The 55,795-nt window shown below is 69.7% G+C and carries 57 protein-coding genes and 1 tRNA gene (3 of these 58 running past the window's edge); 35 read left to right on the forward strand and 23 right to left on the reverse strand.

Translation table 11 applies throughout. From position 1 onward, the window contains the following. On the forward strand, positions 1–10 hold the end of the coding sequence (locus tag VB738_RS04435; protein WP_323304605.1) for a DUF3148 domain-containing protein. The gene continues 275 nt to the left of window position 1, outside the view; 10 of the gene's 285 nt are visible here — the last part of the coding sequence; its start codon lies off the left edge, out of view; the stop codon is at positions 8–10. On the opposite strand, the gene VB738_RS04440 is transcribed toward VB738_RS04435, so the two are convergent. Together VB738_RS04440 and VB738_RS04445 are read right to left on the reverse strand one after the other, a co-directional pair. Beyond that, positions 1–1,310, reverse strand: the 5' portion of a protein-coding gene (locus VB738_RS04440; RefSeq protein ID WP_323304606.1) for a pitrilysin family protein. It extends 31 nt beyond the left edge of the window; only the first 1,310 of its 1,341 coding nucleotides appear in the window; the start codon lies at positions 1,308–1,310; its stop codon lies off the left edge, out of view. The two genes, VB738_RS04435 and VB738_RS04440, sit on opposite strands and share 41 nt — an antisense overlap. After that, the gene (locus tag VB738_RS04445; RefSeq protein WP_323304607.1) at positions 1,307–2,551 is read right to left on the reverse strand and encodes a pitrilysin family protein; all 1,245 of its coding nucleotides are present in this window, start codon (positions 2,549–2,551) and stop codon (positions 1,307–1,309) included. Before VB738_RS04445 ends, VB738_RS04440 begins: the two co-directional genes overlap by 4 nt. Positions 2,552–2,623: 72 nt before the next feature. On the opposite strand from VB738_RS04445, the gene VB738_RS04450 reads away from it, so the two are divergent. From VB738_RS04450 to VB738_RS04500, 11 genes are all read left to right on the forward strand, one after another. Further along, positions 2,624–3,376, forward strand: a complete 753-nt coding sequence (locus VB738_RS04450; RefSeq protein ID WP_323304608.1) for a phycocyanobilin:ferredoxin oxidoreductase — start codon at positions 2,624–2,626, stop codon at positions 3,374–3,376. Between the two features lie 11 nt (positions 3,377–3,387). Next, positions 3,388–4,254 carry an efflux RND transporter periplasmic adaptor subunit gene (locus VB738_RS04455; protein WP_323304609.1) on the forward strand — a complete coding sequence of 289 codons (867 nt, stop codon included), beginning with the start codon at positions 3,388–3,390 and terminating at the stop codon, positions 4,252–4,254. After that, positions 4,251–5,417 (forward strand): ABC transporter permease DevC, encoded by a 1,167-nt coding sequence (devC, locus tag VB738_RS04460; protein WP_323304610.1) that lies wholly within the window; start codon positions 4,251–4,253, stop codon positions 5,415–5,417. The genes VB738_RS04455 and devC overlap by 4 nt, the downstream gene beginning before the upstream one ends. A 35-nt stretch (positions 5,418–5,452) precedes the next feature. Further along, positions 5,453–6,196, forward strand: coding sequence for a DevA family ABC transporter ATP-binding protein (locus VB738_RS04465; RefSeq protein WP_323304611.1), 744 nt, complete (start codon positions 5,453–5,455; stop codon positions 6,194–6,196). 42 nt (positions 6,197–6,238) lie between these two features. Next, positions 6,239–6,394, forward strand: coding sequence for a hypothetical protein (locus tag VB738_RS04470; RefSeq protein WP_011293689.1), 156 nt, complete (start codon positions 6,239–6,241; stop codon positions 6,392–6,394). A 91-nt stretch (positions 6,395–6,485) separates the two neighbouring features. Further along, positions 6,486–7,424 (forward strand): glycosyltransferase family 2 protein, encoded by a 939-nt coding sequence (locus VB738_RS04475; protein WP_323304612.1) that lies wholly within the window; start codon positions 6,486–6,488, stop codon positions 7,422–7,424. A gap of 108 nt (positions 7,425–7,532) precedes the next feature. After that, the gene (gene rpsB, locus VB738_RS04480) at positions 7,533–8,249 is read left to right on the forward strand and encodes a 30S ribosomal protein S2 (RefSeq protein ID WP_015108141.1); all 717 of its coding nucleotides are present in this window, start codon (positions 7,533–7,535) and stop codon (positions 8,247–8,249) included. Positions 8,250–8,287: 38 nt separating this feature from the next. Further along, positions 8,288–8,947, forward strand: coding sequence for a translation elongation factor Ts (gene tsf / locus VB738_RS04485; RefSeq protein ID WP_015108142.1), 660 nt, complete (start codon positions 8,288–8,290; stop codon positions 8,945–8,947). Positions 8,948–8,957: 10 nt separating this feature from the next. Then, positions 8,958–10,070, forward strand: coding sequence for a hypothetical protein (locus tag VB738_RS04490; protein ID WP_323304613.1), 1,113 nt, complete (start codon positions 8,958–8,960; stop codon positions 10,068–10,070). Between the two features lie 14 nt (positions 10,071–10,084). Then, on the forward strand, positions 10,085–12,592 hold the full coding sequence (recG, locus tag VB738_RS04495; RefSeq protein WP_416233149.1) for an ATP-dependent DNA helicase RecG: 2,508 nt from the start codon (positions 10,085–10,087) through the stop codon (positions 12,590–12,592). A gap of 44 nt (positions 12,593–12,636) precedes the next feature. After that, on the forward strand, positions 12,637–13,368 hold the full coding sequence (locus tag VB738_RS04500; RefSeq protein WP_323304614.1) for a M15 family metallopeptidase: 732 nt from the start codon (positions 12,637–12,639) through the stop codon (positions 13,366–13,368). Here VB738_RS04500 and VB738_RS04505 read toward each other — a convergent pair. Together VB738_RS04505 and sir are read right to left on the reverse strand one after the other, a co-directional pair. Then, entirely contained in the window at positions 13,317–13,772 is a 456-nt protein-coding gene (locus VB738_RS04505; RefSeq protein ID WP_323304615.1) for a hypothetical protein, read from the reverse strand. The two genes, VB738_RS04500 and VB738_RS04505, sit on opposite strands and share 52 nt — an antisense overlap. After that, positions 13,772–15,541 (reverse strand): sulfite reductase, ferredoxin dependent, encoded by a 1,770-nt coding sequence (gene sir, locus VB738_RS04510; protein WP_323304616.1) that lies wholly within the window; start codon positions 15,539–15,541, stop codon positions 13,772–13,774. Before sir ends, VB738_RS04505 begins: the two co-directional genes overlap by 1 nt. A 113-nt stretch (positions 15,542–15,654) precedes the next feature. On the opposite strand from sir, the gene glyS reads away from it, so the two are divergent. Next, positions 15,655–17,820: a glycine--tRNA ligase subunit beta gene (gene glyS, locus VB738_RS04515; protein WP_323304617.1), complete on the forward strand. Its 2,166-nt coding sequence runs from the start codon at positions 15,655–15,657 to the stop codon at positions 17,818–17,820. A 1-nt stretch (position 17,821) separates the two neighbouring features. Here the strand turns inward: glyS and VB738_RS04520 are convergent, their stop codons facing one another. The 3 genes from VB738_RS04520 to VB738_RS04530 are packed head-to-tail and all read right to left on the reverse strand — an operon-like array spanning position 17,822 to position 20,753. Beyond that, positions 17,822–18,919: a type III polyketide synthase gene (locus tag VB738_RS04520; RefSeq protein ID WP_323304618.1), complete on the reverse strand. Its 1,098-nt coding sequence runs from the start codon at positions 18,917–18,919 to the stop codon at positions 17,822–17,824. Next, a complete protein-coding gene (locus VB738_RS04525) occupies positions 18,910–20,064 on the reverse strand; it encodes an NAD(P)/FAD-dependent oxidoreductase (protein ID WP_323304619.1) in 1,155 nt (384 codons plus the stop codon). The genes VB738_RS04520 and VB738_RS04525 overlap by 10 nt, the downstream gene beginning before the upstream one ends. Beyond that, positions 20,061–20,753: a methyltransferase domain-containing protein gene (locus VB738_RS04530; RefSeq protein ID WP_323304620.1), complete on the reverse strand. Its 693-nt coding sequence runs from the start codon at positions 20,751–20,753 to the stop codon at positions 20,061–20,063. The genes VB738_RS04525 and VB738_RS04530 overlap by 4 nt, the downstream gene beginning before the upstream one ends. A 183-nt stretch (positions 20,754–20,936) precedes the next feature. Here VB738_RS04530 and VB738_RS04535 point away from each other — a divergent pair, with 183 nt between their 5' ends. Next, entirely contained in the window at positions 20,937–22,274 is a 1,338-nt protein-coding gene (locus VB738_RS04535; RefSeq protein ID WP_323304621.1) for a hemolysin family protein, read from the forward strand. Between the two features lie 25 nt (positions 22,275–22,299). Here the strand turns inward: VB738_RS04535 and chlP are convergent, their stop codons facing one another. After that, on the reverse strand, positions 22,300–23,691 hold the full coding sequence (chlP, locus tag VB738_RS04540) for a geranylgeranyl reductase (RefSeq protein WP_323304622.1): 1,392 nt from the start codon (positions 23,689–23,691) through the stop codon (positions 22,300–22,302). Positions 23,692–23,850: 159 nt separating this feature from the next. On the opposite strand from chlP, the gene VB738_RS04545 reads away from it, so the two are divergent. The 7 genes from VB738_RS04545 to ccsB all read left to right on the forward strand — a co-directional run bounded on the left by VB738_RS04545 (position 23,851) and on the right by ccsB (position 30,521). Beyond that, on the forward strand, positions 23,851–24,564 hold the full coding sequence (locus VB738_RS04545) for a M15 family metallopeptidase (RefSeq protein WP_323304623.1): 714 nt from the start codon (positions 23,851–23,853) through the stop codon (positions 24,562–24,564). A gap of 323 nt (positions 24,565–24,887) precedes the next feature. Next, positions 24,888–26,696, forward strand: coding sequence for a translational GTPase TypA (gene typA / locus VB738_RS04550; protein WP_323304624.1), 1,809 nt, complete (start codon positions 24,888–24,890; stop codon positions 26,694–26,696). Beyond that, positions 26,693–27,109: a DUF309 domain-containing protein gene (locus tag VB738_RS04555; protein WP_323304625.1), complete on the forward strand. Its 417-nt coding sequence runs from the start codon at positions 26,693–26,695 to the stop codon at positions 27,107–27,109. The genes typA and VB738_RS04555 overlap by 4 nt, the downstream gene beginning before the upstream one ends. Before the next feature lie 29 nt (positions 27,110–27,138). Further along, the gene (locus VB738_RS04560; protein ID WP_323304626.1) at positions 27,139–27,612 is read left to right on the forward strand and encodes an LPS-assembly protein LptD; all 474 of its coding nucleotides are present in this window, start codon (positions 27,139–27,141) and stop codon (positions 27,610–27,612) included. Then, positions 27,609–28,337, forward strand: a complete 729-nt coding sequence (lptB, locus tag VB738_RS04565) for an LPS export ABC transporter ATP-binding protein (protein ID WP_323304627.1) — start codon at positions 27,609–27,611, stop codon at positions 28,335–28,337. Before VB738_RS04560 ends, lptB begins: the two co-directional genes overlap by 4 nt. 56 nt (positions 28,338–28,393) lie before the next feature. After that, entirely contained in the window at positions 28,394–29,554 is a 1,161-nt protein-coding gene (locus VB738_RS04570; protein ID WP_323304902.1) for an LptF/LptG family permease, read from the forward strand. A gap of 55 nt (positions 29,555–29,609) precedes the next feature. Next, positions 29,610–30,521, forward strand: a complete 912-nt coding sequence (gene ccsB, locus VB738_RS04575; RefSeq protein WP_323304628.1) for a c-type cytochrome biogenesis protein CcsB — start codon at positions 29,610–29,612, stop codon at positions 30,519–30,521. A 98-nt stretch (positions 30,522–30,619) separates the two neighbouring features. On the opposite strand, the gene rpe is transcribed toward ccsB, so the two are convergent. Continuing rightward, a complete protein-coding gene (gene rpe / locus VB738_RS04580; protein WP_216921076.1) occupies positions 30,620–31,303 on the reverse strand; it encodes a ribulose-phosphate 3-epimerase in 684 nt (227 codons plus the stop codon). 214 nt (positions 31,304–31,517) lie between these two features. On the opposite strand from rpe, the gene glpX reads away from it, so the two are divergent. From glpX to VB738_RS04615, 7 genes are all read left to right on the forward strand, one after another. Then, positions 31,518–32,522, forward strand: a complete 1,005-nt coding sequence (gene glpX, locus VB738_RS04585; RefSeq protein WP_323304629.1) for a class II fructose-bisphosphatase — start codon at positions 31,518–31,520, stop codon at positions 32,520–32,522. A gap of 34 nt (positions 32,523–32,556) precedes the next feature. Then, on the forward strand, positions 32,557–33,867 hold the full coding sequence (locus VB738_RS04590; RefSeq protein ID WP_323304630.1) for a glutamyl-tRNA reductase: 1,311 nt from the start codon (positions 32,557–32,559) through the stop codon (positions 33,865–33,867). 147 nt (positions 33,868–34,014) lie between these two features. Continuing rightward, the gene (locus VB738_RS04595) at positions 34,015–35,310 is read left to right on the forward strand and encodes a glucose-1-phosphate adenylyltransferase (RefSeq protein WP_323304631.1); all 1,296 of its coding nucleotides are present in this window, start codon (positions 34,015–34,017) and stop codon (positions 35,308–35,310) included. 113 nt (positions 35,311–35,423) lie between these two features. Beyond that, on the forward strand, positions 35,424–36,842 hold the full coding sequence (gene gndA, locus VB738_RS04600) for an NADP-dependent phosphogluconate dehydrogenase (RefSeq protein WP_323304632.1): 1,419 nt from the start codon (positions 35,424–35,426) through the stop codon (positions 36,840–36,842). Then, positions 36,839–37,570, forward strand: a complete 732-nt coding sequence (pgl, locus tag VB738_RS04605; protein WP_323304633.1) for a 6-phosphogluconolactonase — start codon at positions 36,839–36,841, stop codon at positions 37,568–37,570. The genes gndA and pgl overlap by 4 nt, the downstream gene beginning before the upstream one ends. Before the next feature lie 7 nt (positions 37,571–37,577). After that, complete coding sequence (locus VB738_RS04610; protein WP_323304634.1) at positions 37,578–38,132, forward strand: CIA30 family protein; 555 nt, start codon at positions 37,578–37,580, stop codon at positions 38,130–38,132. Then, a complete protein-coding gene (locus VB738_RS04615) occupies positions 38,119–38,553 on the forward strand; it encodes a hypothetical protein (protein ID WP_323304635.1) in 435 nt (144 codons plus the stop codon). The genes VB738_RS04610 and VB738_RS04615 overlap by 14 nt, the downstream gene beginning before the upstream one ends. On the opposite strand, the gene VB738_RS04620 is transcribed toward VB738_RS04615, so the two are convergent. Continuing rightward, positions 38,544–41,759, reverse strand: coding sequence for a chemotaxis protein CheB (locus VB738_RS04620; RefSeq protein WP_323304636.1), 3,216 nt, complete (start codon positions 41,757–41,759; stop codon positions 38,544–38,546). The genes VB738_RS04615 and VB738_RS04620 overlap by 10 nt on opposite strands. Positions 41,760–42,016: 257 nt before the next feature. Here VB738_RS04620 and VB738_RS04625 point away from each other — a divergent pair, with 257 nt between their 5' ends. Continuing rightward, on the forward strand, positions 42,017–43,192 hold the full coding sequence (locus tag VB738_RS04625) for an AraC family transcriptional regulator (RefSeq protein ID WP_323304637.1): 1,176 nt from the start codon (positions 42,017–42,019) through the stop codon (positions 43,190–43,192). A gap of 15 nt (positions 43,193–43,207) precedes the next feature. On the opposite strand, the gene VB738_RS04630 is transcribed toward VB738_RS04625, so the two are convergent. The 4 genes from VB738_RS04630 to upp form a co-directional block, all read right to left on the reverse strand. Then, positions 43,208–43,432, reverse strand: coding sequence for a ribbon-helix-helix domain-containing protein (locus VB738_RS04630; RefSeq protein ID WP_323304638.1), 225 nt, complete (start codon positions 43,430–43,432; stop codon positions 43,208–43,210). A 217-nt stretch (positions 43,433–43,649) separates the two neighbouring features. Next, entirely contained in the window at positions 43,650–45,326 is a 1,677-nt protein-coding gene (gene ilvD / locus VB738_RS04635; protein WP_323304639.1) for a dihydroxy-acid dehydratase, read from the reverse strand. 48 nt (positions 45,327–45,374) lie between these two features. Continuing rightward, positions 45,375–45,662 (reverse strand): hypothetical protein, encoded by a 288-nt coding sequence (locus VB738_RS04640; protein WP_323304640.1) that lies wholly within the window; start codon positions 45,660–45,662, stop codon positions 45,375–45,377. A 41-nt stretch (positions 45,663–45,703) separates the two neighbouring features. Next, positions 45,704–46,369, reverse strand: a complete 666-nt coding sequence (gene upp / locus VB738_RS04645) for a uracil phosphoribosyltransferase (RefSeq protein ID WP_323304641.1) — start codon at positions 46,367–46,369, stop codon at positions 45,704–45,706. A 48-nt stretch (positions 46,370–46,417) separates the two neighbouring features. Here upp and VB738_RS04650 point away from each other — a divergent pair, with 48 nt between their 5' ends. Next, positions 46,418–46,978: a pentapeptide repeat-containing protein gene (locus VB738_RS04650; RefSeq protein ID WP_323304642.1), complete on the forward strand. Its 561-nt coding sequence runs from the start codon at positions 46,418–46,420 to the stop codon at positions 46,976–46,978. Positions 46,979–47,030: 52 nt separating this feature from the next. Further along, positions 47,031–48,113, forward strand: coding sequence for a cobalamin biosynthesis protein CobW (gene cobW, locus VB738_RS04655; RefSeq protein ID WP_323304643.1), 1,083 nt, complete (start codon positions 47,031–47,033; stop codon positions 48,111–48,113). A 34-nt stretch (positions 48,114–48,147) separates the two neighbouring features. Here cobW and VB738_RS04660 read toward each other — a convergent pair whose 3' ends face one another. Next, positions 48,148–48,447 (reverse strand): hypothetical protein, encoded by a 300-nt coding sequence (locus tag VB738_RS04660; protein WP_323304644.1) that lies wholly within the window; start codon positions 48,445–48,447, stop codon positions 48,148–48,150. 157 nt (positions 48,448–48,604) lie between these two features. On the opposite strand from VB738_RS04660, the gene purS reads away from it, so the two are divergent. Next, positions 48,605–48,862: a phosphoribosylformylglycinamidine synthase subunit PurS gene (gene purS, locus VB738_RS04665; protein WP_094584545.1), complete on the forward strand. Its 258-nt coding sequence runs from the start codon at positions 48,605–48,607 to the stop codon at positions 48,860–48,862. A 13-nt stretch (positions 48,863–48,875) separates the two neighbouring features. Continuing rightward, positions 48,876–49,529 (forward strand): phosphoribosylformylglycinamidine synthase subunit PurQ, encoded by a 654-nt coding sequence (purQ, locus tag VB738_RS04670; protein ID WP_323304645.1) that lies wholly within the window; start codon positions 48,876–48,878, stop codon positions 49,527–49,529. 22 nt (positions 49,530–49,551) lie between these two features. Here purQ and VB738_RS04675 read toward each other — a convergent pair whose 3' ends face one another. Further along, entirely contained in the window at positions 49,552–50,133 is a 582-nt protein-coding gene (locus VB738_RS04675; RefSeq protein ID WP_323304646.1) for a peroxiredoxin, read from the reverse strand. A 91-nt stretch (positions 50,134–50,224) separates the two neighbouring features. Between VB738_RS04675 and VB738_RS04680 the strand changes: the two genes are divergently transcribed. Beyond that, positions 50,225–50,578 (forward strand): hypothetical protein, encoded by a 354-nt coding sequence (locus tag VB738_RS04680; RefSeq protein ID WP_323304647.1) that lies wholly within the window; start codon positions 50,225–50,227, stop codon positions 50,576–50,578. A gap of 138 nt (positions 50,579–50,716) precedes the next feature. Here the strand turns inward: VB738_RS04680 and VB738_RS04685 are convergent. The 6 genes from VB738_RS04685 to psb32 form a co-directional block, all read right to left on the reverse strand. Further along, positions 50,717–50,790: transfer RNA gene (locus tag VB738_RS04685), tRNA-Met, on the reverse strand. Between the two features lie 45 nt (positions 50,791–50,835). Further along, positions 50,836–51,858 (reverse strand): M23 family metallopeptidase, encoded by a 1,023-nt coding sequence (locus VB738_RS04690; protein WP_416233150.1) that lies wholly within the window; start codon positions 51,856–51,858, stop codon positions 50,836–50,838. Positions 51,859–51,997: 139 nt separating this feature from the next. Next, positions 51,998–52,489: a tRNA (cytidine(34)-2'-O)-methyltransferase gene (locus VB738_RS04695; protein ID WP_323304649.1), complete on the reverse strand. Its 492-nt coding sequence runs from the start codon at positions 52,487–52,489 to the stop codon at positions 51,998–52,000. Positions 52,490–52,502: 13 nt separating this feature from the next. Next, positions 52,503–53,081 carry a bifunctional adenosylcobinamide kinase/adenosylcobinamide-phosphate guanylyltransferase gene (locus VB738_RS04700; RefSeq protein ID WP_323304650.1) on the reverse strand — a complete coding sequence of 193 codons (579 nt, stop codon included), beginning with the start codon at positions 53,079–53,081 and terminating at the stop codon, positions 52,503–52,505. Between the two features lies 1 nt (position 53,082). Then, positions 53,083–54,228 carry a proton extrusion protein PcxA gene (gene pxcA, locus VB738_RS04705; protein WP_323304651.1) on the reverse strand — a complete coding sequence of 382 codons (1,146 nt, stop codon included), beginning with the start codon at positions 54,226–54,228 and terminating at the stop codon, positions 53,083–53,085. Between the two features lie 22 nt (positions 54,229–54,250). Then, entirely contained in the window at positions 54,251–54,976 is a 726-nt protein-coding gene (psb32, locus tag VB738_RS04710) for a photosystem II repair protein Psb32 (protein ID WP_323304903.1), read from the reverse strand. Between the two features lie 121 nt (positions 54,977–55,097). Here psb32 and VB738_RS04715 point away from each other — a divergent pair, with 121 nt between their 5' ends. After that, positions 55,098–55,775, forward strand: coding sequence for a cofactor assembly of complex C subunit B (locus VB738_RS04715; protein WP_323304652.1), 678 nt, complete (start codon positions 55,098–55,100; stop codon positions 55,773–55,775). On the opposite strand, the gene lptC is transcribed toward VB738_RS04715, so the two are convergent. Then, a protein-coding gene (gene lptC, locus VB738_RS04720; protein ID WP_323304653.1) for an LPS export ABC transporter periplasmic protein LptC crosses the window boundary here: on the reverse strand, positions 55,693–55,795 show its 3' portion. It continues 1,031 nt past the right edge of the window; 103 of the gene's 1,134 nt are visible here — the last part of the coding sequence; the start codon falls outside the window, past its right edge; the stop codon is at positions 55,693–55,695. The two genes, VB738_RS04715 and lptC, sit on opposite strands and share 83 nt — an antisense overlap.

Consider the following 55,795-nt stretch of genomic DNA (forward strand, 5'->3'; position numbering starts at 1 on the left):
CGACGGCTGAGGTCGTGGTTCTGCCAGGCCTGGTGCGCCTGCTCCAGCGCCGGGGCCGGACCCACCAGGCTCAGGGACGGGGAGGCGAGCCAGCGGCGGGCGGCCGCGCGCAGGTCCTCGGCGCCCAGGCCAGGGGCCCGCTCCAGCACCCGTCGCACATGGTCGGCGGGCAGGCCCTGGCTGAGCACCAGGGCCAGGCGCTCGGCGATCTGGGAGCAGGTCTGGCGTCCCATGGCGTCCTGTCCCTGGAACTTGGCCAGGGCCAGCAGCCTTGAACCTTCGTCCAGCGACTCCTCCAGGAGCCGTTGCCACTCGTCCAGCAGGCAGGTGGTGGCTTCGGCCACCCGCTCGGCCGAGGTGGACAGGTGCATCACGAACGGCGCGCCGCCGGCATGGGCCGGCAGGTGCACCCCGACGTCGTAGGCCAGACCACGCTCCTCCCGCATCGTGATGAACAGGCGGCTGGACATGCCGAGGCCCAGATGGGCCTGCAGCAGCCGCAGGGCCAGGGCGTCCGGGTGGGCCAGGGGAACGGTGGCGGCCCCCAGCATCAGCACCACCTGTTCGGTGTCCTGCACCTGCTGGCCCAGGTGCCCCGTGCCCAGGGGCGGACCGTCGAAGGGCCGGGTCACCGGGGAGTGGGTGCTCCAGGGGGCCGCCGTCAGCTCCCGCTCCAGCGCCTCCCCCAGGGCGGCGGGGGCGTCGCCGCAGAGCACCAGGACGGCGCCATCGTCGCCGAGCCGATCCACAAGGGGGTGGAGGTCGTCCGGCCCGAGGCCGGCCAGTTCCGCTTCGATGCCGAGGGGGTCATGGCCGTAGGGCCCGTCGCCGTAGAGCAGCCGGCGCAGCTGGTCATGGGCCAGCTGGAAGGGGTCCTCCTTCTGGCGCTGCAGCAGCTGCAGGTTGAGCTGGCGCTCGATCGCCACCTGCTCGGCCTCGAGCCGGGGCCGCCGGGCCATCGCCAGCAGCAGGGGCACCAGGGTGGTGGCGTCGGCGGCGGCGCACTTCAGGGCCAGCACCAGGCCATCCTCGTGGGCCTCCACCCGCAGGGCCGCACCGGCCCCCTCGACGCAGTCGGCGAGGGCCTCGGCATCGAGATCGGCGCAGCCGCGCGTCATGCTGCCGGCCAGCAGCTGGTGGGCACCGCGGGCCCCGGCGGGGTCGCGGCCGCTGCCGCCTGGGATGGCGAGGCGGGCCGCCAGGATCGCCGGGCCGGGCCGGTGCAGGATCCGCAGCGGCAGGCCGCCCTCCAGGATGCGGCTGTCCTCACTGCCGGGCGGGCGGCTGGCGGGTGGGGGGGCGATGCTCATGCCGGCACCGCCTCGAGCACGCAGGCCCGGGCCGGATCCAGCAGGGGCAGCAACTGCTCCTGGAGCCGCACCGGCGACCAGCGCTCCAGCAGCTCCAGGGGATGGCCCAGGGGTTGGGGCCGGCCCCAGAGGCGGCTGCTGCCGATCAGGGAGGCCACGCCGCCGGGGGATTCCAGGGAAAAGCGGTAGCCGTTGGCGACGAGGCGCCGGGCCCGCCCCCATTCCTGTTCCCCCAAGGCCTCCTGGCGGAGCTCCTGCCACACCTGGTCGATGGCCTGCCGCACCTCGCCCAGCTCCTCGGGATCGCAGACGGCCTCCAGCAGGGCGATGCTGCCGCCCTCCATGGCATGCAGGTCCAGGTCGATGCTTTCGACGATCTGGAGCTGCTCCCGCAGCCGTTCCACCAAACGGCTGCGGCGACCTTCCGCCAGCACGGTGGTGCCCAGGTCGGCCCCGACCATCGCCTCCACATCGGCGGCGGGCGGGAGCCACCACAGCATCAGCAGCCGGGCGGCCTCGAGCCGCGGCACCGCCAGCCGGTGCTCCCCCGGGGTGACGCGCAGGTCCGCCGGGACCATCGACGCGCCGCTCGCCGCCAGGGACGCGAGGGGGCCGCTGGCGGCCCGCTGCATCAGGGTGCCGTCGCCGACCGCACCAGCCAGGGACAGGACGCAGCGACCGGCGGCGTACTGGCGGTGGTGGAAGGCCGCCATGGCGGCCGGGTCATGGTCGAGCAGGGCCTGGCGCCGGCCCAGGATCGGCAGACCGTAGGGGTGGTCGGGACAGGCCAGGGACAGCAGCCGCTGCAGGGCCACCTCCTCGGGCTGGTCCTCGCTCTGGGCCAGTTCCTCCAGCACCACCTGCCGCTCCATGGCGAAGCTGTCGGGGTCGAGCCGGGGCCGGAGCACCAGGTCCATCAGCAGATCGAGGGCCTCGGCGGCCCCCTCCGGGGGCATCAGAGCGTGGAAGTGGACATCATCGAAGCCGGTGGCGGCATTGCTGCTGCCCCCCAGGGCCTCGATGCGGCGATCGAACTCCCCGGCCGCCAGCCCGTCGCTGCCCTTGAACACCATGTGCTCAAGAAAATGGGCCAGGCCGCTCTCCGCGGGCCCCTCGAAGGCGCTGCCGGCCCGGCACCAGAAATCCAGGCAGACCAGGGGGGCGTCCTCCAGGTCGAGCTGCACCAGTTCGACCCCGTTGGCGAGGGTGTGACTGACGGGGGCGGCCAGACCGGGCAGCAAGGACCCGCAACAACCCAGGGAATCGCTCACGGATGCATGGCAGGATCCGCATTCTGCTGTGACGACGTGTCCATGGGTGAGGTGGCTCCGGCTGTCGACGGTGGCATCCATCCCCTGGTGGATGGCCTGGCGGAGCGGATCCGGCTCTGTCGCAACGCTCTGCCGGATCTGGCCAGCCTGGCGATCGACCCTGAACTGGAGGCGATCAGCGGCAGCCTGGATGGGGATGCCCTGTTCATCCGCAACGAGGTGCACCGCTGCCGGGGGATGCGCAAGCTGCACCTGGAGACGGCGCGCCTTGGCGCTGGGCTGCAGATTCTCCACTGCGTCTTCTTCCCCGATCCCCGCCACGACCTGCCGGTGTTCGGTGCCGACATCGTCGCCGGCAAGGCCGGGGTGAGCGCCGCCATCGTCGATCTCTCGCCGGTGGGGGAGAGCCTGCCGGAGGCGATCGCGGACGCCCTGGCCGGCCGGGAGCGGCTCCCCTTCGCCCAGGTGCGGGATCTGCCCCCCTGGGGCTCGATCTTCTCTCCCCACGTTCTCTTCGTGCGGCCGGAGTCGGAGGCGGAGGAGCAGGGGTTCGTCGAGGAGGTGGCGACCTTCCTCGGCGTGCTGGCTGCAGCAGCGGCGGCGAGCCCTTCCCAAGCCCATGACGATCCGGCTACGGTTGCGCGATGGCAAGGGCAGTTGAGGTATTGCAAGCAACAGAAGCAAAACGACAAGACCCGGAGGGTGCTGGAGAAGGCGTTCAACCCCCAGTGGGCGGACCGTTACATCGAGGACCTGCTCTTCGACGACCCACCGGTCCCTGGCGCAACGGGCTGATCGCCGCCGGCGTGGCGGGCCTGGTGGTAGGTGGTGTTGTTCTGTATCAGCGCCTGCAGCCCACCAGGCCCCCGGCCGCCGCCGTGGCCCGGCCGCCGGCTCCTGTGGAGGCCGTGGCGGCCCTGGGCCAGCTGGAGCCCGATGGTGACGTCCGCATCCTGGCGGCACCGATCACCGGCATCGGTGGCAGCCCCCGCATCACCGAGCTGCTGGTGGCCGAGGGCGACCGGGTGCGGGCCGGCCAGCTGCTGGCCCGCTTCGACAACCAGCCGCTGCAGCGGGCGGAACTGGAGCTGATCCGCACCCGGATCGCCAACCTCAGCCGCCGGCTCACGATCCAGACCCGCGACCTTGCGCGTTACCGCAAGCTGGCCAGCGACGGGGCTTTTTCCGCTGCCGATCTCGATGGGCTCGAGCAGCGCACCCTGGAGCTCCAGGGCCAGCTGCAGGAGGCCCGGGCGTCGCTGGTCAAGGCCAGCACCGACCTGGTCAACACCGAACTGCGGGCGCCGATCGACGGCACGGTGCTGCGCATCCAGGCCCGCGTCGGCGAGCGGCCCGGCGACAAGGGCATCCTCGAGCTGGGGGCCAGCGATCGCATGGAGGCCTCGATCGAGGTCTACGAGAGCGACATCGACCGGGTCCGGGTCGGCCAGGCCGTCACCCTGACCAGTGAAAACGGTGGCTTCGATGGCACCCTCCAGGGCACCGTGAGGCGCATCAGTCCCCAGGTCCGCCAGCGGGAGGTGCTTTCCACCGATCCCACCGGTGATGCCGATGCGCGCGTCGTCGAGGTGCGGGTGCGGCTCGATCCTGAAGACGGGGCGAAGGTCGCCGCCCTCAGCGGCCTCAAGGTCATCGCCCGCATGCAGCCATGAGCCTCTGGCAGGGACGCCGCATCCCGCTGGCCTGGCTGCTGCTCACCCGTCAGCCGATGCGCCTGGCGGTGGCCCTGGCCGGGATCACCTTCGCCGGGATCCTGATGTTCATGCAGCTGGGCTTCCGCGACGCCCTGTTCGACTCCAGCGTCACGGTGCACAAGCTGTTCGACACCGATCTGGTGCTGCTCAGCCCCCGCAGCAAGAGCTCGATCAGCATGACCGGCTTCCCCGAGCGACGGCTGGTGCAGGCCAAGGCCGATCCGGATGTGACCGGCATCACACCGGTGCACTGGAACCTGCTGCTGTGGCGCAACCCCCAGACCAAGGGCACCCGCTCGATCCTGGCCCTGGGCTTCGAGCCGGGGGATCCCCTGTTCCTCGATCCGGCCGTCACCGCCCTGGCGCCCCGCCTCACCCAGAAGGGGCGTGTGCTTTTCGACGACTTGTCCCGCGATGAGTTCGGGCCGGTGGCCAAGTGGTTCCGGGAGGGTCGCGTCGTGGAGAGCGAGGTGGCCGGCAAGCGCCTGCGGGTGGCGGGCCTGTTCAGTTCAGGCCCCTCCTTCGGTGCCGACGGCAACCTCCTCACCAGCCGGGAAACCCTGCTGAGCCTGGTGCCGAACAACCCGCCCGGCAGCATCGAGCTGGGCCTGATCCGCCTGCGTCCCGGCGCTGACCCCGCCCAGGTGGTGGAGCGGTTGCGCCGCCTGTTGCCCGAGGACGTGACCGTGCTCACCAAGCAGGGCTTCCTGGATCTGGAGATGGACTATTGGCGGACCAGCACCGCCATCGGCTTCATCTTCACCCTGGGCGCCGCCATGGGTTTCGTGGTGGGCTGCGTGATCGTCTACCAGATCCTTTATTCCGACGTCAGCGACCACCTGCCGGAGTACGCCACCCTGATGGCCATGGGCTACAGCCTGCTCACCCTGCTGGGGGTGGTGGCGCGCGAGGGGCTGCTTCTGGCGATCTTCGGCTATGTGCCCGCCTACCTGGCCGGCCAGGTGCTCTACGGCGTCATCCATGCCGCCACCAAGCTGCCGGTGGCCATGGCCGGTGACCGGGCCACGACCGTTTTCCTGATGATCCTGGTGATGTGCATGGGGTCGGCGGCGATGGCGATGCGCAAGCTGGGCGACGCCGACCCGGCCGACATTTTCTGAGCCGACCCTGATTCTGAGCCACAGATCCTGAGCCGATGACCACCCTCCTGCCTGGTTCCGCCCCACCCGCCGTTCCCACCACGGCGGGCTCCGCCACCGTCGCGGTGCGGGGACTCAGCCATTGGTACGGCACCGGCACGATGCGGCGCCAGGTGCTCCAGGGCATCGATCTGGAGATCCACCCCGGCGAAGTGGTGCTGCTCACGGGCCCCTCGGGCTGCGGCAAGACCACCCTGCTCACCCTGGTGGGGGCCCTGCGCCAGGTGATGGAGGGCTCGGTGCGGGTGCTGGGCTGCGAGCTGAACGGCTCCAGCCGCCATGAGCGCCAGCTGCTGCGCCGCAGCGTCGGCATGATCTTCCAGGGGCACAACCTGCTGCGCTGCCTCACCGCCGAGCAGAACGTCCAGATGGGGGCCGACCTGTTGCCGGATCTCGGCTACCGCGCCCGCCGCGACCTCTCGCGGGAATGGCTGCGGGCCGTGGGCCTTTCCGACCACCTCGGCAAGCTCCCCCACGACCTCTCCGGTGGCCAGAAGCAGCGGGTGGCCATCGCCCGTGCCCTGGCCGCCCACCCGCGACTGCTGCTGGCCGACGAACCCACGGCCGCCCTCGACAGCCGCACCGGCCGGGAGGTGGTGGAATTGCTCCAGCGCCTGGCCCGGGACGAGGGCTGCGCCGTGCTGATGGTCACCCACGACCCCCGCATCCTCGACGTGGCCGACCGCCTGGTGCGGATGGAGGATGGCCGGCTGTGGGCCGAGGATGCCGTGGTCGGGTGAGTAGGGTGGAACCTCACAGTCTTTTCAAGGCTCCCATCCCCTATGTCGAAACGCAGAAATCTCAAGAAGGAAAAGCAGGAGCGCAACCGGGCCTACGCCCGCAAGTTCAAGAAGCGCAAGCTGCGGAACGACGGCCGCGGTGAAGGGGCCGGCAACGGCGTGACCGGCACGGCCAACAACGGCGGCGCCGCCGACTGACCGGCGCGGTCCGGCCACGGCACCGGGGGGATTCGCTGCGGATCCCCCCTTTTTCATGGCCCCTCCAGCGTGGTCTCTCCACCATCACCCGATGTTCATCAGCGTCGTCATCCCCACCTACAACCGGCTGCCGATCCTGCGCCAGTGCCTGCAGGCCCTGGAGCGCCAGGAGACCGGCGGCCCCCTGCAGGCCTATGAGGTGGTGCTGGTGGATGACGGCTCCACCGACGACACGGTGCGCTGGCTGGATGCCCATGCCACCGCCTTCCCCCATCTGCGCCTGATCCTCCAGGACCACGGCGGTCCGGCCGAAGGGCGCAACCGGGGGGTGGAAGAGGCCCGCGGCGATGTGATCGTCTTCATTGACAGCGACCTGGTGGTGACGGAGCGGTTTCTGCTGCACCACGCCACGGCCCTGGCGCGGGCCTGGGACGAGAGTGGCGATCGGCTCTGCTTCACCTACGGCGCCGTGATCAACACCCACAATTTCGAGGCACCCACGGCGGAGCCCCACAAGCTGCGCGATCTCTCCTGGGCCTACTTCGCCACCGGCAACGTGGCGATCGACCGCCGGGTGCTGGAGCAGTCGGGCCTGTTCGACACCGGCTTCCGCCTCTATGGCTGGGAGGACCTCGAACTCGGGGAACGGCTGCGCCGCATGGGCGTGCGGCTGGTGCGCTGCCCCGAAGCCGCGGGCTACCACTGGCATCCGCCCCTGAGCCTGGAGCAGATCCCGGACCTGGTGCGGGTGGAGCGGGAACGGGCCCGGATGGGCCTGGTCTTCTACCGCAAGCACCCCACCTGGCGGGTGCGTTTCATCATCCAGTACACCTGGCTGCACCTGGCGCTCTGGGAGCTGCTCACCCTGGGCGGGCTGATCAATGAGCGCAGCCTGCGGCCGCTGCTGCGCTGGCTGATCCGCCGTGGCCAGGCGGGGCTGGCGATGGAGCTGCTGCGGCTGCCCCTCAACCGCTTCGGGGTCCGGGCCCTCCACGCCGAAGCCCGCCAGCAGGGCCATTTGGTAGGTTGACCCGGTAACCCAACACCGCACACCTGCACGTTTCGGGTGATCCGCTGCCCACCCTGTGGCACGGCATCCCTGGCAGGTGGAGGCCAACCCGAAACCCCCCCAAACCCAATGGCTGTCGTCACTCTCTCCGAGATGATGGAGGCTGGTGCCCACTTCGGACACCAGACCCGTCGCTGGAATCCCAAGATGTCGCGCTACATCTACTGCGCGCGCAACGGAGTCCACATCATCGATCTCGTGCAGACCGCCGTCTGCATGAACAACGCCTACAAGTGGACCCGCAGTGCCGCCCGCAGCGGCAAGCGCTTCCTGTTCGTCGGCACCAAGAAACAGGCCTCCGAGGTCATCGCCCAGGAAGCCGCCCGCTGCGGCGCCTCCTATGTGAACCAGCGCTGGCTGGGCGGCATGCTCACCAACTGGAGCACGATGCGCGCCCGCATCGACCGGCTCAAGGACCTGGAGCGGATGGAGTCCTCCGGCGCCATCGCCATGCGGCCCAAGAAGGAAGCCGCCGTGCTGCGCCGTGAACTCGACCGCCTGCAGAAGTACCTCGGCGGCCTCAAGAACATGCGCCGCCTGCCCGATGTGGTGGTGCTGGTGGACCAGCGCCGCGAGACCAATGCCGTGCTCGAGTGTCGCAAGCTCGATATCCCCCTGGTGTCGATGCTTGACACCAACTGCGATCCCGATCTCTGCGACGTTCCCATCCCCTGCAACGACGACGCCGTGCGTTCCGTCCAGCTGGTGCTGGGTCGGCTGGCGGATGCCATCAATGAGGGCCGCCATGGAGCCCAGGATCAACGCGGCGGCGACGACGACGCCTGAGCCGTTCTCTCCCTCCCGACCTCCCCCACTCCCACCCCATGGCTGAGATCACAGCGAAGCTCGTCAAGGACCTGCGCGACAAGACCGGCGCCGGCATGATGGACTGCAAGAAGGCCCTCACCGAGTCCGGTGGGGATGCCACCAAGGCGGCCGAATGGCTACGCCAGAAGGGCATCGCCACCGCCGAGAAGAAGGCCGGCCGCACGGCGGCCGAAGGGGCCGTCGGCAGCTACATCCACACCGGTGCCCGCGTCGGCGTGCTGGTGGAGGTGAATTGCGAGACCGATTTCGTGGCCCGCGGTGAGCTGTTCCAGGAGCTGGTGCGCAACGTGGCGATGCAGATCGCCGCCTGCCCCAACGTGGAATACGTCAGCACCGATGACATCCCCCCCGAAGTGGCGGAGCGGGAGAAGGCCATCGAGATGGGTCGCGATGACCTCGCCGGCAAGAAGGAGGAGATGAAGGTCAAGATCGTGGCGGGGCGCATCGGCAAGCGCCTCAAGGAACTGGCCCTGATGGACCAGCCCTTCATCCGCGACAACACCCTGACCGTCGGTGAGATGGTCAAGTCGGCCGCCGGCAAGACCGGCGAAAACATCCGCGTGCGCCGCTTCACCCGCTACACCCTCGGTGAGGGGATTGAGGTGGAGCAGTCCGATTTCGCCGCCGAAGTGGCGGCGATGGGCAAGGCGGCCTGAGCCGGAGCCGTTGAGCGACCCGTCCGATTCGATCGATCTGCCGGGTCAGCTCCAGGCCCTGACCCGGCGGCTGGGCCAGTCGAACCCGGAGCTCTACCGCCACGTTGCCCTGTATCTCCAGGTGCTGCGCCAGGCCCTGCCCCAGCAGGTCCGCCAGGCCTGCTTCCATCTCGCCACCCAGGTTCACCCCCAGCGCTACACCGACCTCCCCGTCGAGCGCAGGAGGCTGCTGCACGGCCAGATCCAGGAGCTGGTGGGTCGCTGCTGCAGTCTGCTCACGGTGGAGCAGCTGGTGATCCTGGCGGCCCAGATCGCCCGGGAGCGCCAGCGTCGCCACCGTCACGAACGGGAGCAGCTGCTGGAGGAACTCACCTGGGAGGGGGAGAACGGGGGTGGGGAGCCGGAACCCCTGCCGCCGGGGTCGGTGCAGATCGCCTTCGCCCCACCGCTCGCCGGCGGATCGTTCCTCTGGGGGGCACTGGGCCGTGGGGAGGCACCGCAGCCGGACCCCGACGAAGGCCTGCAGGATGAGCCGGATGACGTGCACCCGGAGGACCGCCAGGACGACCGGGACGACGACCAGAACGACGAGCAGAACAACGGCCTCGGCGACGATCCCGATCAGCAGCCCGGGGATGGCTCCGAGGAGGATTCCCTCTGGCAGGCGGGGCGGCTTCCCGACGATCCCGAGCGGGTGCTGCGCTGGATGGACGGCATGGAGCTGGCCCTGGCCCGCCGCCTGCGCAACCTCTCCCACGCCATCAATGTGGAGCTCCTGCGCGGTGGCGTGAGCCGCAGCCTGCTGCCGGTGAGCCTGCTCGATGCCGTGCTGGCCGGCCAGCTGGAAACCATGGCCGCTCCCGCCAACCTGATGCGGTTGCCCCTGCCCTTCCCTGGGGCGCGCGCCCCCCAGGCCCAGACGCTGGCGGTGCTGCTGCGCCCCACCGATCTGGAACTGGAGGAACCCCGCCTGCGCACCTGCCGGCGGCGGCTGCAGCAGCATCGGCAGGAGGTTCGCAGAATGGCCCAGCAGTTCCGTCGCCTGCACCGGCGGCTACGGATCCATCAGGCCGAACAGCTTTGGCTGCAGGACATCCGCCCCCCATCAACTCCGAACGACTGAACGGCCCCCCCTCCGTGGAAGGGTCGGCCGCGTCCGCGTCCGAAGCCCTGGAGCAGGCCCTGGAGCGCTGGTGCACCCCTCTGCAGTTGGCCTGCCGCCTCGAGGCCGAAGCGGGCTTCGGGGATCTCCAGGGACGGCGCGACCGCTTCAGCGGCTTCATCGACACCTCCCTGGCGGCACCACCGGACGGGCTCGAGCCCCCCGAGCAGCAGCAGCTGGCCGCCCTTGCCCGGGACTTCGGCGGCTATGGCGCCCTGGCGCTGGCAGGTCGCCAGTCGCTGGTGCGGCGCCTGCGGCAGGCGCTGCATGAGCTGCGCCGACGCCGGCAGGAGGTCCGGCCCGTGGGACCCCCGCACCTGCGGCTGGGGCCGCCCGATGCTGCGGTGCTGCCACCCGCTGGCGTTCCCCGGGGGCTTGATCCCCAGACGCCCCTGGGGGAGGTGGCGGGGATCGGCCCGAAGACCGCCACCCGCCTGGCGGCCCTGGGTCTGCTGGTGGTGCGTGATCTGGTCCACCACTACCCCCGCGATTACCTCGACTACGCCCATCTGGTGCGCATCGCGGCCCTGGAGCCGGGGCGGACTGCGACCATCGTGGCGACCGTGCGCCGCTGCCACGCCTTCGGCAGCCCCCGCAACCCCAACCTGGCGATCCTGGAGCTGCAGGTGCAGGATGTCACCGGCCGGCTGCGGGTGACGCGCTTCTTTGCCGGCCGCCGCTTCAGCAGCCCGGGCTGGCTGAAGGCCCAGCAGCGGCTCTACCCGGTCGGGGCCACGGTGGCGGTGAGCGGCCTGGTCAAGGACAGCCCCTACGGCCCCTGTTTCGCCGATCCCCTGCTGGAGGTGCTGGAGGCCCCCGGCGCGCCGGTGCGGTCGGAGCGGATCGGCCGCTTCGTGCCCGTCTACGCCCTGACCGAGGGACTCAGCGGCGAGACCCTGGCCCGGGCCATCGCCGCCGTGCTGCCGGCGGCGAGCCGCTGGCCCGATCCCCTGCCGGAGCCCCTGCGCCTGGAGCTGGGCCTGCCGCGTCGCGGCGAGGCGCTGCTGGGGCTCCATCGCCCCGCCGACCGCGAGGAGCTGCAGCGCTGCCGCCGGCGCCTGGTGTTCGATGAGTTCCTGCTGCTGCAGCTGGCCCTGGGCCAGCGGCGGGAGCGCCTGCGTCGCTCTCCGGCACCGCCCCTGCTCCTCCCCAGCGACGGCGAGGACCTGGTGAGCCGCTTCCTCGACCTGCTGCCCTTTCCCCTCACCGGCGCCCAGAACCGCGTGCTGGCGGAGATCCGCGCCGACATGGAGCGCCCCCAGCCCATGGCCCGGCTGGTCCAGGGGGACGTGGGCAGCGGCAAGACGGTGGTGGCCCTGGCGGCCCTGCTGGGGGCCATCGCCGCCGGTTGCCAGGGGGCCCTGATGGCGCCCACCGAGGTGCTGGCGGCCCAGCACTTCCACAAGCTGGCCGGCTGGCTGCCCCAGCTCGACGTCAGCATCGAGCTGCTCACCGGCTCCACCCCCGCCCGCCGGCGCCGCCAGGTGCTGCAGGACCTGGCCAACGGCCAGGTGAAGCTGCTGGTGGGCACCCATGCCCTGCTCGAGGATCCGGTGCAGTTCGACCGCCTCGGCCTGGTGGTGGTCGACGAGCAGCACCGCTTCGGCGTCCGGCAGCGCAACCGGCTGCTGGCCAAGGGGCTCCAACCCCACCTGCTGACGATGACCGCCACCCCCATCCCCCGCACCCTGGCCCTCTCGATTCACGGCGACCTGGACCTCAGCCAGATCGATGAACTGCCGCCGGGCCGCACGCCGATCCGCACCCGGCTGCTGCGGGGATCCGAGCGCGCCGGTGCCTGGGAGCTGGTGCGCCAGGAGGTGACCAAGGGGCAACGCGCCTACGTGGTGCTGCCCCTGGTGGAGGAATCGGAGAAGCTCGACCTGCGCTCGGCGGTGGAGGTGCACCGCCACCTTGATGAGGAGGTGTTCCCCGAGCTCACGGTGGGGCTGCTGCACGGGCGGATGACCGGCGAGGAGAAGCAGCGGGCCATCAGCGCCTTCCAGGAGGGGCGCTCCCAGGTGCTGGTCTCCACCACGGTGGTGGAGGTGGGGGTGGACGTGCCGGAGGCGAGCGTGATGGTGATCGAACATGCCGAGCGCTTCGGCCTGGCCCAGCTGCACCAGCTGCGCGGCCGGGTGGGCCGGGGGGCCGCCGCCTCCCATTGCCTGCTGCTGCATGAGGGCGACAACGCCATGGCCCGCCAGCGGCTCGAGCTGCTGGCCCGCAGCGGCGACGGCTTCGAGATCGCCGAGATGGACCTGCGGCTGCGGGGCCCCGGCCAGGTGCTCGGCACCCGCCAGTCAGGCCTGCCGGACCTGGCCCTGGCCAGCCTCAGCGACGACGGCGCCGTGCTGGAGGAGGCGCGGCTGGCGGCGCGGCGGATCCTGGCGGAGGATCCCGAGCTGGCCCGCCACCCGCACCTGCGCGAGGCCCTCGAGGCCCAGCGGCGCCGCTCGGTGGAGGCGGCCCAGTTGAATTGACCCAGACCACTGGCCCACCAGCCCGACCCGCGCCCGCCGCCCCCATGCCGCCCCTGCGCCCCTGGAGTCCGATCCCCATCGCCGACGGGGGCGAGCCCCTGGACGACCTGCCGCCGAGCCTGTGGCGGCTGGAGCCCCACCCCTACCAGGCCCTGGGGGCGCCCTATGGCGCCGGCGCCAGTCCGTTCCGCCTGCGCCGGGGGGTGATCGAGCGGCTGGAGCGGGCCCAGGAGCGGCTGCAGCAGCAGCGGCCCCAGTGGCGGTTGGCCATCTTCGACGCCTGGCGCCCCCTCGTCGTTCAGGCGTTCATGGTGCGCCACGCCTTCCGTGAGGCCTGCCGCGAGCGGGGCCTCGACCCCGACGCCTTCGGCCTCCCCCAGCAGGCCGTGGCGGCGGAGGTGGATCGCTTCTGGGCCCCCCCCAGTGCCGATCCCGCCACCCCGCCCCCCCACAGCACCGGCGCCGCGGTGGATCTCACCCTGGCCGAGGCCAGCGGCCGCCCGCTGGCCATGGGCGGGGCGATCGATGCGATCGGCGCCCTCTCCGAGCCCGATCACTACGCGGGGGCCGCCCCCGGCAGCGAGGCCGCCGACTGGCACGAACGGCGCCGGCTGCTGGCGGCGGTCATGGAGGCATCAGGCTTCGCCCAGCACCCCAACGAGTGGTGGCATTTCAGCCACGGCGACCAGCTCTGGGCCTGGCGCCGCGGCGAACCGCGGGCGCTCTACGGGGCCGCTGCCGGAGCCGTGGCCGGTGCCGCAGAGGGTGCCGGCTGAGCGGCGCCGGGCGCCGGGCCGCTGGTCACGGGGATCACGGTGCCCGGCAGGGTCAGGCCCAGCTCCCGGAACAGCACGCTGGCCTGGGGGCGGGTCAGCAGTCCCTTCTGCACACAGCGCTTGAGGCTGGCCAGGGTCATGTCGTCCTGCACGCGGCGCAGCTTGGCCAGCACCGCCGGACTCTGGTCGGCGAAGGGCTGCAGATGGGCCTTGTAGGCGGCCCGGATCGCGTCCGGCTGGCAGGCCAGGGGGTCGGACTGGAAGTACTGCACCGGGGCCTGGGGCGCGCGCGGGCGTTCCGCGGCGTCACTGGCCCGCCCTGAGCAGGGCAGCAGACCCGCCAGCAGCGTGCCGAGCAGGGCGCCCAGCAGGGACTGGATGGGGCCGGCGAGGGTGTTGCCCATCAGGCGGCGGCCAGCAGCCGGGCGACCCGCTCCGCCCCGATCCGCTCAACGAAGTCGCCGAAGCGGCTGCGGGGGCCTCCCTCGTCCCGCCAGGCCACCAGCAGGGGCTCCAGGGTGGTCTCCAGCTTCTCCAGGGGCATCTTCTCCAGGTAGGGGCTGGCCAGGCGAGTCAGGCCGTGGCTGCCGCCGAGCCACAGCTGGTAGGTGTCCACGGCGCTGCCCACCAGTCCGATCTCGGCCATGTAGGGGCGGGCGCAGCCGTTGGGGCATCCCGTCATGCGCACCAGCAGGGGTTTGCTGATCTCCAGCCGCTCCAGCAGGGCCTCGAGGCGCTCGAGGACGGAAGGGAGGATCCGCTCGGCTTCGGTGATCGCCAGGCCGCACAGGGGCAGGGCGGGACAGGCCAGGGCATGGCGGGCCAGGGGAGCCGGCGCTTCGGGGGCGGTGAGGCCGAGGGCCGCCAGACCCTCCCGCACCGACGCCCTCTGGGCGCTGCCGATGTTGCAGAGCAGCAGATCCTGGTTGGGGGTGAGCCGCACCTCCAGCTGGTAGGTCTCGACGAGACGGCGCAGGCCGCTCTTGAGCTCCCCCTGCAGGCGTCCGCACAGCACCGGCAGTCCCACGAACCACAGGCCCGGAGACTGTCGGTGCCAGCCCAGGTAATCGGTGAGCACGGCGGGGGGCTCCCGGCGCATCCCCTTGATCGGATGGGGGAAGTACCGGCCCAGTTCGGTGCGGAACCAGTCCACCCCCCGGTCGTGGATCAGATACTTCATCCGGGCGTGGCGGCGCTGCTCCCGGTCACCGTGGTCCCGCTGCAGGGCGACGATCGCCTGCACCAGCTCCAGCACATGGCCAGCGGCCACGTAGCCGAGGGGATCCGCGGTGCGGGCGAAGGTCTCCTCCTTGTTGTGGGTCCGCCCCATGCCGCCGCCCACGTAGACGTTGCAGCCGAGGGGCCGGCCGGAGGGGTCGCTGAACAGCACCAGGCCGATGTCCTGGGTCAGCAGGTCCACGGAGTTGTCCCCGGGAACGGTGACGGCCACCTTGAACTTGCGCGGAAGGTAGGTGGAGCCGTAGAGCGGCTCGGCCGCGTCACCGCTGAACACGGCGCCGCTCTCCTGCAGCCGGCGCGCCTTCCTGACGGGGCCCTTGGGCTTGATGCGATAGCTCAGGTCGCCGTCGACCCAGAGGTCGAGGTAGGAGCCCTCGGCGGCCTGGGGAGCCAGCAGGTCGGCAATCTGATCGGCCAGCAGACGGGCCTCCGGGTAGCCATCGCGCTCGAAGGGCGCGGCCGGGGCCATCACGTTGCGATTGATGTCCCCACAGGCCGAGAGGGTGGAACCGAGGGCCCGCACGATGCCGCCGATCACGTCCTTGAGGTCGGTCTTCTGCACGCCGTGCATCTGGAAGGCCTGGCGCGTCGTGATCCGCAGGGTGCCGTTGCCCAACCGATCGGCGAGGGAATCAAGGGCCAGATAGAGGGAGGTGGGGATGCGCCCGCCGGGGTTGCGCAGCCGCAGCATCATCTGCCAGTCCTTCTCGGCGCCCTTGCGACGTTTGTCCCGGTCGTCCTGCTGGTAACTGCCGTGGAACTTGAGGATCTGGACGGCAGGATCGGTGAAGCTGGGCAGATCGTTGCCCAGTTCGGCCGCCAGGGGATCATGCAGGTGGCCGCTGCCAGCTTTCAGCGCCTCCTGCTTGGTGGGGGGCTTGGCGGGGGCAGCCGATGGGAGCGACGTGCTGTCGGCGACCGTCGTCGAGGTCATCGGCATGCGGAAGGGTTTCTGAACTGAAACTAGCGAACGGGACGTGGTGCTCCGCCGGAGGTTCTGGCCGCTTCCCTCCTTTGCATAAAGTCGCGTCCTGCACGCTCCCCCGCATGGCCACCTTTCTTCTGGAGATCGGAACCGAGGAACTGCCGGCCGATTTCGTGCGCCTGGCCCAGCCCCAGCTGGAGGCGATCGTGGCCCGCGACCTGCGGGAGGCCCGCCTCGCCTGCGACAGCATCAGAACCGGCGGCACCCCCCGGCGCCTGGCCGTGACCGTCACCGGCCTGCCCCGGGAGCAGGAGGATCTGGTGGAGGACCGCAAGGGCCCGCCGGCCCAGCAGGCGTTCCACGATGGCCAGGCCACCCAGGCCGCCATCGGATTCGCCCGGCGCTGCGGCTGCAGCCCCGACCAGCTGGAGATCCGCGAGACCGACAAGGGCCCCTTCGTGTTCGCCCGCACCACCGAGGCCGGCCGCCCGACGGCCGAGGTGCTGGCTGGCTGCATCCCCGGCTGGATCCGTTCCCTGCAGGGGCGACGCTTCATGCGCTGGGGCGCCGGCGATGGCCGCTTCAGCCGCCCCCTGCGCTGGCTGGTGGCGCTGCTCGACGAGGCCGTGGTGCCGGTGGCGCTCAGCGACCTGGATCCGCCCCTGGCCAGCGATCGCCTCAGCCGCGGGCACCGGCTCCATGCCGGGGCCGTGACGATCCCCTCCGCCGCAGGCTATGCCGCCGCCCTGGAGGCCGCCGATGTCCAGGTCGACCGGGAGGCCAGGGGCGCCGCGATCCGCACCGCCCTGGAGGCGGCGGCGACAGCGGCCGGGGCCGAGCTGGATCTGCCGGAGGCGCTGTTCGACGAGTTGGTCGACCTGGTGGAGTCCCCCCGGCTGATCGAGGGCTCCATCGATGCCGAGTATCTGGCGCTGCCCCCGGAGGTGCTCAGCACCGTGATGCGTTCCCACCAGCGCTACGTACCGCTGCGCCTGGCGGACGCACCGGCCGATCCCCTGGCCCTGGAGGCCGGGGAGGCCCTGATGCCCCGGTTTCTGTGCCTCTCTAACGGCCTGGCTGCCGCCGCCGACACCATTCGGCGCGGCAATGAGCGGGTGCTGCGGGCGCGTCTGGCGGACGCGGCCTTCTTCCTGGCGGCGGATCGCCGTCAGAGCAGCGCTGAGCGGGTCGAGGGCCTCGATCGTGTCACCTTCGCCGAAGGGCTCGGCAGCCTGGCCGACCGAAGCCAGCGCCTGGCCTGGCTGGCGGATCTGCTCTGCCGGCGCCTGCCGGTGGGCGATGCCGCCGCCGTCGCCGCACGGAGGGCCGCTCCCCTGTGCAAGCACGACCTGGTGAGCCAGATGGTGGGGGAATTCCCGGAGCTGCAGGGGGTGATGGGGGCTAAGTACCTGCTGGCGGAGGGTGAATCCCGCGCCGTGGCCCTGGCGGTGCTGGAGCACTACCAGCCCCGCGGCGCCGGCGACGCCCTGCCGGGTTCCGAGGCGGGGGCGGTGCTGGCCCTGGCCGAACGTCTGGAACTGCTGCTCAGCATCTTCGCCAGGGGGGAGCGGCCCAGCGGCTCCTCCGATCCCTATGCCCTGCGGCGGGCGGGCAACGGCCTGCTGCAGATCCTCTGGGATCGGGAGTGGTCGCTCGACCTGGTGGGCCTGATGGCCGAGGCCACGGCCCACTGGCAGCGGCTGCTGCCTGAGCTGGAGGTGCAGCCGCTGGCCCTCGCCGCCGACCTGCTCGACTTCCTGCGCCAGCGCCTGGCCAGCCTGCTGGAGGAGGAGGGCTCCAGCCCTGATCTGGTCCAGGCGGTGGCCGGCGACGGCGTCTCCCTGGAGCGGCTGCTGCGGGATCCGGCCGATGCCAGGGCCCGGGTGGAGCTGCTGCGGCGCCTGCGCAGCGGCGGGAGTCTGCCCGTGGTGCAGGCGGTGGTGCAGCGGGCCTCCCGGCTGGCCGAGCAGGCCGACCTGGCGGCGGATCTGGTCAGCCCTGAGGGGGTGGTGGATCCGGATCTCTTCGGTTCCCCCAGCGAGGCTGCCGTGCTGACGGTGCTGGAACGGCTGGCGGTCCATGCCGCCGCCACCGGCACCGGCCGCTACGAACCCCTGGCCCGGTTGCTGGGGGAGAGCGGCGCCACCCTGGCCGCCTTCTTTGATGGTCCCGACAGCGTCATGGTGCTCTGCGACGAGCCCGAGGTCCGCCGCAACCGACTGCGTCTGCTGGCGGTGCTGCGCAACCAGGCCGCGGTGCTCGCCGACTTCAGCCGGCTGGGGGGCTGACTCAGGCCAGCAGGGCCACCTCGATGCACAGCCCGGGTCCGAAGGCCATGGCCAGGCAGGGGCCCGCAGCGCCGCTGCGCCGCAGGCGCTCGAGGATGAACAGGAGGGTTGGGGAGGACATGTTGCCGTAGTCCCGCAGCACCGACCGCGACGGTTCAATCAGGCGTGGATCGAGGTCCAGGCCCTTCGTGACCGCCGAGAGGATCCGGGGGCCGCCGGGGTGCACGGCCCAGGAGCCGATGGCGTCGAGGCCGAGATTGTGGCCGGCCAGCCAGCCCTCCAGCCAGGGCCGCAGATGCAGGCCGATCAGGTTGGGCACCTGGGGGGACAGACCCATGGCGAAGCCGTGGTCCCCGATCTCCCAGGACATGGCCTCCGCGCTGGCGGGCACCAGCAGGGAGCCGCTGGCGATCAGTCGCCCCAGCGGTGCCGTTGCCGGCGCCCCCTGCGCTGGGGGCTCCCCCGTGACCACCAGGGCGGCGGCGCCATCGGCGAACAGGGCATTGGCCACGATCCGTTCGGCATCCCAGCCGTACTGGAGATGGAGGCTGCAGAGCTCGACGGCGCAGAGCAGCACACAGGCCTCCGGCTGGGCACCGGTGAACCCGGCGGCGACCCTCAGACCATTGAGCGCCCCATGACAGCCCATGAACCCCACGTGGGTGCGGGCCACGCCGGCGTCCAACGGCAGGGCCGCCATCAGGGCCAGATCGACGCCGGGCGCATGGAAGCCGCTGCAGGAGACCGTGACCAGATGGGTGATTCGCTCCGCCGGCAGCCGGGCCTGCGCGAGGGCCGCCTGGACGGCCCGCAGGGCCAGGGGCGGCGCTTCGAGGGCGTAGCGCCGCATCCGCTCCGCGGTGCCGGGGCTGGTGGCCCCGAAGAAGGTCTGCCGGGGGTCGCTGCCGGGGGGCTGAAGCAGCACGCTGTGGCGGCTGGCGACACCCGAGCGGCGATGCAGGGTCTCCAGCAGCCGGTGGTGGCCTGGTGAGGGGATCTGATGGGGCAGGGCGACCTCGGCCGCAATGGTGGCGGCATCGGCCTGGGCGATCCGTTCAGGAGGCAGGGCCGTTCCCAGCCCCTCGATGGTCAGGGACATGGTTCGGGGAGCAGCGCCTTCACGCCGGCGTTGTCGAAGGGGTGCAGGAAGGGGGCGGCCAGGACCGGCCAGCGCTCCACCGCCGCCAGGGCACAGCGGCTGAGGCCAGGGTGGCGCAGGGCGAAGGCCAGGCCCCGGCAGAGGCGCTGGCGTGATCCGATCAGCTGCCCGTAACGCCGGGCCCATTGCCGCTCGAGATCCCTGCTCCAAGGACCTTGGCCCTGCAGCACCAGCGGCACCGCCGCCAGAGCCCCCAGCAGGGCCCAGCCCATCCCTTCCCCCGTGAACGGTTCGACGTAGCTGGCCGCGTCCCCCAGCAGCAGCACCCGTTCGGCCGACGGGGGCCAGCGCCGAGCGGTGAGGGCCGGGGTGGCGAGCCAGGCAGCGGCACAGGCCTCGGGAACAGCCTCGAAGCCCGCCTCCGCCAGCACCCCTGCGGCGGCGGGTGCCGCTCCTCCGATCTGGATCAGATGGTCACGGTCGAAGGCCGCCGCCAGGTTCAGATCGCCGCTTTCCGTACGCACCAGCCCCACATAGCCATGCCTGCCGATCGCCATGTGGATGGTGCCCCGGCCGTAACCGCTGGCGCCGGTGTCGACGCGGCAGCCGGCACCCACCCTGGAGTGCGGCTCGACCCGGTTCCGGATCCCGATGGCAGGGGGCAGGCCCGGGCTGCCCAGTCCGGTGGCCACCAGCACCACCCGGGCGCTGGTGGTTTCAACCGCACCGCCGCTGCGCAGCCGCACCTGCCGGCCGCCCGGGCAGGGGCCGGCCACGGTGGCCTCGGTGCCCCTCCGCCACTCCGCGCCTTCGGCCACCGCCGCCTCACCCAGGGCCAGGTCGAGGCGGGCCCGGGAGAGGGAGCGGCCCAGGGGGAGCTCCAGCTCCATCCGATGCTGCTGCAGTCCGAGGTGCAGCCGCAGCAGTGGAACACCCCCGAGGCGGTCCACCAGGCTCGAGAGTCCGGCCTGCGCCAAGGCCCCGAGGGCCAGTCCGTTGAGACAGGTGCCGCAGACCTTCCAGCGGGGAAAGTCCCGCTTGTCCACCAGCAGCACCCGCAGCCGTTGCCGGGCCAGCTGGTGGGCGGCCAGGGCTCCGGCGGGCCCGGCCCCGAGCACGATCACATCCCACTCCGGAGGCCTCATGGCGCCTCCCACCCCCCGGCAGGACGGCGCCAGCTGAGCAGGAAACGTTCAGGCCAGTGGTGCCGGAGGCGGGCTCCCCCCAGGCCGGCCCGGGCGGCCAGATCTCCCACTTCGTCCATCCGGAAGGCCACCTGCACCGAAACGGGACCATCAAAATGAACGATCGGCGAACGGCTCAGCAGCCGGCAACCCACCCAGGCCAGGCCATACCCCAGCGGACTGCGGATCAGGTCGTTCACCAGCAGCAGATGGCGGCAGCTCTGGCCAAGGCGGCGGAGCAGTTCGACGGCGTCGGCCTCCTCGAGATGATGCAGGAACAGACTGCAGACCATGACGTCGTAATCCGCCGGCAGCGGATCCACCAGAACGTCGGCCTGGAAGAAGGTGCTTCCCACGGAGGTGCCGGCGCCATGGCGGCTGGCCATGGCCACCGCCTGCTCACTGCGGTCGCAGCCGTCGACCTGGACGGCCAGCCCGTTCCTTCGGCAGCGTTCCGCCAGGGCGATGGTGTTGTCGCCGCCACCGCAGGCCACATCCAGGATCCTCAGGGGCTGGCCCCGGCCGAGGGCGTCGGCCAGGGCCTGGACTGGGGTGAACAGGCACCCCACCGCGCCGCTGATGGCATTGATCCGTCGCAGACCCTGGAGGGCTTGCTCATGGGCAGCGGCGTCGATGCCGTCCTGATCCATCCACTCCGGCTGTCGTTTCCGTTGAACCAGGGGCTGCCAATGCATCGGAGAAGGTCGCTGGATGGGTGGCTTCGCTGGACTCCGGAGAAGGGGCTCCCGGCAGGGACCTTCAGCCGGCGTCACCTAACTTGTCGTGTCTGTCCGTCCGCTGGCCGAGCCGAGGGGCCATCACTGGATTTACCGATGCTGTTCGACGGTTTTCTGATTGTTCTTCTGATTCTGATCAACGGGATCTTTTCTGGTTCGGAGTTGGCCATGATGTCGGCTCGGCGATTGCGCCTTGAGCACCAGGCCGAGGCAGGGGACCACAAGGCGGAAGTGGCTCTGAAATTAATCCGATCACCCAACGATTTTCTCTCGACGGTGCAGATCGGCATCACATTGATCGGCATTCTCAGTGGCGCTCTCGGCGGCTCACGGGTGGCCGAGGCCTTGCGGCCGCTGCTGGAGACGGTACCGCCGCTGCGGGCCTGGGCCGATCCCCTCTCCCTTGGACTCGTGGTCACGGGGATCACTTTCCTTTCCCTGGTGCTGGGGGAACTGGTGCCCAAGCGCATCGCTCTCCATGACCCGGAGCGCATCGCCTGCCTGGTGGCGCCAGCCATGCGCAGCCTGTCGCGCTGGATGGCTCCGCTGGCCCATCTGCTCGGCTCCTCCACCGACCAGCTGCTCAGCATGATCGGCATCGGCGAGCGGGGTGAACCGGAGATCACCGAAGACGAGATCAGGACCCTGCTGCGAAGGGGAACGGAATCAGGCCTGTTCGAGGTGGCGGAGCACGCCATGGTGGAGCGGGTATTCCGCCTGGCCGACCGGCCCGTCAAGGCGATCATGACCCCTCGCACCGACATCTGCTGGCTGGATCTCACCGAGTCCCCCCAGTCCCATCTGGAACAGGTGATGGCGGTGAATCATTCCCTGTTTCCAGTGGCACGCAACAGCCTTGACGACTGCGTGGGGGTGGTTCGGGGCCGAACCCTGCTGGCGGCCCAGCTGGGTGATGGGCCCCGCGCTATCGAGGCCCTGCTGCAGCAGCCCCTCTACGTGGGCGAAAGCACCCGCGCCCTGAAGCTGATCGAGCAGTTCCGTACCTCGGGGGTTCACATCGCCCTGGTCACCGACGAATTCGGTGGCGTTGAGGGTCTGGTGACCCTGAACGACATGATGGAGGCGATCGTCGGTGATCTCTCCTCCGCCAGGGACCGGGAAGACCCGATGATCGTCGTTCGCCAGGACGGCTCCTGGCTCCTCGATGGTGCCCTCGACATCGCTGACTTCAAGGATCTGGTGGGGAAAGACCGGCTCCCGGAGGAGCTCCGCGGCGGCTACCAGACTCTGGGAGGGTTCGTGATGCACTACCTCGAGCACATTCCCATGGCCGGGGACTGCTTCGAGTGGGACGGCCTGCGGATCGAGGTCGTCGACATGGATGGCAACAGGGTCGACAAGCTGCTGGTCAGCTGCATCGACAGCGATATGGGCCGGCCGCTGGGGCAAACCTCCACCAAGGGGCCAGCCTGAGGCGATCGTCAGGTTGGCTTGGCGCTCACTTGGCGACCAGCACGGGCTCCTTGACGGCGTCGGGATCGGGGCCCGGATCGACGGACGGGCCCACGGCATGGACGCCGGCCGGCTTCATCGCCGAGCGGGGCTCGGCGGCCGCCAGGATCGCTTCGGCCTCCTCGGCCGAGCGCACGGCACTGGGGACCGGCTTGTAGCCGGCGGGAGCCAGGGCCTGGCCCCGCAGCACCGCGCCCAGGGTGAGCACGGTGAGCTTGATCTGCTGCCAGGGATTCATCGCCACCACCCGCTTGTAGAGGTAGCTGTCGAAGGTGAGGCGCTGCACGTCCTTGTCATCGCACATCTCCACGAACGCTTCGCGGGCGGCATCGTTGCTGTAGAAGATGTTCTGGAGCAGTTCCAGCACCTTGTAGGTGGCGCCGTACTTGCGGTCCCACTTGCGGATGTACACCTTGAGATCCTTCTCGCTGGGGATGCGGCTGCCGCCGGCGCTGGCGGTGACGATCTCCTCGGCACACATCCGGCCGCTCTTGGCAGCGAAGTAGATGCCCTCGCCGGAGCTCTTGGTGACGTAACCGGCGGCGTCGCCCACCAGGGCCATGCGGCCCACCACCCTCCGGGGGCGGGGATGCTCGGGGATGGGGTGCGCTTCCACCTTGATCACTTCGCCCCGCAGCAGCCGGCGGCTGGCCCGTTCACGGATCCCCTTCTGGAGCCCCTTGATCAGGGACTGGTTGGCCTGCATGGTGCCGGTGCCCACCGCCACGTGGTCGTACTTGGGGAACACCCAGGCGTAGAAATCCGGCGACACGTCGGTGCCGACGTACATCTCGGCCAGATCCTCGTAGTAGGCCATCTCCTCGGCGGGGAGCCGGATCCGCTCCTGGAAGGCGATCGCCACGTTGTAGTCCCCGGCATCCATGGCCTTGGCCACCCGGCTGTTGGCGCCGTCGGCGCCGACGATCAGATCCACCTCAAGGGTTTTCAGTTCTCCGGTGGGTCCGCCGCCGGAGTAGTCGGCGTAGTGGAGGGTGTAGGGGCCCTGGCGCTGGCTGCCGGTATCGATGCTCTGCACCAGGCCGTTGACCAGATGGGCGCCCAGTTCGGCGGCCCGGTTGCGCAGGAAGCCGTCGAGAATCTCCCGCCGGCACATGCCGATGTATTCGTTGCTGTTCTCCAGGTGGATGTCCACTTCCCTGTTGGAGGGAGAAATCATCCGCATGTTCCGCACCTTGCGGTCGATGATCGATTCCGGCAGGTCGAATTCCTCGACCATGCACAAGGGGATCGCGCCACCGCAGGGTTTGGCGTTGTCGAGCTTGCGCTCGAACAGCCAGGTCTCGATGCCGGCCTTGGCGAGAACTTCCGCAGCACAGGAACCGCTGGGGCCGCCGCCCACGACTGCCACTCGCAACATCTTGAAACCTGCTCCGCCATTGGGATGTGGGACGGAAGCTAACACCGCCGGACGGGTGGCTGCCCGGTACAGAAACCTCTGAAATGACCCCCCGCCTAAGATGGCCAGCGCTCGGAGCTGGGGCCGTGTCCGTCCACGCTGCGGTGATTCCCCTCGGTGATGCCCCTCGGTGACGACATCCCGCTGGCCCGGCGCACCACGCCCCGCCCGCGCCGGCAGGCCTCCCTCCCCAGGCGGATCGCCCAGGTGGGGCTCACCGGTGCCCTGCTGGCCGGTGGCACCGTTCTGCTGCTCATCGGCCCGCTGCGCACCTGGATCACGCCCACGCCCGTGCCGGGCCTGTCCGCCCGCCTTGGGCCGGACGGCCGACTCCTCGGCCACTTTCCCTACCCCGAGGCCGACCCCGCCGACCTGGTGGCCATCGCTCCCGGCCTGCGCCTCAAACCGGACGCCGCCCGGGCCCTCGAGGCCATGCGTGCCGCCGCCGATGCCGATGGCGTCGTTCTCACCGTGCTGAGCGCCTGGCGCAGCGTCGATCTGCAGAAGCAGCTGTTCTTCGATGTCAAGGCCGAGCGGAACCAGACCTCCGTCGACCGGGCCCGGGTGAGTGCACCGCCGGGCTTCTCCGAACACAGCACCGGCTTCGCCGTCGATCTGGGGGACGGCCGCCTGCCGGCCACCAACCTCATGGAGAGCTTCGAGGGCACCGAGGCCTACCGCTGGCTCGATCGCCACGCGGCCCGGTTCCATTTCGTGCGTTCCTTTCCCAGGGGCAACCCCCAGGGCGTGAGCTACGAACCCTGGCACTGGCGCTTCGAAGGTTCCACCGAAGCCCTGGAGATGTTCGAGCCTGCCCAGCGTCTGGCCCGCTGAGCCGAAGGGTTCGGGGACCCGCCGCAGGGTCTCAGGAGGGGGTGGGAGTAGGATCAAGATTCGCTTCAACGTTCGCCATAGGTCCCACCGGGCCCGGCGCGGCAGGGTTTCCCAAAAACCATGACGAAGCGTCAGAGCGCTGGTTGGCCCCTGTCCGGGGCCCTGGACATCCTGGCCCGCCCAGTTCTTCGCCCAGCAGAACGCCACGTTGGCAGCGACATGTCTTCTTCGTCTCGCCATCAACGCCCCGTTTCCCTGGAAACGACCACCGTCGATTCGATTCCGTCGAACCCCCTCCCTCACTTTCGCAGGACGACATCCCCATGAGCGGCGACATCAAAGGCGCCCCGATACGCAATATCGCGATCATTGCCCACGTCGACCACGGCAAGACCACCTTGGTGGATGCCCTGCTCGAGCAGTCCGGCATCTTCCGCGAAGGTGAAGCGGTGCCCACCTGTGTGCTTGATTCCAACGATCTGGAGCGGGAGCGGGGGATCACGATCCTCTCCAAGAACACGGCCGTCGATTACAACGGCATCCGCATCAACATCGTTGACACCCCGGGACACTCCGACTTCGGCGGTGAGGTGGAGCGGGTGCTGGGCATGGTCGATGGCTGTCTGCTGATCGTGGACGCCAACGAAGGCCCCATGCCCCAGACCCGCTTCGTGCTCAAGAAGGCCCTCGAGAAGGGCCTGCGGCCGATCGTCTTCGTCAACAAGATCGACCGGGCCCGTGTCGATCCCGAGCAGGCGGTCGACAAGGTGCTCGATCTGTTCCTGGAGCTTGGCGCCGACGACGACCAGTGCGATTTCACCTATCTCTTCGGCAGCGGCATGGGCGGTTACGCCAAGCCCGACATGGCCACCGAGAGCGACAACATGAAGCCGCTCTTCGACGCCATCCTGCGCCATGTGCCGCCGCCGGTGGGTGATCCCACCAAGCCGCTGCAGATGCAGGTCACCACCCTCGACTACTCCGATTTCCTCGGCCGGATCATGATCGGCCGGGTCCACAACGGCACGATCACCGGCGGCCAGAATGTCGCCCTGATCCGCGACGACGGCAGCATCAAGCGCGGCCGGATCAGCAAGCTGCTCGGCTTCCAGGGGCTGCAGCGGGTGGAGATCCCCGAAGCCCGGGCGGGTGATCTGGTGGCCGTCGCCGGCTTCGATGAGGTCAACATCGGCGAGACGATCGCCTGCCCCGACCATCCCGAGGCCCTGCCGCTGATCAAGGTGGACGAACCCACCCTGCAGATGACCTTCGTCGTCAACGACTCCCCCTTCGCCGGCAAGGAAGGCAAGTTCGTCACCAGCCGTCAGCTGCGCGACCGCCTGCAGCGGGAACTGCTCACCAACGTGGCCCTGCGGGTCGAGGACACCGATTCCCCCGACCGCTTCTCGGTCTGCGGCCGCGGTGAGCTGCACCTCGGCATCCTGATCGAGACGATGCGTCGCGAGGGCTTCGAGTTCCAGGTGTCCCAGCCCCAGGTGATCTTCCGCACCATCGACGGCACGCCCCACGAACCGTTCGAGACCCTGGTGATGGACGTGCCCGAGGAGGCGGTGGGCAGTTGCATCGAGAAGCTCGGCATCCGCAAGGGTGAGATGCAGAACATGGAGGCCACCAGCGACGGCCGCACCCAGCTGGAGTTCGTGGTGCCCTCGCGCGGCCTGATCGGCTTCCGGGGCGAATTCATCCGCGCCAGCCGGGGCGAGGGGATCATGAGCCACTCCTTCCTCGACTACCGGCCCATGCAGGGCGACTTCGACGCCCGCCGCAACGGCGTCCTGATCGCCTTCGAGGAGGGCACGGCCACCTTCTACGCCCTCAAGGGCGCCGAGGATCGGGGCCAGTTCTTCATCACCCCCGGCACCAAGGTGTACAAGGGGATGATCGTCGGCGAGCACAACCGTCCGCCCGACCTCGAACTCAACGTCTGCAAGGCCAAGCAGGTCACCAACATCCGCTCGGCCGGCGCCGAGGTGCTCGACACCCTCCAGTCGCCGATCCAGATGACCCTGGAGCGGGCCCTCGAGTACATCGGCCCCGACGAGATGCTGGAGGTCACCCCCGAGTCGATCCGGCTGCGCAAGATGCCGGTGAAGAAGCCCGCCAAGCGTTGAGTCCCGGCGCCCCATCTGCCGATGAGGAAACCCTGCTGCAGGCCGACCCTCGCCTGCGGCAGGCCATCGAGCACTTCAACACGGCCGAGTGGTACGCCTGCCACGACGGCTTCGAGGAGCTCTGGCACGAGACCCAGGGACCGATGCGGCCCGTGCTTCAGGGGCTGCTGCAGATCGCCGTGGCCGAACTGCACCTCGAACGTGACAACCGCCGCGGCGCCACGGTGCTGATGGGAGAGGGGCTGGGCCGGCTGCGGGGCTGCGACGACGTGGCCCTGGGCCTGGCCCTGGGGCCGGTACGGCTCCTGGCCGCCCGGCGGCTGGAGGCCCTGCAGCAGCAGGCCGATCTCAGCGTGCTGCCCCTGCCGCGCCTGGAAGTGGCGCGGGGAACGGGCACGGCGCCGGTACATTGAGCACACTCAAGGCCTCCACGATTTCCACCTTGACCCTGCCCCCCCGCCCACTGCTGCTCGTGCTCGCCGCGGGGTTCGTGGGCGCCGCCCTGCTGGTGCTCCCGTCCCGTCCCGTCGCGGCCCAGGCGCCGGCCGCCACGGCCCAGACGCCGCGGCCGAAGACGCCCGCCACCGGCATGGTCACGATCGAGTCCGACGTGCAGCAGGCCGACAACCAGAACGGCATCGTCACCGCCACGGGCAACGTGCGTATCGTCTACGCCGATCGCGGCATGACGGCCACCTCGCGGCAGGCGCAGTACTTCAGCAACGAGGGGCGCCTGGTGCTCACCGGCGATGTCGACGTGATCGACACCGACGGCCAGCGCCTGCGGGCGGAGCGGTTGGTGTACCAGCTCGACAGCGAGCGGATGCTGGCGGAGCCGCCGGCCGGCAAGCAGGTCTTCAGCAAGTTCCGCCTGCAGCAGCAGGGATCCGCCAAGCCTGCCACCCCCAAGCCGTGAGCCTGGTTCTGGAGAGGGTGGCGATCACCCTCGCCGGCCGCCCCCTGGTGACCGACGTCAGCCTGGATCTTCGCCCGGGGGAAGTGGTGGGGCTGCTGGGTCCGAACGGGGCCGGCAAGACCACCACCTTCAATCTGATCACCGGCCTGCTGCGGCCCGATTGCGGTGAGGTGCTGCTGGATGGGGAGTCGGTGGCCCACCTGCCGATGCCCCGCCGCGCCCGCCTGGGCATCGGCTACCTCCCCCAGGAGGCGAGCGTGTTCCGCCAGCTCAGCGTCCGCGACAACCTGATGCTTGCCCTGCAGGAGAGCGGTTCGGATCCGGCCCGGCGCCGCCGGCGCCTGGAGGTGCTGATCGAGGACTTCCATCTGAGCGGTTTCCAGCACCGCCGCGGCTTCCAGCTCTCCGGCGGGGAGCGGCGCCGCTGCGAGGTGGCCCGGGCCCTGGCGGTGGGCGACCAGGGCCCCCGCTACCTGCTGCTCGACGAACCCTTCGCGGGGGTGGATCCCATGGCCGTCGCCGATCTCCAGGCCCTGATCGACAGCCTGCGAAGCCGGGGCATGGGCGTGCTGATCACCGATCACAACGTCCGGGAGACCCTGGCGATCACCGATCGGGCCTACATCCTGGCCGATGGCAGGATCCTTGCCTCCGGTGCCTCCCATTCCGTGGCCAACGATCCCCTAGTGCGGCGTCACTACCTCGGCGAGGGCTTCCAGCTTTGAAGGGGGCCCTGCTGGAGAAGCGCCCCACCTGGCTGCAGCTGCCGGGCGGCGATCGGCTGCGCGACTGGAGACGGGTGCCGCGCTGGCGGGATCTGCCCCTGCTCGATCGCTGGCTGCTGCAGGAGCTGCTGGGCCCCCTCCTGTTCGGCATCGCCGCCTTCACGGCCGTGTCCCTCTCGGTGGGGGCGGTGTTCGAGCTGGTGCGCCGGGTGGCCGAGTCCGGCCTGCCGGTGCTGGCGGCCGTCAGGGTGCTGCTGCTGCGCCTTCCCTCCTTCCTGGTGCTCTCCTTCCCGATGGCCACCCTGATGGCCACCCTGCTGGCCTACAGCCGCCTGTCGGGGAGCAGCGAACTGACCGCCCTGCGCAGCGTGGGGGTGAGCACCCGTCGCATGGTGCTGCCGGCCCTGGCTCTCGCCGTGGTGATGAGCCTCCTCACCTTCGTTTTCAACGACGCGATCGTGCCGCGGGCGAACCTGGCGGCCACCAACAGCCTGGAGAGGGCCCTCGGCAAGGCCATCGCCACCGAGCAGAGCGACAACGCCCTCTATTCCCGCTTCACCGACGTCAAGCTGCCCAACGGCGAATCGGTGAAGTGGCTGACCCACATCTTCCATGCCCGCCAGTTCCGCAAGGGGGTCATGCTCGATGTCACCCTGCTCGACTTCTCCCGCCACGGCTACCGGCAGATGCTCACGGCTCTCACCGGCCGCTGGAATGAACAGGAGGGCATGTGGGAGTTCAACAAGGGGCGCATCACCAACATCGATGTCGCCAGCGGCACCACCACGTCCGCCAGCTTCGACCGCTACCTCTACCCCTTCACCCGGGACCCGATCGAGGTGGCCCAGCTGCCCACCGACGCCAGCACCATGACCGTGGGCCAGGCCCTGACGGCGGAGCGGCTGCTGCTGGAGGCCAATAACACCAAGGAGGCGCGGCGGCTGCGGGTGCGTATCCAGGAGAAATTCGCCTTCCCGGCCATCTGCCTGGTGTTCGGCCTGATCGGCAGCAGCCTGGGGGTGCGCCCCAATTCGCGCACCAGCCGCAGCCAGGGCTTCGGCATCAGCGTGCTGCTGATCTTCGGCTACTACCTGATGTCCTTCATCTTCAGCTCCCTGGGGATCACAGGCACCCTGATGCCCTTCATGGCGGCCTGGCTGCCGGTGGTCATCGGCCTGGCCGGAGGGCTCTGGCTGCTGCGCCAGGCGAGCCGCTGAGGCCCCACCGGGGGGACGGCGCGGCAAAGTGGATCGGTTTCGATCCGCTCCTTTGGTGAACGATCCGGTCATCGGCCTCGGCCTCGCGGCCTTCGCCCTGCTCCTGCTGGTGCTGCCCATCGCCTTCTGGTCCGTCAGCGGCGGTCACAGCAACCCGGTGGTCAGGATCCTGGTGGCCTCGGCCAATCTCTGTCTGACGGCCCAGCTGGTGCTGCGCTGGTGGGAATCGGGCCACTTCCCGATCAGCAACCTCTACGAGTCGCTCTGCTTCCTGGCCTGGGCCTGCACCCTCACCCAGCTGCTGGTGGAGCGCAGCTGGCCCAACCCGCTGGTGGCGGCGGCGGCCACGCCCATGGGCCTGGGCTGCGTGGCCTTCGCCAGCTTCGCCCTGCCGGATCGCCTCCAGGAGGCTTCGCCCCTGGTGCCGGCCCTGCGCTCCAGCTGGCTGGTCATGCATGTCAGCGTGATCATGGTCAGCTACGCCGCCCTGCTGGTGGGCTCCCTGCTGTCGGTGGCCGTGCTGTTCGTCGACCGCAACGAGGATCTGGAACTGCGCAGCAGCTCGATCGGCAGCGGCGGCTTCCGCCAGGCCCGGCTGGCCAGCGACGGCCCCGGCGCCATGGCGCTCACCAGCAGCAGCTTCCGCATCAGTGAGCAGCTCGACAGCCTCAGCTATCGCACGATCACGGTGGGCTTTCTGCTGCTCTCCGTGGGCCTGGTGAGCGGGGCGGTCTGGGCGAATGAGGCCTGGGGCAGCTGGTGGAGCTGGGACCCCAAGGAAACCTGGGCCCTGATCTGCTGGCTGGTGTACGCCGCCTACCTGCACACCCGCCTGATCCGCGGCTGGCAGGGGCGCCGGCCGGCGCTGGTGGCCTCGGCGGGCCTGGTGGTGATCGCCGTCTGCTACATCGGCGTCAACCTGCTGGGCATCGGCCTGCACAGTTACGGCTGGTTCCTGGGCAGCTGAGCAGCGGCGCAACAAAAAGGGCCCGTTGGTCACGGGCCCCACTCTCCATGTCCTGCCGATCAAAAGGGCGCCCGCTGTGGGCGGCCTTTTGAGGAGCATCAGACGAGCGCGGGTTCAGGGCGGCGGCTGTTGCGGATGCCGGTGATGGCCTCGGCGTAGTCGGCGTGGCCGAAGACACCGGAGCCGCTGACGATCGCGTTGGCGCCCGCCTCGATCACCTGCCAGGCGTTGCTGCCCTTGACGCCGCCGTCCACCTCGATCCAGGGATCCAGACCCCGCTCATCACAGAGGCGGCGCAGCTGGCGGATTTTCTCCACCTGGGAGGGGATGAAGCTCTGGCCGCCGAAGCCGGGGTTGACGCTCATGATCAGCACCAGATCACAGAGCTCCAGGCAGTACTCGAGGGTGTCGAGGGGGGTGCTGGGGTTGAGCACGGCTCCGGCCATCTTGCCGAGGTCCTTGATCTGGCTGAGGTTGCGGTGCAGGTGGGGGCAGGCCTCCACCTGGACGCTGATGATGTCGGCGCCGGCCTTGGCGAAATCGGCCACGTACTTCTCAGGCTCGACGATCATCAGGTGCACGTCCAGGGGCTTGGTGGTCACCGGGCGCAGGGCCTCGACGATCAGCGGGCCGATGGTGATGTTGGGCACGAAGCGGCCGTCCATCACGTCCACATGGATCCAGTCGGCACCGGCGGCGTCGACGGCCCGGACGTCGTCGCCGAGGCGGGAGAAGTCGGCCGAGAGGATCGACGGGGAGATCACCAGGGGCTTGGTGCTCATGGACGGCCACCGCAGCGGAAGAGTGAATCGATTGTAAGGAGCGGCCCAGCGTGGGCTCTCCGGGGGCCTCCGGGGGGCACCCGGGCGCGCTGATACGATGGCCCCGCTTCGATTCCGAGAGGCCTTGCAGCGGCTGGAACCTTCCCCGCTTTGCCTGCGGTCCGCCTCCGGCGTGCCGGCCCCTCGTTGAGGCCCCTCCCCCTGCCGGACCGTTGTGGATCGCACTCTCATCCAGGAACTGCTCGAAGTCGTCGAGCAGGCCGCCATCGCCTCTGCCCGCCTGACCGGGCTCGGCAAGAAGGACGAAGCCGATGCGGCCGCCGTCGAGGCGATGCGCACCCGCATGGGCAGCATCGCCATGCAGGGCCGGATCGTGATCGGGGAAGGGGAGCGCGATGAAGCCCCCATGCTTTACATCGGCGAGGAAGTCGGCAGCGGCACCGGCCCCGGCGTCGACTTCGCCGTCGACCCCTGCGAGGGCACCAACCTCTGCGCCAACGCCCAGGACGGCTCGATGGCCGTGCTGGCCGCCAGCGACCGCGGCGGTCTGTTCTACGCCCCCGACTTCTACATGAAGAAGCTGGCGGCGCCCCCGGCGGCCAAGGGCAAGGTGGACATCCGCAAGAGCGCCACCGAGAACATCGCCATCCTGAGCGAGTGCCTGGGTGTGCCCGCCAGCGACCTCACCATCGTGGTGATGGACCGTGCCCGCCACAAGAGCCTGATCGCCGAGATCCGCGCCACCGGCGCCCGCGTCAAGCCGATCAGCGACGGTGACGTGCAGGCCGCCATCGCCTGCGGCTTCGCCGGCACCGGCACCCACTGCCTGATGGGCATCGGCGCGGCCCCCGAGGGTGTGATCTCCGCCGCCGCCCTGCGGGCCCTCGGCGGCCACTTCCAGGGCCAGCTCGTGTACGACCCCGCCATCGCCCAGACCAGCGAGTGGGCCGACTACACCAAGGAAGGCAACATCGCCCGCCTCAACGAGATGGGCATCACCGACGTCGACAAGGTCTATGAGGCCGAGGAGCTGGCTTCGGGCGAGAACGTGGTCTTCGCCGGCAGCGGCATCACCCCCGGCCTCCTGTTCAAGGGCGTCGTCTTCGAGGCCGACTGCACCCGCACCAGCAGCCTGATCATCAGCACCCTCGACCGCAGCGCCCGCTTCACCGATACGGTGCATATCAAGGAGGGCGCCAAGAGCATCGCCCTGCGCTGATCCCACCAGAGTCCGGACCTCGGAGCCCGCCTCCATGCACATCGCCGTCGTCGGTCTGAGCCATCGCACGGCTCCGGTGGAAATCCGCGAGCGCCTGAGCATCCCCGAGCAGACCATGGAGGATTCCCTCCAGCGGCTGCGGGCGGATGAGCAGGTGATCGAGGCCTCGATCCTGAGCACCTGCAACCGGCTGGAGATCTACACGCTCCTGCGCCACCCCGAACAGGGCATCACTGCGGTCGGCGACTTCCTCAGCCGCCAGTCCGGACTGGCGGTGGAGGAGCTGCGCCCCCATCTGTTCACCTACCACCACGAGGAGGCCGTGGGCCACCTGCTGCGGGTGGCCGCCGGGCTCGACAGCCTGGTGCTCGGGGAGGGTCAGATCCTCTCCCAGGTGAAGAAGATGGTGCGTCTGGGCCAGGAGCACCGCTCCGTGGGTCCGATCCTCAACCGCCTGCTCAACCAGGCGGTGAGCACCGGCAAGCGGGTGCGCACCGAGACCAACCTGGGCACCGGGGCGGTCTCGATCAGCTCGGCGGCCGTCGAGCTGGCCCAGCTGAAGGTGGGCCAGGCCCGGGGCACCGATGAGCTGGTTCCGCTCGACCAGGAGCAGGTGGCGGTGGTGGGGGCCGGCCGCATGGCCCGGCTGCTGCTCCAGCACCTGCAGGCCAAGGGCTGCCGGGGGGTGGTGGTGCTCAACCGCACCGTCGCTCGGGCCGAGGCCCTGGCGGCCGATTTCCCCGCCCTGCCCGTGCAGTGCCGTCCCCTGGACGACCTCGACCACTGCCTGAGCACCTGCTCGCTGGTGTTCACCAGCACCGGCGCCGAGGAGCCGATCATCACGGCCCGCCGGCTGGAGGGGCTCAACCGCCGTTCCAGCCTGATGCTCATCGACATCGGCGTGCCCCGCAACATCAGTGCCGATGCGGCCGAGCTCCCAGGCGTCGACAGTTTCGACGTCGATGATCTCCAGGAGGTGGTGGCCCGCAACCAGGAGGCGCGCCGGGAGATGGCCGCCGAGGCCGAGGGGCTGCTGGCCGAGGAGGCGCGGCTGTTCCTGGAGTGGTGGGACGGCCTCGAGGCGGTGCCCCTGGTCAACCGGCTGCGCCTCCAGCTGGAGGACATCCGGGAGCAGGAGCTGCAGAAGGCCCTCAGCCGCATGGGCCCGGATCTTTCCGCCCGCGAGCGGAAGGTGGTCGAGGCCCTCAGCAAGGGCATCATCAACAAGATCCTGCACACGCCGGTCACCCGGCTTCGGGCCCCCCAGCCCCGCCAGCAGCGGCGGGCGGCCATGGGGGTGCTGCAGGACCTCTTTGAGCTTCACGACGACCCACCGGAGGCCTGAGCCCCGCCTCAAGGGACGGTCCCCGCTTCACCGGCTCCAGCCCCACCTTTCACTGCAACGGAACATGAACCGAGAAGCCACGGCGCCGAGCTCCGCGTCACCACGCTCCAGTACGGTCTGGCCAGCCAAGGACAGAGGACTGGGCTCATGAAACGCGTTCTGGCCATCATCCTGGGAGGCGGTGCGGGAACGCGTCTCTACCCCCTCACCAAGATGCGGGCGAAGCCCGCCGTTCCCCTCGCCGGGAAATACCGACTGATCGATATTCCCATCAGCAACTGCATCAACTCCGAGATCAACAAGATCTACGTGCTGACGCAGTTCAACAGCGCTTCGCTCAACCGTCACCTGACGATGAGCTACAACCTCTCCTCTGGATTCGGCCAGGGCTTCGTCGAGGTGCTGGCCGCCCAGCAGACCCCCGACAGCCCCAGCTGGTTCGAAGGCACGGCCGATGCGGTACGCAAGTACCAGTGGTTGTTCCAGGAGTGGGACGTGGACCATGTCCTGATCCTCTCCGGAGACCAGCTTTACCGGATGGACTACAGCAAGTTCGTGCAGCACCACATCGACTGCGGCGCCGACCTGACGGTGGGTGCCCTGCCGGTGGACGCGGCCCAGGCGGAGGGCTTCGGTCTGATGCGCACCTCCTCTGACGGTCGCATCCTGGAGTTCAGCGAGAAGCCCAAGGGCGGGGCCCTCGAGGCCATGCGGGTGAACACCGAGAGCCTGGGTCTCTCCGCCGAGGAGGCCGCCAAGCGGCCCTACCTGGCCTCGATGGGGATCTACGTCTTCAACCGCAACACCCTGTTCAACCTGCTGGCCAGCCATCCGGAGGCCACCGATTTCGGCAAGGAGATCATCCCCACCTCCCTCGGCCAGGGGGACCATCTGCAGACGTTCCTCTTCGACGACTACTGGGAGGACATCGGCACGATCGGGGCGTTCTACGAGGCCAACCTGGCCCTCACCGACCAGCCCAACCCGGCCTTCTCCTTCTACGACGAGAAGTTCCCCATCTACACCCGGCCCCGCTACCTGCCCCCCAGCAAGCTGCAGGACGCCCAGGTGACCCAGTCGATCATCGGCGAGGGATCCTTGCTCAAGGCCTGCAGCATCCACCACTGCGTGCTCGGGGTGCGCTCCAGGGTCGAGGACGAGGTGGTGCTCCAGGACACCCTGGTGATGGGGGCCGACTTCTTCGAATCCTCCGAGGAACGGCTGGTGCTGCGCGAACGGGGCGGCACCCCGATCGGCGTTGGCCGGGGCACCACCGTGAAGGGGGCCATCCTCGACAAGAACGTCCGCATTGGCCGCGACGTCACCATCGTCAACAAGGACCGCGTCGAGGAGGCCGACCGGCCGGAGCTCAACTTCTACATCCGCAACGGCATCGTCGTGGTGGTGAAGAACGGCACGATCGCCGACGGCACGGTGATCTGAGCCCCGGGGCCGGGGGAGGGCTGGGCCAGCAGTTGCTGACATCCCTCCCCGGGACACCGACGCTGCGCCGAGCGCTGGCCACAGTGGCGATGAAGCAAGACATCCACGCTCCTATGGGCAAGGCGCATTTCGGACTCATCGGCCTCGGCGTGATGGGTGAGAATCTGGTCCTCAACGCCGAGAGAAACGGTTTCTCCAGCGTCGTCTACAACCGGACCTACGCCAAGACCGAGGAGTTCCTGGCCGGACGTGGCGCCGGCAAGGACATCGTGGGGGCGGCCACCCTGGAGGAGTTCGTGGCGGCGCTGGAGCGGCCCCGCCGGATCCTGATGATGGTCAAGGCGGGCGATCCGGTGGATGCCACCATCGCCAGCATTTCCCCCCTGCTCGAGGAAGGCGACCTGCTGATCGACGGCGGTAACTCCCTCTACACCGACACCGAGCGGCGGGCGGCTGAGCTGGAGAGCAAGAGCTTCGGCTACATCGGCATGGGTGTCTCCGGCGGCGCCAAGGGGGCCCTGGAGGGGCCGAGCATGATGCCAGGGGGCACCAAGGCGGCCTACGACGCCATCGAAAGCCTGGTGACCAAGATGGCCGCCCAGGTGGAGGACGGCCCCTGCGTCACCTACATCGGTCCTGGCGGTGCCGGTCATTTCGTCAAGACCGTCCACAACGGCATCGAGTACGGCATCGAGCAGATCCTGGCGGAGGCCTACGACCTGATGAAGCGCATCGCCGGCCTTGACGGCGACGCCATGGCCGATGTGCTGGGCGGCTGGAATCAGACCGAGGAGCTGGCCTCCTTCCTGGTGGAGATCACCGAGGTGTGCCTGCGCACCAAGGATCCCGAGACCGGCGGTGATCTGGTGGAGCTGATCGTCGATGCCGCCGGCCAGAAGGGCACCGGCCTGTGGACCGTGGTCAGCGCCCTGGAGATGGGCGTGCCCGTCCCCACCATCTACGCCGCCCTCAATGCCCGTGTGCTGAGCTCCCTGCGCAGCGAGCGGATGGCGGCTGAAGCGGTTCTGTACGCCCCCGACCCCCACAGCTTCCCCCTGGGGGAGCCCGCCACCGGCATGGCGGCGCTGCGGGATGCCTGCATCCTGGCCTGCATCGCCAGCTACGGCCAGGGGATGGCCCTGCTGCAGGAGGCTTCCAAACTGCACGACTACAACCTCGATTTCTCGGCGATCGGCCAGATCTGGAAGGGGGGCTGCATCATCCGGGCCCGGCTGCTGCAGCGCATCCAGGACGCCTACGGCGCCGATCCCTCCCTGCCCAACCTGATGCTCGATCCCTGGTTCGCCGCCCAGGTCAACCAGCGCCTGGCCGGCCTGCGCCAGGTGGTGGCGGGCGCGGCCCTGGCGGGCATCCCCGTGCCCTGCCTCAGCAGCACCCTCGACTACATCGACAGCTACCGCACCGGCCGCCTGCCCCAGAACCTGGTGCAGGCCATGCGCGACTGCTTCGGCTCCCATACTTATGAGCGCACGGACCGCCCCGGTGCGTTCCATACCGAGTGGCTCGCTTGACCGAACCCAGCACCCGCTACCAGCTGATCGTCGCCACCAGCCCCGAAGAACTGGCCCGCCAGGCAGCCGAGCAGATCGCCGCCGGCATCGACCTGGCCCTCGCCGAGCGGGACCGGGCCCAGATCGCCCTGTCGGGTGGCGAAACCCCCCGGGCGGCCTATGCCCGGCTGGCTGAGGAGCACCTGCCCTGGGAGCGGGTCGATGTGCTGCTCGGGGATGAGCGCTGGGTGCCGGCCGACGACCCCTCCAGCAACGCCCGCATGCTGCGCGAAACCCTGCTGGCCCACCCGCCGGCCAGCCACGCCCGCTTCCACCCGGTGCCCACCGACCGCCCCAGCCCCCAGGCCAGCGCCGAGGCCTACGCCTCCGAGCTGGCGGTGCTCTGCCCCGGCGCGCTGCCCCGCTTCGACGTGATGCTGCTGGGCCTGGGCGACGACGGCCACACCGCCTCCCTGTTCCCCGGCACGGCGGCCCCCGGGGTGCTCGATCGCCCCGTCACCACTGGTGAGGGCAAGGGCCTGCCCCGCATCACCCTCACCGCTCCGGTGCTCTCGGCCGCTCGCCGGGTGATCTTCCTGGTCAGCGGCGCCGGCAAGCGCCAGGCCCTCGCCCGGCTGCTCGATCCGGTCGAGCCCGCCGAGCGCACCCCCGCCCGGCTGGTGCGGCCGGCCGGTGTGGTGGTGATCCTGGCCGATGCCGCCGCCGCCGCCGACCTCCCCGGCACCTGAGACCGTCATGCAGGTGATCCGCGGCGATGGCTTCAGTGGCTGGCATGCCCTCAACGACACGGTCATGGGGGGCCGCAGCTCGGGCCTGTGCACGGTCAGCAGCCGCGGGATGCGGCTGGAGGCGGAGGTGGTGGAGAGCGGCGGCGGCTTCGTCAGCTGCCGCTCGCCGGTGTTCTCCCCGCCGCTGGATCTCTCGGCGCAGGCCGCCTTTGAACTGGAGCTCCAGGGGGACGGCCGCCATTACAAGCTGGCGGTGGCCTGCGCCGATGGGGTGGCGGGTCTCACCGAGATGATCCCCGGCGGCGTTCGCTGGGTGGCGAATTTCGCCACCGACCCGGCTGGCCCCTGCCGGGTGCGGATCCCCTTCACCCAGCTGCGGGCCTCCATCCGGGCCAAGCCGATCGAGGCCCTGCCCCTGGGCCTGCCCCTGCGCTTCGACCCCAGCCGCATCACCCGGCTGCAGATCCTGCATTCGAAGTTCGGCGACGACGGTTCCGCTAATCCGGGCTTCCGGGCCGGCCCGCTCACCCTGGAGGTGATGGCGATCGATGCCGTCGCCTGAGTTCCCCGTCGGCAGCGCCAACACCGACCTGTGCCAGTTGGTGGCGGCGGCGGCCGACCTCTGCCGCAGGCCCCTGCGCCATGCGGTGGTCAACCCCGTCCAGGGCGCCGTCAGCGCCGGGCCGGAGGCGGAGCAGGGGGTGGGCAGCCTGGATCTCTGCCTGCGGCTGGAGGCCCGCAGCCCCGAGGGCGAGCGGGTGCCGGCCGAGGATCTGGAGCTGGAGATCTACCGCAGCGGTGGGGAGCTCAACCTCACCCTGGCCTGGCGGCAGGGGGAGGATCACCCCCTGCTCTGGCACGGCAGCCATCCGGTCTGGATGGATGGGGCAACGGGACTGCGCAGCTCCTGCCCCGCCGATGGCGCGCCGCTGGAGGCCCTGGCGCGACGCCTGCGGGCCCTGCTGCGGCCCGATCAGGACTGAGGTGTCGGCAGCACCATCAGCAGCGAGCCGGTCCCCATCGTTGAGGGCAGCGGCCAGAGCTCGGCCACGGCCACCAGCGTGCGGCCATCACGATGGCGCAGGGGGAAGGCGTCACTGACGAACAGCGGCCCATCGGTGGGCGCGTCGGTGGCGGCAGGGGCCGTGGCCGCCTCCGGCAGCTGGCAGAACAGGGAGGCGGGTGACCCCACCAGGCTGTCGCGCTCGAAGCCGATCCTGTGGCACAGGCTGGCGTTGACCATCACCACCCGCTGGCTGCTGTCGAACACCGCCACCGCGAAGCTGGGACTTCGGATCAGGGTCTCGAACAGCACCGAGAGATCGCGGCCATGCTCGTGGGCCTGGCGCTGCTGGGTGATATCGGAGAGGGTGCCGACCACATAGCGGTCCATCTCCTCGGTGAGCACCTTGGCGTTCTCCGTCACCCAGCGCTGTTCGCCATCGCGGCGGATGATCCGGTACTGCACCGACCAGCCCCCCTGGGCCGGGTCCCGACTGGCCCAGACCCGATCCCGGTCCTCCGGAAGGATGGCGTTGTCGAGCAACTGCGGATGGGCGAACAGCTCCGCCGGGCTCCAGCCCGTCAGGGGCAGGATGCGCTGGCTGGCATAGAGCAGACGGTGCAGGCCGGCGTCCCGTTTCCAGACCGCCTCTTCCAGGGCATCGGTGAGGCTGGAGAACGCATCGAGCGAGTCTTCGGCGGCCCGGCGCAGCGCCAGCAGTTCCGACACGTCGGTGAGGGTGATGATCGCTCCGAGCCGCTGCCCCTCCCGTTCCTGGTAGGGCAGCACCTGGGCCAGGTAGGCGATGTCCTCGTTGACCGCCTCGATGTTGCGTCGGGGAGCGCCGCCGACCACCTCCGCCAGGGCCGATCGCAGACCCGGCAGGGGCACCGTGGTGGGAATGCCCAGCAGGGGCCGGCCGATGTCGTCGTCCACCAGGGCGAACACCCGCACCGCCAGGGGGGTGAACCGGGTGATGCAGAGCTCCCGGTCGACGATGACCATGCCCTGGTTGAGGGAGTTCTGGATGTTCTCCAGGTCGGTGCTGAGCAACTGCAGCTCCGTGCTTCTGGCTCGCAGCTCCTGGTTGAGGGTGGCCAGCTCCTCATTGGTGGCCTGCAGCTCCTCGTTGGAGGATTCCAGCTCCTCGTTGGACGACTGCAATTCCTCCGATGAGGCCTGCAGTTCCTCGGCCGAGGCCTCCAGTTCCTCGTTGGCTTCCTCCAGATCCGACAGGGAGCGGCGCAGGGTGTCGTGGCTGGTGAGCAGCTCCTTCTCCAGCCGGGCGATCTGCCGGTCGAAGTCCGGGTCGCGGATCAGGGGGCCGTCCGTGGGCACCGGCTCGTCGCTTTCGGAAGGTTCGCGCAGAAAGCTGAGCAGGGTGAGCACCCGCTCGTTGACGTGGAGCGGCCTGGCCTCCAGCCGCAGGTGGATGGCGAAATCTGGCAGGTGCAGCAGGCGGCTGCGGGCGGGCTGGCCATCGGCCCGCACGACCAACAGCAACGCGCGGGCCTCGGCTTGCAGTTCCGTGAGCAGGAAGCTGGTGGCGGCGGTGGAGATCCGGCCCTCCGGGAGCCGGCAGAAGGGACTGACATCGCCGATCACCTCCACCAGCCCGTGGGTTTCATCCAGGATCACGCAGGGTGGAGAAGTGCTGCGGACCAGCGCTTCGAGGGTGGCCACATGCTCCTCGACCACGGTCTCCCGCAGGATCGAGATCCGCCCGATCGGGGTGAACAGGGTCGGTGGGCGCTGGGTGGGCTGGACGGACGTGGTGTAGCGGGTGGACTGCTGCTCCACGGTGCGATGGAAGATGCGGTGGTCGGCGTTGGCCACCTCGAAGCCCTCCGTCCTGTGGCCCAGTGATTCCGTGCGGCCCAGGAACAGCAGACCCGAGGGCATCAGTCCGAAACGGAACTGCGCCAGTACCCGATCCTGCAGGGGCTGGGTGAAGTAGATGAGCGTGTTGCGGCTGGAGATCATGTCCAGACGCGGAAAGGGCGGATCAACGGCCACGTTGTGGCGGGCGAAGACCACGCAGTTGCGCAGGGCCTCGCCGATCACGACCTCGCCGTTGCACGGCACCACGAAGCGTTCCCGCAGCGCTTCCGGAATGGCCAGGCTGGAGGCCGCCGGATAGGTGGCCCGACGCGCCACCGCCAGGCTGTCCTCGTCGAGGTCGGTGCCGAAGATCTTGAGGTGATGGGTCAGGTCCTGGGGGTGGCCCAGCACTTCGCTGATCAGCATGCCGATGGAATAGACCTCCTCGCCGGTGGCACAGCCGGGCACCCACACCCGCAGGCGGTCCTTGCGAGTGCGCTGGGCCACATAGGCGTGCAGGAGTTCGCCGAGGACCGCGAACGACTCCGGGTCGCGGAAGAAGGATGTGACGGTGACCAGCAGGTTGTGGACCAGGGCCGAGACCTCCTTCCTGTCGGCCGAGAGCAGCTGCAGGTACTCGTCCATGGTTTCCATCTGCCGGATCGCCATGCGGCGCGCCAGCTGGCGCTGGAGGGTGGACGCCTTGTACTGGCTGAAATCGATGCCGCTGTTGTGCAGCAGCAGCTCCAGGGCACTGGAGACGTTGAGGCCCCGGGGATCGGGAACGTTCAGTTCGACCCAGTCACCGTCGGAACCCATCAGGCCGGTGAGGTGACGGCCGATGGCGGCCGGTTCGAGGGTGAGGTCGGCCCCGCCCATGGCGATGGCGGCGGTGGGCATGGCGGCGAACCGGGCGCTCTTGGGGGTCTGGGCGATGGTGAGGCCACCGGCGGCCCGCACGGTCCGCAGGCCGCGGGCGCCGTCGGAGCCGGTGCCCGAGAGCACGACAGCGGCCCCATGGCCGTTCCAGTGCTCGGCGATCGACTCGAACAGCCGGTCGATGCTGGGACTGGGACCGAAGCGGGGCTCGGGCTCCACCAGTCTCACCCGGTTTCCGTCCACGCTGATGTCGTGGTTGGGGGGGCAGACGCTGACGGTGTCCGGCAGCAGCGTGCCCCCATCGACCGCCTCGACCACCCGCAGGTCGGTGACCCGCGCCAGCAGCTCGACCATCAGGCTGCCGTGGTCGGGCGAGAGGTGCTGGGCCACCACGTAGGCCACGCTGCCGCCGGGGGAGAGGCTGCCCAGAAGGGCCTGCAGGGCCTCCAGGCCACCGGCCGAAGCGCCGATGGCCACCAGATGCATGCCGGGTTCGGACCCGGGGGGCGTGGATGGTGCCGGGGAAGATTCCGCGTCACTGGATTCTTCCATCGATTTCCGCACCGTGAAGGTTGGTTCTCAATGTAATCCGCCGAAGCGATCCGCGCCGTCGTTGAGTGACGCAACAGACCGCTCCTGGCGCGACGGATGACCGCAGCAGAGCCTGGCAGGGAATGGGGGGGGCGACACAATAGTGTCACCCGGCGCGATCACCATCGTGAATCACTGTCTGCAACATTCCATTGTCAGCCTCTTCCAAGGGATCAATTGGGCCGAGTCATCACGATTCACCCATTGCTGATCATGGAATTGGCGGGCAGAAGCTTCGTCATTTCTGTGTTACAATCAGGAAAGAGGGAAGGGGGCTTCGTATGTGCAGCGAGCCTTGCTTTCCTCGCCCCTGGCACCCTGAAGCTGCCGATTTTTCCAATCCCCTGCTTCGCCAGCTTCCGCTCAGTGAGGATGCCCATTCCTGCGTTTCCCTCCTGCAGGAAGCCCTGCCCCTGGTGGAGCTCATCCCGCTGGGACCCGAGGCGTCCTGGTGGTTCTATGGCGCCAATCTCCATCTCGGCAGCCTGGTGGCGACGGCCTGGGCGGCCAGGCCGATGCGGATGGCCTTCTCCGAACGCCAGGAGCACATCGTCGTGCTGGGTTATGGCGGAGAACAGCGGCTGCGACAGGCCTCCACCACCTGGCCCTGTGTCAGGGGAGGCTGTGTGCTGATGGCCAGTGCGGCCTGCACGATGGAGAGCACCCTTTCGTCCGCCGTGGCCTTCGCCTTGACGCGGGACCGACTTCTGGAGACAGCGATGGCGATGGGGGGGTATCAGCAGAAGCCGAAAGGCTGGGAGGAGACGGTTGCCCTGGCCCACGGCTGGAGCCCGCCCCAGAACCGCGTCACCCCATCTCTGCTGGCGGCGTTGCAGCAAACCATTGCCATGGCAGGACAGTTGTCGGGGTATGGCCGTGGTCTGCTCGATCGCCTTCAATTCGACGACCAGATCTATCGGCTGATGGTGGCCATGCTGCTGCCGGAGATTCGCCAGGACAAAACCCTGGATCGACTCCTCCACCGGCAGCGACAGGGCCGTGATTCCTTTGATGAACTGATCGACTACATCAAGCAGAATCTGGGTGAACCTCTGACCCTCACAGACCTTGAATCGAGGAGCCATTACTCCCGCAGGGCGCTGCAGTATGCCTTCGCCGAGCGCATGGGCTGCACAGCCACAAAATGGATCAAGATGCAACGCCTTGACCGGGCTCGGCAGCGACTGGAGCGACCGAATCTGAACGATACGGTGGGAAGTATCGCCCGTGAATGCGGCTACCGCTCGCTGGGGCTGTTCAGTGTGGATTTCCAGCAGCGTTTCCATGTCAAGCCGTCCCAGCTCCTGCGGGAGTCCCGGCAGGAGTAGCCGGGACCGCTGTGATCAGCCCCGTCGACGAAACGTGTCCGTGGACTCCGTGCGGACCTGGGTGTGATCCCTCTGGTGCGTCGTCTGCAGGGCGGATTCGAGCAGGTAGGCGGCCAGATTGGAGAGGGAGCGTCCCTGGACGTTGCTGCGTTCCACAAGGGCCTGATAGGCGTTGTAGGGGACGGTGATCGTGACGCGCACCGGCCGCAGGAAGGGACCGGGTTCGGAGTGGCTTCGCATGGGTCCAACGGGGGGGCTTCTTCTGCTCTAACCCCAATGGCATGGCCTGTGGACAGGCGCTTCACAGTGAGTCGGAGCCCCTCCGGTGTCCAGATGCCAGTGCTGGCAAGCGATTCACCCTGCTGCGGTCAGCAGCAGGGCGCCTGCGCCATCAGTGCAGCCCTGCATCGCCCTGCGCAAACTGCACGTTTCTGAAATCGGGATGAAGGCCTGGGCCTCAGTCCGGGGGAAGGTCGGTCACGGCCCCCAGGCTGCTGCTGCTCACCAGCCTGGCGTACTTGCCGAGCACCCCGGTGCGGTAGCGGGGGGCGGGCTTACTCCAGGCGCTGCGGCGCCGGGCCAGCTCCTCCGCGTCCACGTTGAGCTGGAGCAGCCGCTGCTTCGCATCCACCGTGATGCTGTCGCCCTCCTGCACCAGGCCGATGGTGCCGCCCACGGCGGCTTCCGGGGCCACGTGGCCCACCACCATCCCGTAGGTGCCGCCCGAGAAGCGGCCATCCGTGATCAGGGCCACCGAATCCCCCAGCCCCTCGCCGATGATCGCCGCGGTGGGGGCCAGCATCTCGCGCATGCCGGGGCCACCCACCGGACCCTCGTAGCGGATCACCACCACATCGCCGGCACTGATGCGCTTGGCGAGGATGGCGGCCAGGGCGTCCTCCTCACTCTCGAACACCCGCGCCGGGCCGGTGATCACCGGGTTCTTCACCCCGCTGATCTTGGCCACGCTGCCCTCCTCGGCCAGGTTGCCCCGCAGGATCGCCAGGTGGCCCTGGGCGTAGAGGGGGTTGGAGAGCGGCCGGATCACGTCCTGGCCGGCCGGCGGTTCGGAGGGCACCTCGGCGAGCACCTCCGCCAGGGTGCGCCCCTCGATCGTGCGGCAGTCGCCGTGCAGGAGGCCGCCGTCGAGCAGCAGCTTCATCACCTGGGGGATGCCGCCGGCCCGGTGCAGGTCAACGGTCACGTAGCGGCCGCTGGGTTTGAGGTCACAGATCACGGGCACCTTCTGGCGGATCGTCTCGAAGTCGTCGATCGTCAGCGGCACGCCGGCGGTGCGGGCGATCGCCAGCAGGTGCAGCACCGAGTTGGTGGAGCCGCCCACCGCCATGATCACGGCGATGGCGTTCTCGAAGGCCTCCCGGGTGAGCAGGTCGCGGGGGCGGATGCCGGCGCCGATCGCCTGCACCAGCACCTCGGCCGAGCGGGCGGCGCTCTCGGCCTTCTCCGGGTCCTCCGCCGCCATCGTGGAGCTGTAGGGCAGGCTCAGGCCGAAGGCTTCGAAGGCTGAACTCATCGTGTTGGCGGTGAACATGCCCCCGCAGCTGCCGGCGCCGGGGCAGGCGTTCTTCTCGATCGCCAGCAGCTCCGCCTCATCGATGCGGCCGCCGGAAAGCTGACCCACCGCTTCGAAGGCACTCACCACGGTGAGATCACAGGGGCCCAGCTTCCCGGGCTTGATCGTGCCGCCATAGACGAAGATCGCCGGAATGTTCATGCGGGCCATGGCGAGCATGGCTCCGGGCATGTTCTTGTCGCAGCCGCCGATGGCCAGCAGGCCATCCATGCTCTGGGCGTTGCAGGCGGTTTCGATCGAATCGGCGATCACCTCGCGTGACACCAGGGAGTACTTCATGCCCTCGGTGCCCATCGAGATCCCGTCGCTGACGGTGATGGTGCCGAACATCTGCGGCATGGCTCCGGCCCCATGGGCCGCCTGCTCGGCCCGCCGGGCCAGATCGTTGAGGCCGATGTTGCAGGGCGTGATCGTGCTGTAGCCGTTGGCGATGCCGATGATCGGCTTGCCGAAGTCCCCGTCGCCGAAACCGACGGCCCGCAGCATGGCCCGGTTGGGGGAGCGTTGGAGGCCCTTGGTGATGGCGTCGGAGCGCAGCATGGCCGGGGAGGAACGGGTCAGCAGCAACTTACCGAGGGGCCTGCGCCCTCAGGGCTGGGGCTGCAGCTGCTCGAGCTGGCGGCGTACCTCGTCGATCGCCTGGTTGAGCTTCTGGACACGGTCGTGGAGCTGGTCGCTGCTCACCGGCGGTTCTACGAACCCTTCGGCGAGGCGGGAGACGCGCAGCAGGCGCGTCTGGCGCAGGGAAAGTCGGTGCCGCTCGGCCCGACGCAGAAGCCAGACGGCCAGTCCGGCGGCCCCCATGACCGCCCCGGCGGCCCCGGCAACCAGGACCAGACTGCCGCTGGCGGACGATTGCTGCCTGGAATCAGCCATGAACCTGCAGGTAAGGGGGGTCTGGATCTGAGGGGACCAGCCTAGGCAGTGGCGGCGGCGATTCCATACAGACGCTCGCTCACCTCGCCGAATCCCGGAACGATGCGATGCCGGCCGTCCACCTCGGGGTCGATGCCGGCGCAGTAGATGGTGAGCTGGCTGTGGTGTTCGCCGACGACCTTCAGTCCGGGGCTCGCCGCCAGGGTGGTGATCACCCGCAGCCGCTGCCCCTCCACCCCGAGGCCCGCCAGGCGGTCAAGCAGGGCCAGCAGCACCGAACCGCTGGCGAGGCCTGGCAGGAACACGAGCACGCCGCTGCGGGGGTCGATGCTGGTCGGCAGGTCGTCGAGGAACCAGTGGGGCTTGTGATCCGGCCCGCAGGGCTCGAGGCCCACATGGGCCAGCTGGGCCGACGGCAGCACCGACTGCGCCCCCTGCCACAGCCCCAGACCGCCCCGCAGCACCGGGATCACCAGCAGGGGCACCTCAGGATCGACCACCTGGCCGTCGCACTGGCCCAGGGGCGTGATGACCGACACCGGGCGATGGGGCAGCCAGTCGCGCAGCGCCTCATAGGTCAGCCAGCGGCCCAGTTCCGCCATGGCGGTGGCGAACAGGGGCGAGGGGGTGGACCCGTCGCGCAGCAGGGTGAGCCAGTGGCCGATCAGGGGATGGGGGGGGACCACCACCCGCAAGGACATGCTCATGACGGGCTGCGTCTGCCATAGCTTGAACCGGCAGCGTACCGGTGTGGCATGGTCCCCAGCTCCCCAACCTTCCCTGAGAATCGCCGCAAGGCCATGGCCATGCTGGCCGGTGTGCTGGGGTGCGTCCTGGGGGCCGTGCTGGGCCCGTTGCTGATGTGGAGCGTGCTGCCGGTGGCCCCGGCCCAGGCGATCACCGCCCCCGAGCTGCGTGCCCAGCGTTCCTTCCAGGACCTCGACCCCGACCTGCGGGGCCGCAACCTGCAGCAGCAGGAGTTTCTCAAGGCCTCCATGGAGGGCTTCGACCTGCGGGACGCCGACCTGCGCGGAGCCGTGTTCAACTCCACCGACCTGCGCCAGGCCGACCTTCGCGGCGCCGACCTGGAGGACGTGGTGGCCTTCGCCACCCGCTTCGACGGGGCTGACCTGCGCGGCGCCCAGTTTCGCAACGCCATGCTGATGCAGAGCCGCTTCCGGGATGCCCGCATCGATGGGGCCGACTTCAGCGACGCGGTGCTCGATCTGCCGGAGCAGAAGGCCCTCTGCGCCCGTGCCGCCGGCAGCCATCCCCTCACCGGCGTCGACACGCGGGAGAGCCTCGGCTGCCGCTGACGCCCGCTGGCGGCACCTCCTCTAGGTTGCGATTCCCTTCGCGCCAGCCCCGATGATCGCCACCAGCACCCGACGGTTGCCGGTCACGGTGGTGACCGGTTTTCTGGGGGCCGGAAAGACCACCCTGCTGCGCCACCTGCTGCTGGAAAGCGGACTGCGGCTGGCTGTCCTGGTCAACGAGTTCGGCGAGGTGGGCATCGACGGTGATCTGATCGCCTCCTGCGGCTTCTGCCCCGAGGACGAGCTGGGCGACCGGCTGGTGGAGCTGGCCAACGGCTGCCTCTGCTGCACCGTGCAGGATGAGTTCCTGCCCACCATGCAGCGCCTGCTGGAGCGGGCCGACCGGCTCGACGGCATCGTGGTGGAAACCAGTGGCCTGGCCCTGCCCGAGCCCCTGGTGGCCGCCTTCGGCTGGCCGGAGATCCGCAGCCGCACCCGCGTGCACGGGGTGGTCACGGTGGTGGATGGGGAGGCGATGGCCGCCGGCCATGTGGTCGGGGATGCCGAGGCGGTGGAGGCCCAGCGCTGCGCCGATCCCAGCCTCGACCACATCAGCGCCATCGAGGATCTGTTCGCCGACCAGCTCGGTGCCGCCGACCTGGTGCTGGTGAGCCGGGCCGACCGGCTGGAGCCGGAGGCCCTGGCCCGGGTGACCGCGGCGCTGCGCGCCGACCTGCGCCCCGGCACCGTGGTGCTGCCCATGGCCCGGGGCCGCCTCGATCCCGCCCTGGTGCTGGACGGGCCCGGCCGGGACCCGGACCACGACCACGATCACCACCATGACCACGACGACCACGATCACGACCACCACGACCATGCCCACGTGGCGATGGAGTCGATCGTCGTGCGCCGCGCCGGCCAGTGGGGGCGACCCGCCCTGGAGGCCCAGCTGCAGCGTCTGCTGATCGACCATCCCGTCGTGCGGCTCAAGGGGCGGCTGCGCCAGGGCGGCAAACGCCTGCCGCTGCAGATCCAAGGGGTTGGCCGTCGCCTCGACTGCTGGTACGAGGAGCGCTCGGGCCCTTCCCCTGCCGCCGACGGCGGCGAGGGCGATGGCCCCGACGGCCTGGAACTGGTGGTGCTGGCCACTGCCGGCGCCGCCGGCCCCCTGCGCGACGCCCTCGATCGCCTCTGAGACGGCAAGGGCAGCAACCGGGCGCGGGCCCGCGTCAGTCGAGGGGGATGTCGCCCCTGGCGCAGATCCCATCCCAGCAGAGATCCGTGTTCTCCACCCAGCGGCTGTTCACCGGTTGCCAGCCGCCCGAGGGTTTGAGCATCGTCACCCGGCCCCGGCCGTCGTGGCGGAACTCGATCCGCTGGCCTCCCACCACCAGGAACCAGTGGATGCCGAGCTCCTCGACCTGCATCTGGCAGTCCTGCCACGGACCATCCGCGACGCGGCACTGCAGGGCCACCAGACCGGGCAGGGAATGGGCCTGCAGGGCCGTGCAGGCCACAGCCAGGCCCATCAGCCAGGCCAGCCATCCGGGCCCGGGCGGATCTGGCAGAAACCTTCTCAGGGAGGGCACCACGGCCAGCGGTGCGGAGCGTCAACTCCAGGCTGGTGGTGCGCCGGGGGGGGTGGTGGGGCGTGCTGCCAAGATTTAACAAACGTCCGTGCCCCCGGTGCCGCTCTTCAACGCCCGCGTCCAGGTTTCCCTGCGCCCCTCCGTGCTGGACCCCGCCGGGGAGGCCACCCGGGCCGCCGCCGCCCGGCTCGGGGTGGAGGGGGTGAAGCGGCTGCGGATCGGCAAGGCGATCGAGCTCGATCTGGAGGCGCCGGACCGGGCCACCGCCCAGGCCCGGCTCGAACTGCTCAGCGACCGTCTGCTCGCCAATCCGGTGATCGAGGACTGGTCGCTGGATCTGGCTGAAGCGGGTTGAGGGGGGCGGACCGATGACCGTCGGCATCGTTGTGTTTCCCGGCTCCAACTGCGACCGGGACGTGGCCTGGGCCCTGGAGGGCTGCCTGGGCATCCCCGTGCGCTTCCTCTGGCATGAGGAACGCGACCTTTCCGGTCTCGAGGCCGTTGTGCTGCCGGGGGGGTTCAGCTATGGGGATTACCTGCGCTGCGGCGCCATCGCCCGATTCGCCCCGGTGCTGGAGGAGGTGGGCAGTTTCGCGGAGCGCGGCGGGCCGGTGCTCGGCATCTGCAACGGCTTCCAGGTGCTCACGGAGATGGGCCTGCTCCCCGGAGCCCTCACCCGCAACCGGGATCTGCACTTCCTCTGCCAGAGCAGCCCGCTGGAGGTGCAGCCAGGGGCCTGTCGCTGGCTCGGCGCCTACGGCGCCGGCGAGCGGATCAGCCTGCCGATCGCCCATGGGGAAGGTCGCTATCAGGTGGAGCCGGAGCAGCTGGAGCGCCTCGAGGATCAGGGCTGTGTGGTGCTGCGCTACATCGCCAACCCGAATGGATCGCGGGGGGACGTGGCCGGCCTGAGCAACCCCGCGGGCAATGTGCTCGGCCTGATGCCCCATCCTGAGCGGGCCTGTGATCCGGTCACCGGCGGCCTCGACGGTCGCCGCCTGCTGCAATCGCTGCTGGGCTGAGACGTCACTCCTGCCCGGCGACTTAGGTGCGGCTGCCGTGGGGATCGGGGGCCAGGGTGCGGCCCCCGGGCGTCCAGTCGGCAGGGCACATCTGGCCTGGCTGGTGACGCACGAGCTGGAACGCCTGCAGCACCCTCAGGGTTTCGTCCACACTGCGGCCGACGGCCACGTCGTTGACGGTGCTGTGGCGGATGACGCCGTCGGGATCGATCAGGAACAGGCCCCGCAGGGCCGTGCCGGCCTCCTCGTCGAGCACGTGGTAGGCCCGGGCGATCTCCTTGTTGAGATCCGAGACCAGGGGATAGGCCACATCCCCGAGCCCACCGCTTTTGCGTTCGGTCTGCACCCAGGCCAGATGGCTGTAGGGACTGTCAACGGACACGGCCAGGATGGCGGCGTCCAGGCGGGCGAAATCCCCATGGCGATCACTGAAGGCCGTGATCTCCGTGGGACAGACGAAGGTGAAATTGAGGGGATAGAAGAACAGCACCACATCCCTGCCCCGATAGTCGCGCAGCGACAGTTCCCGGAACTCCTGATCCACCACCGCGGTGGCGCGAAAGTCGGGGGCCTCGAGGCCCACGAGCCTGCCGCTGCTGGTCATGGTGTGCACCGTCTCGGGAGGGGACTGGCACCCATGCTGCCCTGAAGGAGCCTGGCTCTACGATGCATTCCTAAGAAGCGAGGCCTCTGCCATGGGTTGGGATCCGACCGTCCTGCGCAAATACAACACCACCGGTCACTTTCGCCTCATCAATCAGCTGCGTTCCGAGCTCAAGGGCAATCCCCTGATCCGTCCCAAGGATGGGGAAACCGTGGGCGCCGCCAACCGCAGCAAAAGCCTCACCCGCGCGCTCCAGAACCGTTCCCAGTCAGGGGGTTACGGCCGCAGCCGCCGTTCGGTGCAGGCCTCCCAACCCGTCGTCGTCGCGCCCCCCGCGCTGCCGGTGATCGCACCGCTGCCGGCCCGGGTCGAGAGTGTGGAAAGCCAGGAGGCGGCCAATGCGCGCAGCTTCCGTGAACGGCTCAACGCCATCGAGATGCGCTGAGTCAACGCCTTCACCGTTCCATCAGTGCTGTATCTGCATGGATACAGCGGCGGATCAGCCTCGACAACTGACTCTGTTTCGGAGTGGAATCTGACCCACCCTGGAAATCAGGGATCAGAGAACAATGACCCAGAACAATGGCTCGGGGGAGACTTGAACTCCCGACCTTGGGGTTATGAATCCCACGCTCTAACCAGCTGAGCTACCGAGCCAATCTCCAGGACTTTAGACGATGGCCGGCGCGGCCCCCGGCCGGATCAGGCCCGGGGGGGGAGCATCTGCAGGGGGTTGACCGCACCGCGGCCGGGGGGATGGATCTCGAAGTGAAGGTGGGGACCGGTGCTGCGGCCGGTGCTGCCCATCTGGCTGATCACCTGACCCTGGGTCACCGTTTCGCCTCTGGCCACCAGCAGACGGCTGTTGTGGGCATAGAGGCTGCGGCTGCCGTCGGGATGGGCGATTTCGACCAGGAAGCCGTAGCCGCCGTCATGCCAGCCGGCGAAGACGACTTGGCCCTCCCTGGCCGCCATGATCGGTGTGCCGACGTTGTTGGCCACATCAATGCCCTTGTGCATCCGGCCCCAGCGCCAGCCGAAACCGGAGGTGAACACCCCGCGGGTGGGCCAGATCCATGTGGTGGAAGGCGCCGTGGTTCCACCATCGAACGGCGGCTGGGGGTCGCCGAACTCGGGGAGCTCAGGCCAGCTGATGCCGCCGCTGACGGAGGGCTTGAGGCCGAGCAGCATCCGGGAACGACCCGGGGCCGACTGGGCCAGCCGCACCTGACTGCCCACCACGAGGCGGGCGGTTTCCAGGCCCGGATTGAGGCGGATCAGTTCGGCCACGCTCAGGCCGTAGCGCTGGGCCAGCTTCAGCACCGTGTCGCCGAAGCGGACGACGCCATCGCGTTCGACAGGCGGAGGAGTGGAGACAGGGGGGCTCTGGCGTTGGACGGAGACGTCGAGGGAGGCGATGCGACCGAGGCGTTCCTTGCCCCGGGACGGCACAACCAGCCAGTCGCCGTTGCCGAAGCGGTGGTCTTCATCGACGTCGTTGAGGCGGGCCAGACGGCTCTCATCGAGATCGAGGGCGGTGGAGAGCTCCTCGATGGACACCGGACGGCGGACCTTGACCCAGACCCGGTCGGTGGCGGAGGGAAGGGAGGCCAGCAGGGTCTCGGTGGAGACGGTGCTGGGGGAATCGTCAGCGAGAACGGCCACGAGCGGCACGACGGCCGGTGTGGAGAGCAGAAAGGGAAGAATCAAGCGGAAAGGCTTCATGCATTTCACATCCAGCGGACAAAACCCAACAGAGAAGCCAACATCTGCGGGTCCGGCAGAGAGTAGCGCCATGAACCACAGGCAGCAAGGTTCCTCAGGCACAACTCGGTCGGGACATCGGGACCGTCCCGTTCGGGTCTCAGGTGTCGCTCCCTGCGGATGGCCCGATCTGGCGCAGGGCCTCGAACAGCACGATGCCAACGGACACCGAGAGATTGAGGCTGCGAACGCCCCCCTGCCCCTCCCGGGCCCGGCAGGCCATCGGGATGGTGAGCCGGGCTTCGGCCGTCCCCTGCAGGGCGTTCGGTAATCCGTCCGTCTCCCGTCCGAACAGCAGCCAGTCGTCGGGATGGAAGCGGAAGTCGGTGTAGGGCGCCTCCGCCTGGCTGCTGAGGGCCACCAGGCGGCCCCCCCTTCGCCGCCGCTCCGCCTGGAAGTGCTCCAGGTCGCCGTGCCGGTGCAGCAACACCCAGGGCCAGTAATCCAGGCCGGCCCGGCGCAGATGGCGATCGCTGATCGAGAAACCCAGCGGTTCAATCAGATGCAGTTCACAGCCGGTGGCGGCGCAGGTGCGGGCCACGTTGCCCGTGTTGGGCGGGATCTGGGGCTGGTAGAGCACGACCCGGGGCATGCGGAGGCGATCCTCAGGGACCGGGGGGCACGGGCTGGCTCAGGGCCAGCAGATCGATGGCACGCCCCTGCAGGACCAGCCAGACGGCTTCGCTGTGGACCTGGAGGGTCTGCTGCATGGCCCCGAGCCGGTCGCGGAAGCGGGATCCAGCCGCCGTGGCCGGCACCACGCCCCAGCCTGTCTCCTCGCAGACCACCACCAGTGGTGCCCGGCAGGCGCCGATGGAGCTGAGCAGATCGTCGCAGTGGAGCCTCCAGTCCGGCGGCTCCAGCTCCAGGTGGGCGGCCACCCAGGTCCCGAGCGAATCCACCAGCCCCAGCTCGCCGGCCTGCAGATGGCGCAGCTCAGCTGCCAGCGCACCGCCCACCTCGCGGCAACCCCACGCCGGCGGGCGCCGAAGGCGGTGGCGACGCAGCCGCTCCTGCCAGGCCTCGTCGTCGGGCAGGGAGGGCCCGGTGGCCAGGTAGATCACCGCCAGGCCGCTGGCGCCGGCCAGGTGTTCAGCCCAGCGGCTCTTGCCACCCCGCGAGGGTCCGCTGACCAGAGTGAGCCTGGGCTGGCGCTGCACCCCGGGCGGGGGCTCAGCCGCCACCTCAGCCGCCACCGTTCATGTTGCGCAGGGTGGCCACCGAGGACGGCGAGACCCGGTTGAGGTAACGGAAGATCCAGTACTTGAAGATCGTGGCCAGCACCACCGGGAAGGTGGCGATGAACAGCATCACGAAATTCTCCCGCGCCGGCAATCCGAGATGGTCGGCGACACCGTCGAGCAACACCGTCCAGCCCTCTGGACTATGGAATCCCACGAAGATATCGGTGAACAGGATGATGGCGAAAGCCTTGGCACTGTCGCTCAATCCATACACCATTTCATCGATGAAGCCCCGCAGCACCTGGATGTCCCGCCGGCCAAGGATGGCGACCACCACGAAGCCGATGAAGCCGCAGACATCGGCCAGCACGTTCTTGATGGCGTGGGTGCTCTCCTGGTCCGCCTCCTCCTTGAGCACCTGGGCCCGCTTGGCCAGCTCCGTCTGGAGCTCCTCGCGGCTCGGCAGGGCCTTGCCCGCCAGCAGGGCGTCAAACTCGATCTCCGCCTGGTAGACGCGAAGCTTCTCGACGGCTCGCTCCTCCAGGTGGGGTTTCGGATAGGTGAGGAAGGCGTTGTCGGGGGCGAAGCGATCCACCAGGGGGGACACCACATACGTGCGGCTCACCTGCTGCACCAGCACCGGCACCAGCACCAGCAGCAGCAGGATCCGCAGGGAGACCAGGGTGGAATCGCGGCGGCGGCGGAAGCCAGCCACCACGCTCGCCTCCGCCTCCGGGTCAAGCTGCCGCCGCACCTGGTCGACCACGCTCACCAGGCTGCGGGGCAGCATCTCAGGGGTGCGGCTCAGGGCCGGCAGCTCCTCACGGGCCACGGCGTAGCGGGCGGTGACGGTGTCGATCAGCTGGTACTGGCGCAGTTCCTGGCCGGAGAGTTCCTGCCGGTAGGGGGCCAGCACGTCCCTGGACTGGCGGCAGACCTGCAGGGCCGCCCGGAACCGGCGCAGGACCTGGGCCTGCATGGCCCGCGGGATGCTCAGTTCCAGCTCGGGACGCACCGGACGGTCGTTGTAGTGCTCCATCTCGATGCTCTGGATGAGCAGGGCCGCTTCATAGCCGCGCTCGAGATCGGAACTCAGGTCGAGGGAGCGGGCCCGCCCGAAGGTACCCATCCAGTTCGTCAGTCCCATGGGGAGGCGGGTCGCGGGGGAATCAGCGGGAGAAGACCCACCAGGTGAGCATCGGAACCACCGTTCCCACCACCAGCAGGACGGTCACCCAGGTGAAGGCGTTGCTGCTGGAGGTCTCCTCCCGGGTGGGGATGTTGCTGACGACGGCGGCAGCCTCCTCGACGACGGGTTCGCCGGGGTCCTCGCCACCCTGCAGGACGGCGGCGAGGCGCTGCAGGGCATCGACGCCCGCCTGGCGGTAGCGGTCTCCGCTTCGCAGTGGCTGGGCCATCGTCGTGGCGGCGGTGCTCTCGAGCAGCTCATCGGGGAGCTGGCGATCGAGGGGAGGCTGGGCGGCGATCGCCGTGGAGCGGGTCTGGGTGTCGATCAGGAGCAGCAACAGGGGATCGGGACTGCTGCCGGCGGGGGGATCGGCCGACCAGCGCTCCACCAGCTGCCCGGCCAGGGTGGAGAGGTCGAGGCCATAGTCGAGCCGGCTGAGGGTGATCAGGCGGGCATCGACCCGTTCGGCGCCGAAGGCCTGCAGCTGGCGCTCGATCTCGGCCTTGCCTGCCCGGCTGAGCACGTCGGCGCCGTCGAGCACATGCTCGGCCGGTGGGCGGGCGGGCAAGTCCGCCGCCGACAGGGCCAGGGCGGCCGCGACCGGAGCCGCCAGCACCAGGCCGAAGGCCAGCACCAGGGAGAGCAGGGACCGGAGCAGCCCGGAGCGGCCGCTCGGGCCGGGGGGCGCTGCCGTCACCGGAGGCATCACTGAAGCCAAGGCCATCGTGCAAGACGCCACCAGTCTGCCGTCGCGGCCCCGTTCCGGCATCCTGAAGGCAGCTTCGGCAATGCCCCGCCGCGCCACACACCGCCCCCCAACGATGACGATGTCCGCCCCCGCCCGCGTCGTCCTGGCCTGCGGCGCCACGGGTCTGGCCCTGGCCGTGCTCAACCAGATGACCGCCCCCAGCCTGGAACCGCCCCTGGAGCGGGCCTCGGTGCTGGCCAGCATCCTGGCGGTGCTGCTGCTGCTGGTGGCCCTGCTCTGGCAGCGGGTCGAGCCCGTGGCGCCGGAGAGGGTTCCGCTGGAGGGCAGGCAGGGGCTGCGTCTGGCGCCGGATCTGGAGGCGTCCCTGGCCGAGGAGCTGGGCTGGGGCAGCACCATGCTGCTGACGGCGACCCCGGCGGCCGTGGTGCTGCTCCACTGGCGTGGGCACACCCTGCTGGAGCGGGGGGTGCTGGGCAGCGGCGACTTCCTCCCCGGGGCGATCTGCCGGCGCAGCATGGCCAACGGCAAGGCCATCTCCCTGGTGGATCTGAAGCTCTACCCGGGCCGGGACGAGTTCAGCAGCCTGCCCACCGGACTGCCGGCGGTCGTGGTGCAGCCCCTCGGCACCGAGGGGGTGCTGGTGCTGGGGGGCTGGTCACCCCGCTGCTTCACCCGCAGCGATCTGGTCTGGATCGAGGGCTGGGCACGCAGGCTTACAGGCGAATTGGCTCGGGTTTCGGGCGTGGCGCCACCGGCCGTGGCGGTGACGTCGACGGTGGCACCTGGAACTGGCTGAACACCCGGCCTCCCGGATTG

This window comes from Cyanobium gracile UHCC 0139, assembly GCF_034931325.1.
In the GTDB taxonomy this organism is placed as follows: domain Bacteria; phylum Cyanobacteriota; class Cyanobacteriia; order PCC-6307; family Cyanobiaceae; genus Cyanobium; species Cyanobium gracile_B.

Bases quoted from the DNA above. Each gene is read 5' to 3' on its own strand.
- VB738_RS04450 (WP_323304608.1), top strand. From the start codon at position 2,624: ATGGGTGAGGTGGCTCCGGCTGTCGACGGTGGCATCCATCCCCTGGTG.
- devC (WP_323304610.1), top strand. From the start codon at position 4,251: ATGAGCCTCTGGCAGGGACGCCGCATCCCGCTGGCCTGGCTGCTGCTC.
- VB738_RS04465 (WP_323304611.1), top strand. From the start codon at position 5,453: ATGACCACCCTCCTGCCTGGTTCCGCCCCACCCGCCGTTCCCACCACG.
- VB738_RS04470 (WP_011293689.1), top strand. From the start codon at position 6,239: ATGTCGAAACGCAGAAATCTCAAGAAGGAAAAGCAGGAGCGCAACCGG.
- VB738_RS04475 (WP_323304612.1), top strand. From the start codon at position 6,486: ATGTTCATCAGCGTCGTCATCCCCACCTACAACCGGCTGCCGATCCTG.
- rpsB (WP_015108141.1), top strand. From the start codon at position 7,533: ATGGCTGTCGTCACTCTCTCCGAGATGATGGAGGCTGGTGCCCACTTC.
- tsf (WP_015108142.1), top strand. From the start codon at position 8,288: ATGGCTGAGATCACAGCGAAGCTCGTCAAGGACCTGCGCGACAAGACC.
- VB738_RS04500 (WP_323304614.1), top strand. From the start codon at position 12,637: ATGCCGCCCCTGCGCCCCTGGAGTCCGATCCCCATCGCCGACGGGGGC.
- VB738_RS04505 (WP_323304615.1), bottom strand. From the start codon at position 13,772: ATGGGCAACACCCTCGCCGGCCCCATCCAGTCCCTGCTGGGCGCCCTG.
- sir (WP_323304616.1), bottom strand. From the start codon at position 15,541: ATGACCTCGACGACGGTCGCCGACAGCACGTCGCTCCCATCGGCTGCC.
- glyS (WP_323304617.1), top strand. From the start codon at position 15,655: ATGGCCACCTTTCTTCTGGAGATCGGAACCGAGGAACTGCCGGCCGAT.
- VB738_RS04520 (WP_323304618.1), bottom strand. From the start codon at position 18,919: ATGTCCCTGACCATCGAGGGGCTGGGAACGGCCCTGCCTCCTGAACGG.
- VB738_RS04525 (WP_323304619.1), bottom strand. From the start codon at position 20,064: ATGAGGCCTCCGGAGTGGGATGTGATCGTGCTCGGGGCCGGGCCCGCC.
- VB738_RS04530 (WP_323304620.1), bottom strand. From the start codon at position 20,753: ATGGATCAGGACGGCATCGACGCCGCTGCCCATGAGCAAGCCCTCCAG.
- VB738_RS04535 (WP_323304621.1), top strand. From the start codon at position 20,937: ATGCTGTTCGACGGTTTTCTGATTGTTCTTCTGATTCTGATCAACGGG.
- chlP (WP_323304622.1), bottom strand. From the start codon at position 23,691: ATGTTGCGAGTGGCAGTCGTGGGCGGCGGCCCCAGCGGTTCCTGTGCT.
- VB738_RS04545 (WP_323304623.1), top strand. From the start codon at position 23,851: ATGCCCCTCGGTGACGACATCCCGCTGGCCCGGCGCACCACGCCCCGC.
- typA (WP_323304624.1), top strand. From the start codon at position 24,888: ATGAGCGGCGACATCAAAGGCGCCCCGATACGCAATATCGCGATCATT.
- rpe (WP_216921076.1), bottom strand. From the start codon at position 31,303: ATGAGCACCAAGCCCCTGGTGATCTCCCCGTCGATCCTCTCGGCCGAC.
- VB738_RS04590 (WP_323304630.1), top strand. From the start codon at position 32,557: ATGCACATCGCCGTCGTCGGTCTGAGCCATCGCACGGCTCCGGTGGAA.
- VB738_RS04595 (WP_323304631.1), top strand. From the start codon at position 34,015: ATGAAACGCGTTCTGGCCATCATCCTGGGAGGCGGTGCGGGAACGCGT.
- gndA (WP_323304632.1), top strand. From the start codon at position 35,424: ATGGGCAAGGCGCATTTCGGACTCATCGGCCTCGGCGTGATGGGTGAG.
- VB738_RS04610 (WP_323304634.1), top strand. From the start codon at position 37,578: ATGCAGGTGATCCGCGGCGATGGCTTCAGTGGCTGGCATGCCCTCAAC.
- VB738_RS04615 (WP_323304635.1), top strand. From the start codon at position 38,119: ATGCCGTCGCCTGAGTTCCCCGTCGGCAGCGCCAACACCGACCTGTGC.
- VB738_RS04620 (WP_323304636.1), bottom strand. From the start codon at position 41,759: ATGCATCTGGTGGCCATCGGCGCTTCGGCCGGTGGCCTGGAGGCCCTG.
- VB738_RS04630 (WP_323304638.1), bottom strand. From the start codon at position 43,432: ATGCGAAGCCACTCCGAACCCGGTCCCTTCCTGCGGCCGGTGCGCGTC.
- ilvD (WP_323304639.1), bottom strand. From the start codon at position 45,326: ATGCTGCGCTCCGACGCCATCACCAAGGGCCTCCAACGCTCCCCCAAC.
- VB738_RS04640 (WP_323304640.1), bottom strand. From the start codon at position 45,662: ATGGCTGATTCCAGGCAGCAATCGTCCGCCAGCGGCAGTCTGGTCCTG.
- upp (WP_323304641.1), bottom strand. From the start codon at position 46,369: ATGAGCATGTCCTTGCGGGTGGTGGTCCCCCCCCATCCCCTGATCGGC.
- VB738_RS04650 (WP_323304642.1), top strand. From the start codon at position 46,418: ATGGTCCCCAGCTCCCCAACCTTCCCTGAGAATCGCCGCAAGGCCATG.
- cobW (WP_323304643.1), top strand. From the start codon at position 47,031: ATGATCGCCACCAGCACCCGACGGTTGCCGGTCACGGTGGTGACCGGT.
- VB738_RS04660 (WP_323304644.1), bottom strand. From the start codon at position 48,447: ATGGGCCTGGCTGTGGCCTGCACGGCCCTGCAGGCCCATTCCCTGCCC.
- purQ (WP_323304645.1), top strand. From the start codon at position 48,876: ATGACCGTCGGCATCGTTGTGTTTCCCGGCTCCAACTGCGACCGGGAC.
- VB738_RS04675 (WP_323304646.1), bottom strand. From the start codon at position 50,133: ATGACCAGCAGCGGCAGGCTCGTGGGCCTCGAGGCCCCCGACTTTCGC.
- VB738_RS04680 (WP_323304647.1), top strand. From the start codon at position 50,225: ATGGGTTGGGATCCGACCGTCCTGCGCAAATACAACACCACCGGTCAC.
- VB738_RS04690 (WP_416233150.1), bottom strand. From the start codon at position 51,858: ATGAAGCCTTTCCGCTTGATTCTTCCCTTTCTGCTCTCCACACCGGCC.
- VB738_RS04695 (WP_323304649.1), bottom strand. From the start codon at position 52,489: ATGCCCCGGGTCGTGCTCTACCAGCCCCAGATCCCGCCCAACACGGGC.
- pxcA (WP_323304651.1), bottom strand. From the start codon at position 54,228: ATGGGACTGACGAACTGGATGGGTACCTTCGGGCGGGCCCGCTCCCTC.
- psb32 (WP_323304903.1), bottom strand. From the start codon at position 54,976: ATGCCTCCGGTGACGGCAGCGCCCCCCGGCCCGAGCGGCCGCTCCGGG.
- VB738_RS04715 (WP_323304652.1), top strand. From the start codon at position 55,098: ATGTCCGCCCCCGCCCGCGTCGTCCTGGCCTGCGGCGCCACGGGTCTG.